Genomic DNA, 57,671 nt, shown 5'->3' with positions numbered 1-57,671 from the left:
CGGAGACGATGCCGCGCACCGCGGAGTCGCCGCGGCCCAGCTCCTCGGTGACGAGCACGTAGGAGAGGTGGTCGCCGCCGGAGCCGCCGTATTCCTCGGGGACGGTGAGGCCGAGGAAGCCGAGGCCACCGAGCTTCTTCACGATCGAGCGGTCCACGCTCTCGGCGCGGTCCCACTCGGCGGCGTACGGGACGATCTCGCGGTCGGTGAACGCGCGGGCGAGGCGGCGGACCGCCTCCTGCTCCTCGCTGAGCTCCAGGTTCACGGGGTCCCTCCGGGGCGTGGGCCGGTGCGTGACGGTGTGCGGGGGGGTACGGCGGTGTGCGGCCCGCCGACGTTTAACTAGCAGCGGTAGTTTATGGCGGGGCAGGGCCTACTATGTGGCGCATGGCCAGACCGCGCAAGCCCCTCCTCAGCCGAGACCGCATCGTCGAGGCGGCGGGAGCGCTCGTGGACGCGGAGGGGCTGGAGGCGGTGTCGACGCGGCGGCTGGCCGCAGCCCTCGGGGTCAGCGGGCCCTCGCTGTACAACCACTTCCGGACCAAGGACGCGATCCTGGAGGCGGTTGCGGACGCGGTGAGCGCGAAGGTCGACCTGTCGATGTTCGACGGCGGCAAGGACTGGCGGGGCGCCCTGTACGACTGGGCGCACTCCTACCGCGCGGCCCTCTCGGACCACCCGAACATCGTGCCGGTGCTGGCTCGCGGGCCGGGCCGCCGCCCGGCGGGCCTGCGGCTGGCGGACGCGGTGTTCGGCGCCATGACGGCGGCGGGGTGGCCCCCGGCACAGGCGACCCGGATCGGCGCGCTGATGCGGTACTTCATCCTGGGCTCGGCGGCGGGCTCCTTCGCCCGGGGGTTCGTGGACGACGAGACGGCGTACGACCCGGCGGACTACCCGCACCTGGGGCAGGCCCACCTGCTGGCGGAACGCCAGCGGGAGGTGGACGAGGGCGCCTTCGAGACCGGCCTGACCGCCCTCCTGGACGGCCTGACCCTCCAGTACGAAGCCCTCCTGCGAACGGGCGCGCCCCCACAGGTGTGACGCCGCGGGCGCGGGGCGGTCAGCGGGGTGGGAAGCCGGGGCGGGGGCGGGAGCGGGGGCGGGAGCCAGGTCGGGAGCCGGGTCAGAAGCCGGCTCCGCAGCCGCCGACGCCTCCGCAGCCACACCCGCCGACGCCCTTGCGGCCGAGGTCCCGCGTGCCGCCCCGGCGCGGGTCCGGCGGAGGGGTGCCGCCGCCCAGGCCGCCCCTCCCCGGCCAGTGTCACCCCCTGGGGGCTCCGGCCCGCGGGGGCTCGGGAACGGGCAGGACCGCGCCCGGCGGGAGGCGGGTCAGGCCGTGCAGCGCCACCTCCAGGAGCCGCCGTTCGCGCGGGGTGCCCGTCGGCTCCCGCTCGGCGAGGAGGCGCAGTGCGGTCAGGCCCGCCCGGGTGGGGTGGCGGCGGTTCATCAGGTTCCGGTTCCGGGCGCCGGCCGCCCCGGTCCCGTCGACCAGGCCGTCGGTGATCAGCCGCTCCACCAGCCGGCCCACGGCGGGGTGGTACGCCGCCTCGTCCCGCAGCTCCAGGGCGACGCGGTCGTCCGCATCGGCCATGCAGGCGGTCACGGCCGCCCCGAACTCGCCGTCCGCCACCTCACCGGCCGGTCCGGCACGCGCCACCGCCACCGCCACCCGGTCCGTGCCCGCGACGGCGCGGAGCCGCCCGGCCAGGTACAGGGCGGCCATCGCGGTCTCGGCCACCCCGGTGCGCCCACCGCGCAGGTACGCGGCCTCGTAGGCGGTGAGGGCCCGCGCCTCCGGCTCACGCCCGGGCGGCTCGGAGGCAGACGTCGGCTCCGGGGCAGACGGCGGCTCGGGGGCAGGCGGCGGCTCAGGCCCGGGCGGCCCCCCGGGCAGGGCGGCGGGCTCCGGCGCGGGCGGCCGCCAGGGCCGGGGGTTGCGGCGGCGGAAGAACACGCCGGGACAGGCGACGGGCGGCAGGAACCACAGGGCGGAAGCGATGACCCACACAAGTCCCCCCGAACTCATATGCGTTGGGGGGATTGTGCGCCGCTCCCGGCCGGCCCGCAACCGACCGGCCCGCAACGGCCGGGCCGTGCCCGCCCCGAAGGGCGTCCGGCCTAGAAGACGACCAGCGAGCGGCCGCCCTTGCCCGCGACCATCGCCTCGAAGGCAGCCGGGATCCCGTCGAGGGTGATGCGGTCGGTGACCAGGGCACCGAGGTCGAGGCGGCCGGCCCGGACGTGTCCGGCGATCACCGGGAGGTCGCGGGCCGGGTCGCTGTTGCCGTACACGCAGCCGCTGAGGGTGCGGGCGAAGTGGAAGATCTCCAGCGCGTGGAAGCTCACCTGCTGGTCCTTGCCGCCGATGCCGACGACCGTGGTGCGCCCGCCCCGGCGAGTGGATTCCCAGGCCGTACGGATGGTCTGGGCCCGGCCCACGCACTCCACGGCCACGTCCGCGCCCTGCCCGCCGGTGAGGCCGCGGACCTGCTTGGCGGTGGTGTCGGAGGCGAGTACGAAGTCGGTGGCTCCGGCGGCGCGGGCCAGTTCCTCCTTGGCCGGGGAGACGTCGACGGCCACGATCGCCCCGGCGCCGGCGATCCGCGCCGCCTGGAGGGCGGCGAGACCGACGCCGCCGACGCCGAACACCGCCACCGACTCGCCCGCCCGCACCCGGGCGCTGTGGTGCACGGCGCCGTAGCCGGTCAGGACGGCGCAGCCGAGCAGCGCGGCCTCCGGGAGCGGGATCCCGGCGGGCGCGGGCAGCACGCAGTTCGCCGCGACGACGGTCTCCTCGGCGAACGCGGCGACGTTGAGTCCGGGGTGCAGCTCGGTGCCCTCGGCGTCGTGGGCGTAGACCGCGCCGACCCCGGCCAGCGCGTTGGCGCAGAGCCAGACCTCGCCGATCCGGCAGTGGTGACACTCCCCGCAGGACGGCGCCCAGTTGAGCACCACGCCGTCGCCCGGGGAGACGTGGGTGACGCCTTCGCCGACGGCGAGGACCGTCCCCGCGCCCTCGTGGCCGAGGACGGCGGGGACGGGCACCCGCATGGTGCCGTCGGTGAGGGACAGGTCGGAGTGGCAGACCCCGGCCGCGGCGAGCCGCACCCGGACCTGCCCGGGTCCGGGATCGGGCAGCACGATGTCCCGTATCTCCAGCGGGGCTCCGACGGCGGGCAGGATGGCGGCGCGGACCATGGTCGTCCTCTCCGTGTCTTGGGGACTGCGGGGCTCGGGGACTGCGGGGCTCAGGGACTGCGGGGACCGCGGGGACCGCGGGGCTTCGGGGACTGCCCGGGCGGGATCAGAACTGCAGGGACTTGGTCTGGAGGTACTCCCCCAGGCCGTGCGCGCCCAGCTCACGGCCCACGCCCGACTGCTTGTAGCCGCCGAAGGGCGCGAGCACGTTGAAGCGGCCGCCGTTGATGTCCACCTGGCCGGTGTCCATCCGGCGGGCGAACGCCACCGCGGTCTCCTCGTCCGCCGCCCACACCGCGCCGCCGAGGCCGTAGACGGTGCCGTTGGCGATGCGCAGCGCGTCGTCGTGGTCCTCGTAGGGGAGGATCGCCAGCACCGGGCCGAAGATCTCCTCCTGAGCGATGGTCATGTCGGGGGTGACGTCCGCGAAGACGGTCGGCGCGATGAAGTACCCGCGCTCGTGCGGCGCGTCGAGCCCGCCCGCGACCAGGCGGGCGCCTTCCGCGACGCCCTTGTGGATGTACGTGCGCACGCGGTCGCGCTGGGCGGCGTTGACGACGGGGCCGAGGCGGGTGCTCCGGTCCCGGGGGTCGCCCGAGGGGTACGCGGCGACGGCGGCGGCCGCGAGGGCGACGGCCTCCTCGTGCTGGTCCCGGTGGACGAGCATGCGGGTGAGCGCGTTGCAGCTCTGGCCGGTGTTGTTCATGACGTGTCCGACGCCCACCGCGACGGCCTTGGCCAGGTCGGCCCCGGGCAGGATGACGTTCGCCGACTTGCCGCCCAGCTCGAGGGCGACGCGCTTGACGGCGGCGCCGGCGATGGCGCCGATCTTCTTGCCGACGGCGGTCGAGCCGGTGAAGGAGACGAGGTCGACTCCCTCGTGCTCGGCCAGCGCCTGGCCCGCGACCGGGCCGGTCCCGGTCACCAGGTTGAAGACTCCGGCCGGGACTCCCGCCTCGTGCACGGCTTCGGCGAAGAGCTGTGCGGTCAGCGGGGTGTCCTCGGCCGGCTTGAGGACGACGGTGCAGCCGGCGGCGAGAGCGGGTGCCACCTTTGCAACGACCTGGTGCAGGGGATAGTTCCAGGGCGTGATCGCCCCGACGACGCCGACCGGCTCCAAGAAGACGGTGGAGTTCCCGACGCGCTCCTCGAAGGCGTGCGAGGCCGCGAGTTCCGCGTACGAGGAGGCCACCGCGATCGGCGCGCCGACGTGCACCGCCTCCGCGAAGCCGACCGGGGAGCCCAGCTCGGCGGTGATGGTCGCGGTGAACTCGGCCTTGCGTGCGACGAGCACGTCGCGCAGGGCGCCGATCACGGCGGCCCGCTCGGCCGGGGCCGTGGCGGACCAGCCGGGGAAGGCCGCACGGGCCGCGCGTACGGCGGCGTCCACGTCCTCGGCCGTGCCGGCCGGGACGGAGCCGATGACCTGCTCGTCGGCCGGGTTGACCACCTCGATCAGGCCGGTTCCGGCGGCGGGCCGCCATTCCCCGCCGATGTACATCCCGTCGTGGGCCTTCATGGCATTCCTCCCGAGCACCTACGAGCGCGTGGACCTGACCTCGTCCCCACACCCTACAAACTAGCGCCGGTAGTTTTCGGTCGGCCAGGGGCCCGACCGTCAGATGATGCCGAAAACCATCCCTGCCGCCAGGACCACGAGCGAGGTCAGGGCCGCCCATTTCACGGTGAACCGGGTGTGGTCGCCGAACTCGACCCTGGCCATGCCGACGAGGACGTAGACGGCCGGAACCAGCGGGCTGGACATGTGCAGGGCCTGTCCAACCAACGAGGCGCGGGCGATCTCCAGCGGGGACACCCCGTGGGCGGCGCCCGCCTCGGCGAGCACCGGCAGGACGCCGAAGTAGAAGCCGTCGTTCGACATGAAGTAGGTGAGGGGCAGGCTCAGCAGGCCGGTGACCAGGGCCATGTGCGGGCCCATGCCCTCGGGGATGGCTCCGACGAGCCAGTCGGCCATGTGCTTGACCATGCCGGTGCCGGTGAGGACGCCGGTGAAGACGGCGGCGGCGAAGACCATGCCGGCGACGTTGAGGACGTTGTCCGCGTGGGCGGCGATCCGGGCCTTCTGGTCGGGCATGTGGGGGAAGTTCACGGTGAGGGCGAGGGCCGCGCCGAGCAGGAAGAGCACCGGGATGGGGAGCAGTTCCATGATCATGGCGGTGAGCAGGGCGATGGTGAGGCCCGCGTTGAACCAGTAGAGGCGGGGGCGCAGGGTCGGACGGTCGGGGTCCAGCCCCTGGAAGCCGTCCCCGTGGCCGCCGTCACCGGCCCCGTCGCCGCCTGCGGGCAGCGCGGCGGCGGCCCCGGAGCCGCCGCCGGACGGCGCGGGCCCGGCCTCCGGGCCACCCTCCGAGCCCGAGCCCGAGCCCGAGGCGGATCCGGAGCCGGAGCCGCGGGTGGCGGCAGCGTCGCCCTTCGCCCCTGCACCGGCGGCCACCAGGGACCCCTCCTCCTCGGTCTCCGCGCCCGGCATCGCCAGGGAGCCGACCCGGCGGCGCTCCCTGATGCCGAGGACGTAGGCGAGGACGAAGACGAAGAGCAGGCCGACGGCGAGGGCCGGGATCATCGGGACGAAGATGTCCGCCGCGTCGAGCTTCAGCGCGGTGGCCGCGCGGGCGGTGGGGCCGCCCCAGGGCAGGGTGTTCATCACGCCGTTGGCGGTCGCGGCGACGCCGGTCATGACCACCAGGCTCAGGCCGAGCCGCTTGTACAGCGGGTACATGGCCGAGACGGTGATCATGAAGGTGGTCGACCCGTCGCCGTCGAGCGAGACGATCGCGGCGAGGACGGCCGTGCCGACCACCACGCGCATGGGGTCCGCCTTGCAGAAGCGCAGGATCCCCCGGACGATCGGGTCGAAGAGGCCGACGTCGATCATCACGCCGAAGTAGACGATGGCAAACATCAGCATGGCGGCGGTCGGGGCGAGCTTGCCGACGCCGTCGATGACGTAGTCCCCCAGGTGCGCGCCCTTTCCGGCGAACACGCAGAAGAGCGCGGGGATGAGGACGAGCGCCGCGATGGGCGACATTTTCTTCAGCATGATCAGGACCAGGAAGGTCGCGATCATGGCGAAGCCGAGGAAGGTCAGCATGCAGGGAAGGTAGGTGCCGCCTCCTTACGCCAACAAGACGTCCACGCGTGAGCAATACGAGCAAAACCCCAGCTCAGGGCAGGGGCGTGAGGGTGACGGGGAAGCCGTTGAGCACCGCGGTGCCCGACAGCGGGTCGAGGCGGGTGCCGTCGAGCAGCTGGTTCACGTTGACCCCCGGTTCGGCGCCGGCGACCGCGAGCCGGGTGCCGGCCCGGTCGTGTCCCCAGCCGTGCGGGAGGCTGACCACGCCCGTGCGGACGGTGTCGGTGACCTCCACCGGCGCATCCAGGCTGCCGCCGTCGGCGGTGATCCGGGCCCGGCCCCCGTCCGCGAGCCCGAGCCGGTCCGCGTCCAGCGGATGGACCTGGAGCGTGCAGCGGTTGGAACCTCCGACGAGGGCCGGGACGTTGTGCAACCAGCTGTTGTTGGAACGCAGATGGCGGCGGCCCACGAGCACCAGGGCGGCGGGGCGGGCGGCGAGCGCCGCGCGCAGCCTGGGGAGCTCGGCCGCGATCGGCTCCGGGAGCAGTTCGATCCTGCCGCTGCGGGTCCTGAGCACGCCCGGGAGCCGGGGCCGCAGCGGGCCCAGGTCGATGCCGTGCGGGTGGGCGAGGAGCCGCTCCAGGCTGAGCCCCGCCGTCCGCTCGGGCGCGCCCGCGCTGGCCCGCGTACCGTCGTCGGATCCGGCGGCGGCGTCGTCGGCTCCTGCGGCGGTGGCGCCGGGCGGGGCGGCGTGGCCGAACAGGTCCCCGTACGGGCCCAGTCGGAGCATCAGGTCGAGTCTGCGCTCCGGTCCGCTCTCGCCGGTGAGGAGCCCGGCCAGGTGGGCGGGGTCCGCTCCGTGGAGGGGGGAGCGGCGGTCGGCGGTCTCTTTGGCGAGGGCTGCCTGGATCGCCATGTCGTCGATGGCGGAAGGCAGGGCGGAGCCGTGCATGCCGGAGACGGCAAGGACGAGGCGGGCATGGATCTCGCACTCGTCGAGCCGGTCCGCTTCGAGGGGGACAGCGGGCCGGGTGTAGCGGACCTGGTTGCGGATGGCGAAGCCGTTGAACGCGAAGTCGTGGTGCGCGCTCTGCGAGGGAGGGGGCGGGGGCAGGACGACGTGGGCGTGGCGCGAGGTCTCGTTCAGGTAGGGGTCGACGCTCACCATGAAGTCGAGTCCGGCGAGGGCCGTGTCGAGCCGCCGGCCGTCGGGGGCGGACAGCACCGGGTTGGCCGCGATGGCGATCAGGGCACGGATGCGCCCCTCCCCCGGGGTCTCGATCTCCTCCGCCAGGGCCGCGGTGGGCAGTTCGCTCTTGACCTCGGGGTGGCCGCTGACCCGGCTGCGCCAGCGGCCGAGGGCGAACCCCCTGCCGGTCCCGGCGGGGCGGGGCCGCGGGCCGGCCGCCGGGAGCGGGAAGAGGGCTCCGCCCGGTCGGTCGAGGTTGCCGGTGAGGATGTTCAGTACGTCCACCAGCCAGCTGGCGAGCGTCCCATACTCGACGGTGCAGCTGCCGATCCGCCCGTAGACGGCGGCGGACGGCGCGGCCGCCAGCTCCCGGGCGAGGGCGCGGATCCGGTCGGCCGGCAGGTCGCAGGCGGGGGCGACCGCCTCAGGAGTGAAACTCCCGAGGGCGTCGGCGAGTTCCCGGAGGCCTTCGGTGTGTTCCGCCAGGTGTCCGGGGTCGGCGAGCTTCTCGGCGAGCAGGGTGTGGGCGAGGGCGGCCAGCAGCAGGGCGTCGCTGCCGGGACGCGGTGCGAGGTGCAGGTCGGCGAGCCGGGCGGTGCGCGTGCGGCGCGGGTCGACGACGACGAGGGTGCCGCCGCGGGCCCGCAGGGCCTTGAGCCGGCCGGGGAAGTCGGGGGCGGTGCACAGGGAGCCGTTGGATTCGACCGGGTTGGCTCCGATGAGCAGGAGGAAGTCCGTGCGGTCGAGGTCGGGGACGGGGATAGCGAAGGGGTCGCCGAACAGGAGCCCGCTGGAGACGTGTTTGGGCATCTGGTCGAGGGTGCTCGCGGTGAAGAGGTTGCGGGTGCCCAGGGTGTTGACCAGCAGCGGCGGGTACAGGGCGCCCGCCATGGTGTGGACGTTGGGGTTGCCGAGGACGATGCCGACGGACTGGGCTCCGTGTTCCCCGACCAGGGCGGGGACGGCTGCGGCGATGGCGTCGTAGGCCTCTTCCCAGGTGGCCTCGCGCAGTTGCCCCTCGCGGCGGACGAGCGGGGTGCGCAGCCGGTCGGGGTCGGCGTCGAGGGCGCCGAAGGCGGCGCCTTTGGGGCAGACGAAGCCGCGGCTGAAGACGTCGTCGCGGTCGCCCCGCGCGCCGGTGACGGTGGTGCCCTCGATGGTGAGGGTGAGGCCGCAGGTGGCTTCGCAGAGGGGGCAGATTCGCGGGGCGGTGCGGGGCATGGGCCCTCCTGGGGGCGGCAGGCTGCGGCGCGGACCGCTGACCGGGGACCGGCGCCGTTCCGGCGCGGGGGCGCGGTGCGGGCGGGGCCGCGGCCGTCGCGGGCGCCCCGAGCATACCGACCGGTAGGCACGGTGGGGAGGGGGCAGAGGCGGCCCGTTCGCCCCGCCGGGGCGGGGGTGGCCCGGTCACCAGGCCGCGGGCCGCCGGGCCGTGCGGGGGGTCAGTCCAGGGCCCGGGCCAGGTAGGCGTGCATCATGGCGCGCGTCTCGGCCACGATGCCGGGGTCGCCGGCCGGGTCGGACCGGAAGGCGAGCTGGACCAGCGCGTCGGTCGCCTCGACGGCCACCAGCACCGCCCGGGACAGTTCCGGGCCCGGGGCGAGCCCGAGGTGCGCGCACAGGAGCCCGGTCAGCCGGGCGGCGACCTGGTGGTTCGGGTCGGAGGCGGGCCCTTCGGGCGGCGGGGCGGGAACTCCGAAGTCGACGAGGGCGAAGCCGGGGACGCTGCGCTTCATCGCGAGGTACTCGTCCAGCACGGCGTCCACGACGGGCCGCCAGTGCGCGGCCGGCAGCAGGGCGAGCCGCCGCTCGATGCCCTCGGCGTACTGCTCCAGGTTGCGCTGGGCGAGGGCGACGGCCATGGCCCGCTTGTTCCCGAAGAAGCGGTAGACCGAGCCGATGGGCACACCGGCGCGCACGGCGACGGCACGGGTGCTGAGGTTCTCGTAGCCGGTCTCGTCGAGCAGTTCGGCGCAGGCGTCGAGGATCCGGGCGAGGCGGTCGGCGCTGCGCTGCTGGACGGGGGTCCTGCGCAGGGGGTGGGCGGGAGGCACGGGGTCCATCATGCCGCTCCTGGCTCGTGGGTCCAGCGGTGCCGGGGCTCGGTCCTCAGTTCAGGAGGAGGGTGAGACCGCCGATGGTGTAGGTGATCATCAGCGCGAGCAGCGGCAGTTGTCCGGCCACCGCCTTCGCCGGGGGGAAGAGGCGTACGGAACGGTCGTGGGCGGCGATCACACCGAGTACGTGACCGGTGACGACGGCGATCACCTGGAGGGCCGCGAGACCGCCGGGACCCAAGGGGGGACTGGGATCGGGGGCATTGTCAGTGCCGAATGCCATGCTTACCGTGCGTGGTCCTTCGGTGACGAGGAGGGAGAAGTAATGGGCGGTGAGATAGCCGAGGGCGATCGGCACGAGTGAGTGCGCGAAGGCGGTCAGCGGTCGGGGGTGCGGGCCGCTGACGAGGCGGGTGGCCGCCGCGCACAGGCAGTACAGGGTGGCGACGAGGGCGACGGAAGCGAGCAGTCCGAGCGTGGCCGTGGGGGTGCGGCCGAGGGGGGAGGTCTGAAGGGTGTTGATCCAGGCGGTGCTGTCGGAGTAGCCGTCGTAGGCGGTGGAGCCGAGCAGGACGCAGACGGTGGCGACGAGTCCGGGCCGCTCGGGCGTCGCGTCGAGTCCGTGGAAGGGGTTACGCAGGACCAGGCGGCCGTCGCTGCGGCGGCCGAGGGGGGAGAGCCGGGCCAGGAGGCCGGAGTAGACCTCGAAGGCGTCGGCCTCCGCGAACCAGCTCTCGCCGAAGCGGGCGGCGAGCAGCAGGTGGGCGGCGGAGTAGGCGGTGAGGGCACACAGGAGGGTGGTGGTGGAAGCGGGATCGGGAGCGACGAGTTCGAGCCAGGTGAAGCCGAACAGTCCGGCGGCGGCCGGCCACTGCCCGACCCGGGGCGGCAGGCGGCTGCCGGCCCCGGGCGGGCGGCGCCGGGCCCGGGAGAGCAGGCGGTGCAGGGTGCGCAGCGGGTTGAGGAGGCGCCAGACGGGGCCGAGGAGAAGGGAGGCGGGCACGATCCCGACCCACAGCAGGACGTAGACGGCACCGGGCGCGGGGTTGCGCTCGGGGTCGTCGGGACCGAGGAGGAGGTGGAGGAGCACGGCGAGGGCTGCGGCGAGTCCGAGTCCGCGCAGGGCGGTGCGGGTGGCCGGCGCGTCGGCCACCCGCTGGAGCCCGGCGGGCAGCGCGAGGCCGGAGCGGTCGCCGCGGAAGCGGGAGGCGGACCACAGGAGGCCGAGTGCCAGGAAGGAGACGAACAGCGCCGCGAAGGCTCCGGCGAAGGCGTAGAAGGGGGAGATCGGCAGATCGTGCTGGGAGCCGATCCCGTGCGCGAGCAGGGTCGACGGGTCGGCCGGGTGGAGGACCACGCCCTGGCCCGGCCCGGGGCCCGGCTGTGCGGCGGGCCATCCCGGGGGTATCGCGGTCCACTCCGTGGGGGCCGTCCCCGTCCCGGCGAGCGGCGGGGCCGGTGCCGTCGTCGGGCTCATCGGACGAGGAGCTGGGTCAGGACGAGGCGGGACCCGTGGGTCTCCACCTCGAAGAGGCCCGTCCGGTCGGCCGTCAGGACCAGGGTGGCCTCCTGGCCTGCGGGCAGGGCGAGTTCCTCGTCGTAGCCGTGGACGTGGAGGGTGTCGGCGCGGTCGCTGGTGACGCGCAGGGCGAGGCGCTCGCCGCGCTTCAGCTCGGTGCGGCCGGTGGCGGGTACGACCTTCCCGTCGCGGACGGCGAGGGTGACGGTCCGGTCCGCCCGGGGGGCCGGCTGGGGCGCCGGCGAGCCGGTCGGGGCCGGAGCGGGATGGCTGTGGGTGCCCTGGCCCGGGGGTCCCGCGGTCAGGGCGACCGTTGCCTCGACCGGCTTGCCGGCGACGGCCCAGGCGGTGTGGTCGTCGGCGTAGAGGCGGACGGTCAGGGTGTGCGCGCCCTCGGGCACCTGCGCCGAGGGCAGGTGGAACCAGGGGCCGTACAGCCGGGCCAGCTTGCGGCCGTCGAGTTCCAGGTGGGCGTGGCCGGCGCCCGTCAGCGCGGCGCCTCCGACGCTGTCGGGGGTGAAGCGGAAGCCGGTGGCGGCCAGCTGGATGTTCCAGCCGTCCTCGGAGTCCGGTCGGACGGTGACGCTCACCCCGGGCGCGCCTTCGGCGGGGACCTCCCGCAGCCGGTGGCCGCCGCCGTCCTGGGTCTCCAGGAGGGTGCCGGCGTTGCCTGAGGCCTGTTCGTGGGTGGTGCCGGGCTTGTGGTGGGTGGTGGCCCGGCCTCCGCAGCCCGTCGCCGCACCGCCCGTGAGCAGGAGCAGGAGGGCGACCAGCGCCGCCGTGCGGGCGGAGCGGCGGGACGGTCGGGTCCGGGGGTCGGGTGTCCGGCACACGTCGCACCGGATGCGGGTCTCTGCGGGCACGGTCACTACGGGCCTCCGGTCGTGGAGCGGTACGGAGCCGGCCCCCGCTCCCACCCGGCTCCCCGCCGGACCGCCGCCCGGGGGGGGCGGTCCGCCGCCGGGAGGTCCGGTGGCCGGGCGGGTGCGGGGGCCGGCGGGTTCGGGGGCCGGCGGGTGCAGGGGCCGGGCGGGTTCGGGGCTGCGGCGGGTCGGCGGCTACCGATGGCGGCGGCGGCCAGCCCGGCGCGGGCAGGGGGATGGGGGCTCGGCGCGGGCAAGGGGCGCGGGGCGGGGTCAGGGCGCGGGCGGGGGGCGGGGTGTGGGCAGGGGGCGCGGGTGCGGGCGGGGGGGGCGGGTGTGGGCAGGGGGCGGGGTCAGGGGGCGCGGGTGCGGGGCGGCGCCGGGGTCAGGGGGTGGGGGCGGCTGGGGTGGGGTCGGCGGCCGGGGTGTCGCTCCGGGCGGGGGGTGGGGTCGGGCGGGCCGAGGCGACGACCGCCCACAGCACCCACACCACCGCGACCAGGCCCCGTACCCAGGCGGGGCTCAGCGGGATCCACGGGATCATCAGGACGGCCTTGTCGAAGGCGTCCAGCAGCGTCAGGGCGCCGAGGAGGAGGGTGAGGCGGGCCAGCCAGGGGCGGCCGGGGCGCAGCGCCAAGCCGGCGCCCGTCCACCAGAGGCCGAGGAGGAGCAGGGCCAGTGCCGGGACCGGGGTGTCCACGAGCGGCATCGTGGAGCCGGCCACGTCCAGGGCCAGACCGGCCAGCCCCAGCAGCGAGGCCGCGGTGCCCCACCGGGAGCCGCGCAGACGCCGCCACCACAGCGTGCCGCCGACCAGCAGCAGGACCGCCGCCACCGCCAGCGCGATCTGGGTCTCGACCCGCTCCAGGCCCCGGGCGCCGTACCAGTCACAGCCGGCGGGGAGCTTGCGGGCCTGGACGTTGTAGTCGGCGCAGACCATCAGCTGCGTGAGTTTGACCGGTTCGCCCACGAGCCGGGCCGAGGCGCCGCTGACCTGTCCGCGTTCCTTCCCGCATTGCGGCAGGGTGCCCGGGGTGGAGCCGTCGGGGCCGTCCTGCCAGCAGTTGCCCCGGCCCTGGCCGTCCCACCACACGTCGGTGCCGTTGGGCCGGGAGGCTCCGGACTTGTCCTTGCCGAGGACGTTGCCCGCGTACCGGTTGTGGTGGGAGGTGTCGGTCTGCTTGGCCCACTCCTCCTCGCCCCGGATGAAGGCCGGGACGGCGCTGAGGAAGAAGCCCGCGCGCCGGTGTCCGTAGACCCAGTTGTCCTCGTAGAGGTTCCAGTTGCCTCCGGCGGTGATGATGCCGGTGCCGGGCGGCATGGAGATCTGCGGGCAGACGACGCCCTGCTCGTAGCCGCGTTCGACGGGGGGCTTGGCGCAGGTGCCGTCGGCGACGTGGTGGTAGTAGTCGGCGTTGTTGTCGTGGATCAGGTTGCGTTCGAAGCGGGCGTGGTTCTGCGGTAGTCCGGGGTGTCCGGGGAAGGCGCTGTCCATCGAGGCGCCGCCCATGTTCTGGTCGAACTCGTTGTCGTGGACCCACACCGAGTCCCCTGCGGTGCCGGAGTAGCCGACCATGTTGTGGTGGCTGCGGCAGCCGGTGATCTCGATGGAGTAGCGGGGCACGTCGTAGCCGCGCCCGTCGTTGATGTCGGAGGCGCTGCCGGGGTAGATCCCGGAGTCCCCGTTGCCGTAGGACTCGCAGTTCTTGTAGAGCCCGTGGTCGCTGGCGAAGGTCAGGAAGCCGTACTCGTCGTTCCAGCGGGTGAGGACGTCGTCGATGACGAAGCCGTCGACGGCGAGGACGTACAGGGAGTTGAAGGTGGTGCGCTGCGCGGTGAAGTTGCGGAAGTAGATGCCGTCGGACCGGTCGGCGCGGATGGCGTTCAGCTTCTGGTACTTGGCGTCGACGACGACGTCCGTGCGGGCGGCGCCGGTGCCCTCGATCTGCAGGTTCTTCTTGCCGAGGACAGCGACGAGGTTCTGGTTGTGGCGGCACTTCTCCTGCTGCTCGTACGACAGGATCTGATAGCCGAGCGAGGAGTCGGGGGCCTTGAGGTTCGCGCACTCCCCCGTGGGCTTCGGGAGGGAGGGCTCCTCCTCGTAGAGGCCGGGCAGGATCGCGATGTTCATCCCGGGCCGGTCCACGGCGTCCACGGCTTCCTGGAGGTGGCGGTAGCCGTTCTTCTCGCAGCGTTCGTAGAGGTCGAGGTTGCGCCGGTGCAGCTCCGGCGGGAAGGCGGCGATCCGGCGTTCGAAGGCGGGCCGGTCGGTCTTGCAGACGAGCAGGTCGGGCTCGGCCGCGCGGTACTGGGGGACGGAGCCGGTGCCGTCGGGGAAGGTGACGGGGCGCTCCTCGTGCGCGTGGGCGGCGGGCGCGGTGGCGAGGAGGGACAGGAGGGCGAGGAGGGCGGCGAGGAGCGCCGCCGGCACGGCAGGGAACCTGCGGGTCCACGACATGCGCGAGAGAGTAGAGCAATGTTCATCTTTTGGGAGCCCCTCGCGCGCGATCCCGTGGGAGGGCCTCACACCGCCCCGACGGCGCGTTGGCCGCAAGACGCCGTTGACGTGGGCGGCCCGGAATCCTACTGTCGACCATAGGATTCCTTCGACGGAGCGGGAGCAAGCCCATGAGTGAGCAGGCCAGGAAGACGGCGGAGGCGCTGGAGTACCTCACCGGCTTCGGGAACGAGCACAGCTCGGAGGCCGTCCCCGGCGCGCTCCCGCTCGGCCGGAACTCCCCCCAGCGTGCCGCCCTCGGCCTCTACGCCGAGCAGCTGAGCGGCAGCGCCTTCACCGAGCCGCGCCGCCACAACCGCCGCTCGTGGCTCTACCGGATCCGCCCCTCCGCCGCGCACCCGGCCTTCACCCGCGTGGACAACGGCGCCCTGCGCACCGCGCCCTTCACCGAGTCCGTCCCGGACCCCAACCGGCTGCGCTGGAACCCGCTGCCCGACCCGGCCCCCGGCACCGACTTCCTGGACGGCCTGTGGACCCTCGGCGGCAACGGCGACGCCACCCAGCGCACCGGCATGGCCGTCCACCTCTACTCCGCCAACGCCGACATGACCGACCGGGTCTTCAGCGACTCGGACGGCGAGCTGCTGATCGTCCCGGAGCGCGGCGGCCTGCTGCTGCGCACCGAGCTCGGCCTGCTGAGCGCCGGCCCCGGCGAGGTGGCGCTGATCCCGCGCGGCGTCCGTTTCCGCGTGGAGCTGCTCGACGGCGATGCGCGCGGCTACGTCTGCGAGAACTACGGCCAGCCCTTCGAGCTGCCGGACCTGGGCCCGATCGGCGCCAACGGCCTGGCCGCGGCGCGCGACTTCCGGGCGCCGGTGGCCGCGTACGAGGACGTGGAGCGCCCGACCGAGGTGGTCAACAAGTTCTGCGGCAACCTCTGGTCCGCGACCTACGGCCACTCCCCGCTCGACGTGGTGGCCTGGCACGGCACGCACGTCCCGTACGTCTACGACCTGCGCAGGTTCAACGTGATCGGGTCCATCAGCTACGACCACCCCGACCCGTCGATCTTCACCGTGCTGACCTCGCCCTCCGACACCGCGGGCCTGGCGGGCGTGGACTTCGTCGTCTTCGCCCCGCGCTGGCTGGTCGGCGAGGACACCTTCCGCCCGCCGTACTTCCACCGGAACGTGATGAGCGAGTACATGGGCCTGATCGAGGGCGCCTACGACGCCAAGGCCGAGGGGTTCGTGCCGGGCGGCGGCTCGCTGCACAACATGATGTCCGCGCACGGCCCGGACCGGGAGACCTTCGACAAGGCGAGCGCCGCCGAGCTGAAGCCGCAGAAGATCGACGACGGCCTGGCCTTCATGTTCGAGACCCGCTGGCCGATCACCGCCACCGCCCAGGCGGCCGGGGCGGAGCACCTCCAGCGCGGATACGACGACGTATGGGAGGGTCTCCAGCGCCACTTCCGTGCCTAACATGCCCTGCGTGCCCCCGCACGACCTCCGCTCCTTCCGCCCCGCCGCCTGACGGCGGGGACAGCCCGTACGGAGAACGACCCGTGACCGCCTTCGCCCCCGACTCCCTGGTGCTGAACCGGAAGCTGCCGCTCTGGTACCAGGTGTCCCAGTCCCTGCGCGCCTCGATACTGGGGCGCACTCCGGACGCCTCGCTGCGGCTGCCGACCGAGGAGCAGCTCGCCGAGCACTACGGGGTGAGCGTGCTGACGATGCGCCAGGCGCTCAAGGAGCTGGAGGGCGAGGGCCTGATCAGCCGGCACCGGCGGCGCGGGACGTTCATCGAGCCGGGCGCGATGCGCAGCGCCCCGGTGCGGCTGCTCGGCTCGGTGGACGCGATCGTCGCGCAGCAGTCGGGTGACCTGACGACGGTGCTCGGCCACGAGCGGACGCCCGTGTCCGGGGAGCTGCTGGAGCACTTTCCGGACACGGCGGAGGTGGTCACGTACCGCAGGCTCCGGCGCGACGGGGAGAGCGGGGAGCCCACGAACTGGGCGGAGAACGCGGTGCGGCCGGAGCTGGCGGGCGCGGTGGACGTGGCCGACCTGGAGCGCTGGCCGATGACGAAGGTGCTGCGCGACGTGGTCGGCGTACGGATCAGCCGGATCACGGACACCGTCGAGGCGCGGCTCGCCGACCCGGTCACCGCCGAACTGCTGGAGGTGCCGCTGCTGAGCCCGATCCTGCACTACACGGGCGTGACCTACGACGAGGACGGCCGGGTCGTGGACGTGGCGCGGATCCGGTACCGGGGCGACCGGTTCTCCTTCACCGTGACCGTCGAGGCCCCGTAGCCGCGGTCGCGGTCACCGGCGGGACCGGGATCGCCGTCGCGGTCGCGGTCGCGGTCGTGTTCACCGTCGGGGTCACCGGCGGGGTCAGGGGGCGGCGCGGACGGGCGGCGCCCTCACTTCTCGTCCTGCTCCTCCGCTCCGCGCTCGCCCTCGGCCTGTGAGGGGGTGGTGCGCGTCGTCTGCGGGTGGCGCTGCATCTTCTCCCGCTCGTCCATGTCCTCGTCGAGCCGCTCGCCCTCGGCCTGCGACGGTGTCGAGTACTCGTCGTACATGCTCATGGCCGGCTCCTCCGTGCCGCTGCGCGCGCACGGCCCGCGCATACCCGGGTCACGCGTCACGCGTCGCGCGTCACATCCGTAGCGGATGCGTACATAAGGAGCGTAACGCTTCGGCCCGGACAAGGCCCGGCCCCGGCGGCCCGTCGCTACCATCTGCCGGGTGAGCGCTGACGTACCGCTGCTGGACGATCTGATGCCCTGGGCCGTGGGCGGCCTGCGCCTGGGCCGGGACTGGGTGGCGGCGCCCGATCCCGCCACGCTGCGTGCCCGCTGGGCGGCCCTGACCGGCGCCGAAGGGGCGGAGCGGGAGCGGCTGTTCCGCCCGAGCCGCAGCCGTACGCCCTCCGCCGGGGCGGCTGCCCTGCCCGGCCAGCGCTCCGCCGCCACCGCCCGCTTCGCCGACGCGCCCGGCCCCTTCCCGGAGCCGGTACGGGTCCTCCGCGCGCCCTTCGACGAGCAGTGGCTGCTCCCCGACCAGCGGCTCATCGACTCCGCCCGCCCCGAGCTGTGGCGGGTCCGGGACGCGCAGCAGGTGTTCCTGCTGGAGGCGCCCGGCCTGCTGGCCACCGCCCACCTCCCGGCGGGCCGGCTCGGCCGGATCCGCCCGCTGCACCGGCGCCCGGGCGGGGCGGAGCCGAACCTCGCGCCGGGCCTGCTGTCCCTGCTGGGCGGGCGCCACGGCGGCTGGGTCACCCCGGAGGACGTGCTGTGCTGGATCCTGGCCGCGGGCCGGCCGGGGCCGCGGGGGTACGAGGTCCCGCTGGCGGCGGATCCGGAGCGCTGGCGGGCCGGGCTGGAGCTGGGCCACCGGCTGCTCACCGTCCAGCTGCGCGGGGCGCGCGGCGGGGAACCGCCCCGGCTGCCCGGCGGGCGGCGCCCGTACGTGCGGGCGGCGGTCACGGCCTGGCCGGAGGGGCTCGGCTACGACCCGGAGACGGAGACGCTGACGCTCGGGGACGGGGCCGTCTCCCCCGTCCCGGCGGGGGCGTGGGAGTACGAGGTCCAGGGCACCCGGGTGCTGGAGGCGTGGTTCGCCGCCCGGAGCGCGCACCGGGATCCGCAGGCGCGGGGCCTGGAGGGGCTGGGGCCGGCCGAGTGGCCCCAGGCCTGGACCTCGGAGCTGCTCGCCCTGGTGACGACGTTGGCGCTGCTGGCCGGTCTGGCCGCGGACCGGGCGGCGTTCACGCCCGGTCCGCTGCTGCCGGGCGCGGAGCTGGAGGCCGCCGGGGTGCTTCCGCCGCCGCGCTGGGCCCGGCGTCCGGCCTCGGTGCTGGACCATCAGGAGGAGGGCCCGGGCGGGCAGTTCGCGCTGCTCTAGCCGCCGCCCCCGGGCCACGCCGGCACACCCCTTCGTGCCGCCGGCCGCGCGCCGCTTCTCGCGCGGCCGCGGCCGGGCCGGCCGGGGCCGGGGCCGCCGCCCGGCGTCAGGGCACCGGCGTGACCGGCACCTGTACGGTCACCGGGACCGTCTCGGTGTGCAGGTTGCCGTCCAGGGCGTCCGTCAGGGACGTCTGGGTGTCGGCGGTGAAGCGGCAGCCGACGACGGCGAGTCCGCACACCCGGTAGCGGACGACCACCCGGGCGGTGGCGCCGGACCGGATCGCGCCCACCGTCTGCGGCACCGGGCCGAGCCGGGTGATCCCGGACGCCGTGGGCAGGGCGTCGAGCAGCGTGACGTTGAAGGCGTCGCCGGCGCCCGCGTTCCGGATCCGGTACTCGACGTTCAGCGTGCGGGTGAGGTAGGTGCCGATGCCGCCCCAGTAGGCGCGGTGGGTCACGGCGAGCTGCGGCTGGAGGAGGCTGACGTTGCCGTTGAGGCTCAGGTTCCAGGGCTTGCCGGTGCCCGGGGTGACGTCGGCGCCGATCGTGAAGGTTCCCGCACCGCCGGCGCCCCGGTAGGCGTTCGCCGGGGTGGCGTCCGGTACGACGGTCCAGGTGCCGCTCCCCGTCACCGTGGTCCCGTTGTACGTGAGGCCGGGCGAGGAGCAGTCCCCGGCGCTCAGCTCCAGGGTGAGGGTCCCGCGCGCGTTGGTCAGGGTCACCCGGGCGTCCGGCCCGAAGAGCGCGGCCTGGGTGCCGCCGACCCGGAAGGGCAGGCTGACGCCCAGCCGGCTGCCCAGCGAGGAGAAGGCGCCGGGGGCCAGGGTGGCGTTGCCGCCGAGCAGCCGGCCGTCGGTGAGGGGTCCCGCGGGGCACGCGGGGGCGCTCGTCACGACGCCGTTGGCGCTGCCCCCGCTCACGTTCAGCGGGTCCGGGACGCGGCCCGCCGCTCCGGCGGGTGCCACCATGAGGGCCAGGCCCGTGAGGAGGGCCATCAGGACGACCGCCGTGCGCCGGGCTGCGGAGCGGGCGAGCGGTGCGGCGGCGGTCGGGGCTCTCATGGGTGTCCCTTCGGTACGGCGCGACGGCGGACGCCCCGCACCTTACGCATACAATCCGGACATCCCGCCGGACTCGGGGTCCGGACACGGGTGACAGACCCCGCTTCCACCCGGTAGGCAGACCCCATGGCTACCGAACCCCTCCCCCTCGCCGGCCTCACCGTCGTCGCCGTCGAGCAGGCCGTCTCGGCCCCCTTCGCCACCCGTCAGCTCGCCGACCTCGGGGCCAGGGTGGTCAAGGTGGAGCGGCCCGACGGCGGCGACTTCGCCCGCGCCTACGACACCGCCGCCCGGGGGCTGGCCTCGCACTTCGTGTGGGCCAACCGGGGCAAGGAGTCGATCGCCCTCGACCTGAAGGACCCGCGCGGCCTGGAGGTGCTCCACGGCCTGCTCGAAGGCGCCGACGTCTTCGTGCAGAACCTCGCGCACGGGGCCGCGGCCCGGCTCGGCATCGACGCGGCGGCGCTGTGCGCCAGGTACCCGCGCCTGGTCGCCGTGGACATCTCCGGCTACGGCGCGGAGGGCCCGTACGCCCACAAGCGCGCCTACGACATGCTCGTGCAGTGCGAGGCCGGGCTGGTCTCGGTGACCGGCACTCCGGAGCGGCCGGTGAAGGCGGGTATCCCGGCGGCGGACATCGCGGCCGCCATGTACGCCTTCTCCGGGGTCCTGGCCGCCCTGCTGCGGCGCGGGGTGACCGGGCGCGGCGGGCCGGTGGAGGTGTCGATGCTGGACGCGCTCGCGGAGTGGATGGGGCATCCGCTGCACCACACGATGCACGGCGGGGAGCAGCCCGTACGGACGGGCCTGGCGCACGCGGTGATCGCGCCGTACGACGCCTACGCCACGGCCGACGGGGACCGCGTGCTGCTGTCGGTGCAGAACGACCGGGAGTGGCGGCGCCTCGCGGCCGGGGTGCTGGACCGGCCGGAGCTGGCGGAGGATCCGGCGTACGCGACGAACGCCGCCCGTACGCGGGGCCGGGAGAAGACCGACGCGGTGGTGGCGGAGGCCCTGGGCCGGCTCGGGGCGGCCGAGGCCGTGGCACGGCTGGAGGCGGCCGGGATCGCCTGTGCGCGGCTCAACTCGGTGGCGCGGCTGGCGGAGCACCCGCAGTTGGCGGCACGTGACCGCTGGCGGGAGGTGGATTCGCCGGCGGGCCCGCTGCGGGCGCTGCTGCCGCCGATCGTGCTGCCGGGCGGGGCGGAGGCGCGGATGGGGGCGGTACCCGCGCTCGGCGAGCACACCGACGCCTTGCTGCGCGCCCTGGGGATGACGGACGCGCAGGTCACGGCATTGCGCCGGGACGGTGTGATCGCCTGAGGCCGGGGGCGCCGGGGCCCGGAGGGGGCACCGGACGTGGGGACGGGGGCCGGAGTGCAGCCGGACGGGGGACCGGCTGCGCGGACGGTCAGGTGCGGCGGCTGCCGAAGAGCGTGCGCCGCAGCCTGCGCAGCGGTGCGAAGAGCGCGACGCGCGCGCTCCGGCTCCGCTGGACGTGGGTGTGGTCGCGCGAGGTGAGCTCGCGCATCAGCAGGGTCGCCTCGGCCACCTCGTGGCGCGGGGCGGCGGGTCCGCCCAGCACGGCGAGATGGCGGTCGAGGCGCGAGCTGACCGCACTGCTGCCGCAGGTGATGGCAGGCACGCGGGGCGGCCTGCTGCGCATTGCTATCTGTTCCATGTCTCTCCCCACCCGTACGAGGGCACCCGGCCCGGGCAGGGTAACCCTATCGCCCCCGCAACGCCCGCGGGTATCCCGGTGGTGTGAATTACCCCTGTAATTACGGGTAGTTGACGATTACTCAGCGGAGTCGACCGTCACTCTCCGTACCAATGGGGCGACTTGGGGCGCCCTGTTCAGCAGTCGGTGACAGTGTCGTCACGACGGGGACCACCCGACGGGTCCTGCGCTAACTTGGAGTGATCACCCGGTGACGCAGGGGGGTTCGCGTGAGTGGGAACGGGAGCGGGGACACCGGGCGTGTCGTCGCCGGCCGGTACCGGCTGCTCGGTGAGCTGGGGCGCGGCGGCATGGGCGTGGTGTGGCGGGCCCGCGACGAGGTGCTGGGCCGCGAGGTCGCGGTCAAGGAGGTGCGCGCCCCCGCCGGGCTGGACGAGGCCGAGGTCGGGCGCATGTACCGGCGACTGGAGCGGGAGGCCTGGGCCGCCGCCCGGATCGCGCACCGCGGGGTGGTCACGGTCTACGACGTCGTGAGCGAGGAGGGCCGCCCGTGGATCGTGATGGAGCTGGTGCGCGGGCTCTCCCTGGCGGAGGTGCTGGAGGGCGAGGGCCCGCTGACCCCGCAGCGCACCGCCCACCTCGGCGAGCAGGTGCTGGCCGCGCTGCGCTCCGCCCATGACGCGGGGGTGCTGCACCGGGACGTGAAGCCGGCCAACGTACTGGTCGCCAACGACGGGCGGGTCGTGCTGAGCGACTTCGGGATCGCCCGCCTGGAGGGCTCCGCCGCGATCACGATGACCGGCGAAGTGGTCGGCTCCCCCGAATTCCTGGCCCCGGAGCGGGCGTTGGGGGACGATCCGGGCCCGGAGTCGGACCTGTGGTCGCTCGGGGTGATGCTGTACGCGGCCGTGGAGGGGGTCTCGCCCTTCCGGAAGGACACCCCGCTGGCCACCCTCCAGGCCGTGGTGGACTCGGAGTTGCCCCCGCCGCGCCGGGCCGGCCCGCTGGAGCCGGTGCTGGAGGGGCTGCTGCGCAAGGACCCGGCCGTGCGGCTGTCCGCCGCGGAGGCCTCCCGGATGCTGCGGATCGTCGGCGCGGGAGGGACCGTACGGGACCCCGGCGGGCCGGTGTCGGGGGCGGACGCGCCGACGGCCGCGGCCGGGGCGGCGTACGGCGCGGGGTACGGGGCCGGGGCGGGGTCAGGGCGGACCCCGCCGATGCCGGTGCCGGAACCGGTGGCGCCGGCTCCGGGGCCGGGGCGCGGCCCCCGGGAGCCGGGGCAGGGGCGGGCCGGGGCGGTACTGACCTTCGGGATCGTGGTGCTGCTGCTCGCGGTGGGCCTGCTGGGCTGGCTCCTGCTGCGGAACACCGGTGAGGAGAAGGGGCCGGACGGCACCCCCTCGCCGACGGCGTCGCCCCCGGCCTCACCCCCGGCTTCCTCCTCCGCCTCCCCCTCGGCCTCCGGGACCGCGTCCGCGTCCGCCAGTGCCACCGCCGCGCAGGGCGTCACCCTGTACGCGCACGCCGTGCGCCCCGCGTACAGCGGGAGCTGCCCGCCGGCCGAGGGGGTCGCGCCCGCCTTCACGGGGACGATCGAGGTGGCCCGGACTCCGGCGTTGGTGGAGTACCGCTGGGTGCGCCGCGACGGGGGCGGGGCGTCCGCCGACGCGTGGCGGAGCATCGTGTACGAGGAGGGCGGGGCGCGGACCCGCCAGCTGAACCACGTCGAGCCGGGCGACCCGTCCGGCCCCGCGAGCGTCCGCGACGCGGTCCGGCTGGAGGTGCGGGCGCCGGCGCAGGCGGCCTCGGCGTGGCTGGAGTACTCCCTGACGTGCGAGCGGGAGACCCCGACGGGCGGGGCCTCCTCTCCCGGTTCTCCGGGGCCGTCCGCTTCGCCGCCCACGACGCCGGCGCCGACGCCCACGCCCACACCGAGCGGGGGCGCCGGCCCCTGAAGGCGGCTCGCGGATCAGGCCTTGCCGGAGAAGACGGGCAGGTAGCCGCCGGACTGTCCGGCGGCGGTCGGGTGGTAGGACTCGCCGATGTTGGCCCAGTTGACGCTGTGCAGCCAGGCGCTGCCGGAGCAGATCTCGTGGCCGGTGAAGGCGCCGACGACCGAGGCGAAGGTGTAGCCGTGGTCGGCGGCGCGCTTGGCGATCGCGGTGTTGAGGTGGTCGGCCGCGCCGTTGATGGCGGAGCGTTCGCCCTCGGTGAGGCCCGCGACGCAGGTGCCGTTCAGCTTGTAGAAGCGGGGATAGCCGAGGACGACGACCTTGGCGGCCGGGGCGCGGCCCCGGATGGCGTCGTAGACCTGGTCGAGCTGTCCGGGGAGGGTGGTGTCGACGTAGCGCTTGGCCTCGTTGACCCGGCTGACGCAGGTGGACTCGGACTGCAGGACGCAGGTCGTCATCACGTCGGAGAAGCCGGCGTCGTTGCCGCCGACGGTGATGCTGACCAGGTCGGTGCCGGAGTTGAGGGGGCCGAGCTGGCTGGCGAGGACGTCACCGGTACGGGCCCCCGAGCAGGCGGTGAAGGAGAAGGTCTGCGGGGAGTGGGCGGCGGCCCACAGGGCCGGGTAGGCGCGCGGGGTGCGCTTGCAGTTGCCGCTGGAGCTGTCGTAGTTGCCGGCGCCGAGGCCGGAGGAGTACGAGTCGCCGAGGGCCACGTAGCCGAAGTCGGCCTGTGCGGCGGCCGCCTGGCCGGCGCCGAACAGGGCGGCGCCCGCGGCGAGTAACAGGGAGGAGGTCAGGGCAGCGAAACGCGACATTCTCTTGCTCATGTGTGTGCGGCTCCTTGTGGGGGGTTACTCCTGAGTCCGTGGTACAAGCAGCCGGGGCTGTCTGGAAGTGTTCATGCCAAGAATGTTCGGGGCGGGAATGGGGTGCGGACCCTGCCGGAACCTTCACCTCGGAGGGGTTTGAAGGGGGAACCCGTCCACTCGATCCGGCGAAACACGGGTGCGTACGGGCAGTCCGTGCCGGATCATGGGCGCCATGCCAGCAGACCCGCATGACGCGCTGCCGATCCGGCTCAACGTCGACGACAGCGACTCACCGTCGGACGTCGTCGACGCGCTGTTCCTCGGCCGGTTCGCGACCGGCGAGCAGCCCTACGCGCAGAGCGTCACCATCGAGCGGGTGAAGGCGGAAGCCACCCTGCTGCCCCCGCGCGCCACCGTGCTCCGGGCGGCGCGCGACACCGACCGCAGCGCCACGCTCGCCGAGGGCGAGGGCTGGACGGTCCTGGTCTCCCGCTGGAGCCGGGGCGCGGACGTCACCGTGACGGCGGTGAGCGACGAGCTCGCGGAGAAGGTGCTCGGCGAGGCCACGGAGGGGGCGCGGGACGAGCCCGAACCCCAGCCGGAGAACGTCACGATGGGCTTCTGGTACGTCTCCCCGCGCCGCGGCCCGTACCGCACCACCCGGCAGATCTCCGCGGGCACCTGGGAGGAGGTGCGGCCGAACTACACCGCCCCGGTGGCCACGGCGATGGACCGGCTGATGAAGATCACCCCGGACGACATCGCGGGCCGGCTGCTCCTGCTGCACGGCCCGCCGGGCACGGGCAAGACCTCGGCGCTGCGGACGCTGGCGCGGTCGTGGCGGGACTGGTGCCAGGTGGACTGCGTCCTGGACCCGGAGCGGCTGTTCAACGACGTGGGCTACCTGATGGACATCGCCATCGGCGAGGACGAGGGCACCGCGAAGGGCCGGTGGCGGCTGCTGCTGCTGGAGGACTGCGACGAGCTGATCCGCGGCGAGGCCCGGCACACGGCGGGTCAGGCCCTCTCCCGGCTGCTGAACCTGACGGACGGTCTGCTGGGGCAGGGCCGCAACGTCCTGGTCGGCGTCACGACGAACGAGGACCTCGAACGCCTCCACCCGGCGGTGGTTCGCCCGGGGCGGTGCCTGGCCCGCATCGAGGTCGGCCGGCTGACCCACGGGGAGGCGGTGGACTGGCTCGGCACCGACGAGGGCGTGTCCCGCGAGGGCGCCACTCTGGCCGAGCTGTTCGCCCTCCGGCGCGGCACGGGACCGGCCGCCGTACTGCCGCCGCAGCCGCACTCCCCGGAGGCCGGGCTCTACCTCTAGGGCGCCGGCCCCTTCCCCCGGCCCCTTCCCCCGGCCCCTTCCCCCGGCCCGGGGCTCAGGCTCCGGCCGCGAGGGCGATTTCGGCGGCGGGGAACGGCGTCCGCTCGCTCCGGGAAACCAGCCGCCGGTGGAACCCGTCCAGCACGACGACGGCCCTGGCGTGCCGTTCGACGACCGTCGCGATCCCGTCCGGAACCCCGTCCGGAACCCCTTCCGGCCTGCGCCCCCGGTCCGGTCCCGCGGGAACGCGGCCGTGTCCGTACCGGCCCCGGCGCGTTCGGCGAGGAGGTGGTGGAGCAGCCGGCGCGCGACGGTGTGGCGGTCGTACGCGAGGCGGTCCGCGCGGAACCGCTCCTCGTCCGCCGAAAGTCCGGACCCCGAGCTCAGGGCCGGCCCGACGTGGCCGCGGAGTAGCGGGCGCGGAGGGCTTCCGTGGCGGCCGCCACGGCTTCCGCCTCCGTGAGGCCCAGGCGGTGGGCGCGCTCCGCGAAGGCCTGCGCCGCGGTGGCCGCCTCGCGGGAGGAGCCCTCCGCCGCCGCGACGAACGTCCCGTTGCGGCCCCGGGTCTCGATCACCCCGTCGGCCTCCAGGGCCCGGTACGCCTTCGCGACGGTGTTGGCGGCCAGCCCCAGCTCCTCCGCCAGCCCCCGCACCGTCGGCAGCTTGTAGCCCGCCGGCAGCTTCCCCGACCGGGCGCGGTCCGCGATCTGCGCGCGCAGCTGTTCGTAAGGGGCGGCCGAGCCGGCCGAGCCGTCGATCCTGATCTTGAGGTTGGTCGAGGTCACGCCGCCGATTGTCCCTCATCCGGCGCGTAATTCGCAGGCGCCGCAGGCGTCTTCGCCCGTAACGTCCGCCCCATGACCATCCACGTCCGCGACCTCCGCCCCGACGACCTGCGGGACGCCGAGGCCGTCGTGCGCGTCCGCCGCGCCGCGCTGCCGTTCATGATCGCCACCCCGGAAGGGGTGGCCCACGAACTGTCCTCCGCGCATCCCGACAAGCACTACCGCCTGCTCCTCGCCGAGACCGCGGACGGCACTCCCGTCGGCACGGCCCAGGCCGGCCTGGCCTACGACAGCCCGGTGCCCGGACAGTCCTTCGTGAACGCCTACGTGGACCCCGCCCACCGGGGCCTCGGCGCCGGGACGGCGCTGCTGCGCGCCGCCGAGGAGCACCTCGCGGCGCGGTGCGCGTCGGACGCGCACGCGTGGGTGCTGGACGAGCCCGTCCACCGGGCGTTCGCCGAGCGGCGTGGCTACCGGGCCGGCCGCACCGCGCACTTCCTGCGCCTGGACCTGGCCGCGGACACCCTTCCGCCGCTCCCCCGGGAGCTGCCCGCCGGGGTGGAGCTGCGTCCGGGGTCGGCCTTCGCCGCCGACCCGCGCCCGCTGTACGAGGCCGACGCCGAGGTGACGGCCGACGAGCCGGGGGACGTACCGGCGGAGCTGGACGACTACGAGGACTGGCTGGACTCGGTCTGGCGCGAGCCGACCCTCGACCACGGGCTGACGACGGTCGTCCTCGTCGACGGGGTGGTGGCCGCCTTCACCGCCGCCCGGACGGACGGGGCGACCCGCTACGCCACGGCGATGACCGGCACCCTGCGCGCCTTCCGCGGCCGCGGGCTGGCCAAGCTCGCCAAGACCGACTCGCTGCGCCGGGCCCGTGCGGCCGGGTACACCGAGGCCTTCACCGGCAACGACGCCGGCAACGCCCCGATGCTCGCGGTCAACGCGTGGTTCGGGTACGAGATCTGCGCGTCCGAGACGCGCCACGCGAAGAATCTGGGAGCAGCGCGATGAGCACGCCGTGGACCGTCACCCTCACGAAGGCCGGCCGCACCAAGATCAGCTATCCGGCGGCGCAGGTCTCCGACGACGGCGACCGGATCTCGGTGCGCGCCCCCTGGGCGGCCCCGGGGGTGAAGGACTTCGGTTTCGTGCGCTTCGAGCCGGGTGACGTGTTCGTGGAGCACTTCTGGCGGACCCGCTGGTACGCGGTCAAGGAGGTGTGGTCCGGGGAGGGCGTGCTCAAGGGCTGGTACTGCGACGTCACGCGTCCGGCCGTGGTCCGCGGCGGCGAGATCCTCGTCGAGGACCTGGACCTGGACCTGTGGGTGTCGGCGGACGGCGCGTCCGTGCTGCGGCTGGACGAGGACGAGTTCGAGGCGAGCGGGCTGGCGGAGAGCGACCCGGAGGCGGCGGCCCGGGCCGTACGGGCGCTGGACGCCCTGGACGGCCAGGCACGTACGGCGGACGGCCTGGCGGCGCTCCTGCGGTAGGGCGTTCCTGTGGGCCCGCTTAGGCCTTCCTTAACGGGATCCTAAGGATCCCCGCGCGGGGCCCCATCCGGGCCGAACGGGCCTGTCAGCGGGCTAGCTTGGCGGTGCCAGGGAGGGCCGGGAGCGGCGTCGGGACCCCGTCGGGGGCGGCGCCGCGCCGGCCGGTTCCGCTGGCGCTCCCCTGCCTTGCGCCCGAAGGAGATCCACCCATGCCCGCACGTCCCGCCCGTACCGCCGTCCGTGTCGCCGCCGCCGGTCTCGCCCCGCTCGCGGTGGCCGCGTACGCCGCCGTCCCGGCGGCGGCCCACGGTTCGATGACGGACCCGGTGAGCCGGGTGGCGGCCTGCTACGCGGAGGGTCCGGAGGCCCCGAGGTCGGCGGCGTGCAAGGCGGCCGTCGCGGCGGCGGGGCCGCAGGCGTTCTACGACTGGAACGGGGTGAACATCGCCAACGCGGCGGGGCAGAGCAAGTCGCTGATCCCGGACGGGCAGCTGTGCTCGGCGGGCAACGCCAAGTACAAGGGGCTGGACCTGGCCCGTGCCGACTGGCCGGCCACCCCGATGACGGCGGGGGCGCACACCTTCCGCTACAAGGGGACGGCTCCGCACAAGGGGTCCTTCGAGCTGTACGTGACGAAGGACGGCTACGACCCGTCGAAGCCGCTGAAGTGGTCCGACCTGGAGCCCGCGCCGTTCGCGAAGGCCACGGACCCGGGGATGCAGAACGGCGACTACGTCTTCGGCGGGACGGTCCCGAAGAAGTCCGGCCGCCACCTGATCTACAGCATCTGGCAGCGTTCGGACAGCCCGGAGGCCTTCTACACCTGCTCGGACGTGGTCTTCGGCAAGGACAGCGGTGGCAACAGCGGCGGCAGCGGCACGGGCACCGGCACCGGCACGGCCGGTACGGGGACCGCCCCGAGCGGCACGCCGAGCGCGCGGCCCGGCACGGGTACCGGCGGCTCCGGCTCCTCCGCCGGTACCCCGGCCAAGCCCGTGGAGGCACCGAAGGCGCCGACGGACCAGCAGATCTCCGACGGCGCGGGCAAGTCCACGATCGAGCACAACGGCCACGGCGACAACGACCCGAAGACGAACGGGCGGGCCGCCGCCTCCCCGGTCGCCGCCGCCCCGGCCGCGCCCTCGCCGGCCGGCGGCGAGGGCGGTGGTGGTGACCTGGCCGCGACCGGCGGCAGCTCCGCGACCCCGTTGATCGCGGTCGGCGGGGCCGGGGTGCTGGCCGCCGGCGCGGCCGTGCTGTTCGCTCTGGCCCGCCGCCGCGCGACGGCCGGCCGGCACGGCCGCTAGGGCCTGTCGTCAAACTTCCGTCTGCCCCGCGACGCCTGGCACGCGCTCTCGCCGCACCGGGCGGAAGCCCGAGTACGTCCAGTACGAGGGCTGCCGCCCGGCACGCCGAGAGCACGCACCAGACGCCGCGGGGCCGCCCTCCGGGCGACGACGGCAGTTTGACGACAGGCCCTAGTGGATCCGGGCGGACCGCCCGTGCCCGGTCTCAGCTGAAGACCGAGGCGCAGGTGGTCCGTTCGGCGTTCGCGGGGTCGAGGGCGTTGAGGGCCTCGTGCCAGGCGATCCGGTCGGTCAGGGCGATGGTCACGTGCTCCGAGAGGTCCAGCGGGCAGAGGTCCTGGAGCACGACGTTGCGTACGTCCGGCCCGTCGAGGAAGGCGCTCCGGTAGGGGGTGACGACCTGGTCGTACTTGGTGGCGATGACCGTGTACGTCACTCCGGGGACGGTGTCGCCGCCCTCGTTCAGCTTCTTCAGGAAGGCGGAGCCGGCGATCTGGTCGGCGAGCCCCGGTGTCGCGGTGCTGATCAGGTCCTGCGCTCCGGGGAAGTACGGGAGCAGCTGGGTGAGTCCGGACAGGGTGGTGCCGTGGTTGTCGGGGGCGATGCCGACGAGGGCGTTGACCTTGGCGGCGCCGCCGAGGAACTTGAGGTAGTAGCGCGGCATCATGCCGCCCTGGGAGTGGCCGACGAGGTCGGCCTCGGCGGCGCCGGTGGAGGCGAGGACCTTGTCGACGAAGGCGTCGAGCTGTCCGGCGGACTTGTCGATGGGCCCGAGCCCGTGGAAGAAGGGCACGCCGGGCAGCTGTCCGTAGTCGAGGGAGTAGACGCAGTACCCGCGGTGGACCAGGTACGGGGCGAATCCGAGCCAGTTGTCGACGGAGTTGCCGAGGGTTCCGTGGACCAGGACGACGGGGCGGGGATGGGCGGCGGACGGCTTGCAGGACCAGTTGTTCCAGCCGCTGCTGGGGGCGGACGCGGCCTGGGCGGCGCCGGTGGGGGCGACGAGGGCGGCTGCGGTCAGGGCGAGGACGGCCAGCGGGCGGAGCAGGCGTCTCCAGGGCAGCATCGTGTGATCTCCATGGGGGGTACCGCCCAGCGGTGGCTGGGGGGAGGGTCAGGGGGAATGCGTGGGGGTTCGTCCCGTGATCCGGATCACAAGGGGAGCTGCTGTGGCCAAATTACGGTCCAGTAGCAAGAGTTGGAAGTTACGCGTCGGTAAAAACTGGTGTGTCGACCGTTCTTCCAGCGCCGCTCAGGAACAATGGGCGCCCCTGACCACGGACTTGCCCCTCGCCGACCGACTGAGGTGAATCGCGGCCATGCACGACGCCCCCGGATCCGGCACCGCCCTGGCCACTCCGCCCGAGCTGGCGGCCGAACCGCTGGTCGCCGCCGTCACGGAGGCCGCCGTACGCGTACTGGCGCCGGAGGCGGAGCGGACCGCCGTCGACGGGGTGCCCCGTACGCACCTGGACGCGCTCGCCTCCGCCGGCGCGTACGGGCTGATCGGATACGAACCGGATCCCGCCCACGGGCTGACGGCGCGCCAGGTGTTCCGGGAGGTGCACGAGGTGCTGGCGGCGGTGGACCCGTCGACCTGGTTCGTGTGGACCCAGCACGGCCCGCTGGCCAAGGCCCTGCACCAGGCGTCCGGCCCAACGGGCGACGCCCTGCGCGGGGCCTGGCTGCCGGACCTCCAGCGCGGCAAGCGCCGCGCCACCGCCGGCTTCGCCTTCCTGCGCCATCCGCGCCCGCCCGTCACCGCCCAGCGGGTCCAGGGCGGGTGGCGGCTCGACGGGCGGATGCCGTGGGTGACGGGCTGGGACCTGGCCGACACCGTCTTCGCCGGCGCCGTGGGCCCGTCCGACGAGGCGGTCCTCGCCCTGGTCGACCTCACCGGCGGCGGTCTGAGCGCCGTCGGGGGCGCCCCGCTGTGGGCGATGGCCGGCACGCACACCGCCACCGTCGAGCTGCGCGGCGTCCACGTACCCGACGAGCGGGTGGCCGGGGTGCTGCCGAGGGCCGAGTGGATCCGGGCCTACGACCTGGAGAACGCCGACGCGCAGCCCGCCGTCTTCGGCCACCTGCGCGCCACCGCCGCCTTCCTCCTCCAGTCACCCCCGTACGAGGACCTCGGCCTGCGCCTCGCCGAGCGCACCGCCCGGCTGCGCGCCGAGGCCTACGCCCTGCGCGACGAGGTCCCGCGCGGGGAGCGCACCGGGGACCGGCTCGCCCTCCGGGCCGCGGTCCTGGACCTGGCCGTGCGAGGGGCGGCGACCTGCGTGGCGGTGGCGGGCGGCCGGGCGATCCAGTACGGGCACACCGCCGGCCGGCTCTCCCGCGAGGCCCAGTTCCACCTGATCCAGGCCCAGACCACCCCGCTGCGCACGGAGACGGCCCGGCGGATGCTGGACGGCGTCTGACGCGGCCCTCCGCGCGACCGAGGCCGGGCGGACCGTGCCGGGGCCGAAGCGGGCGTTGGCGCGGTCGATGGCGGCCTCCACCGTCAGCCGGGACTCCCGGACCGGGTCCAGCGTGAGCTGGCGGGTCACGCCCTCCGCGCCCGTGAGGTCCTCCGCGCGCAGCACCATGCCGGTCAGCCGGGCCCGTTGCAGGCCGGCCGCGTCCATCAGGCGGTAGGCGAGGGTGCGCAGGTCCTCGTCGTGGGCGGAGGGTTCCGCCAGCCGCCGGGACTTCTCCCACCGGGTGCCGCCCGCGAACTGGAGGGTCAGGGACAGGGACCGGGCGGCCTGGCGGCGTCCGCGCAGCTGCGCGCCGAGCCGGACCACCAGGCCGAGCAGCGCGGCCCGGGCGTGCGGGCCGTCCAGCTCCTGGCGCACGAAGCCGGTCCGGACGGCGGCCGAGGAGGGCAGGTCGCGCGGGGTGACGGGGCGCGGGTCGATGCCGCGGGCGCGTTCGGCGACGAGCCGGCCGGCCCGTTTGCCGAGGATCCGTTCGAGGACCCCGGGCGGGACGCGGGTGAGCGCCCCGACGGTGTGCAGCCCGTACCCGCGCAGCGCGTCGGCGTGCCGGGAGCCGAGCCCGTACAGGGCCTCGACCGGGAGGGGGTCCAGGAAGCCGGGAACCGCCTCCTCGGGTACGGCCAGGACCCCGCCGGGTGCCGGGATCCGCGCGGAGGCCATGGCCGCCACGGCCCAGGTGGCGGCGACCCCGATCCGGACGTCCGTGCCCAGCCGGGCCACCGCGCGCAGCCGGATCACCTCGGCGATGCGGGCCGGGCCGGCGCCGAAGTACCGCTGGGCGCCCCGGACCTGGACGAGCGCGGCCCGGGGTGGCAGGGCCTGGACGAGGGGGGAGAACTCGCGCAGCAGCTCCAGCACCTCGCGGTAGCCCTCCCCGGGCAGGGCGGGGGCGCAGCGGACGTGGAGCACCCCGGCGGCGGTGGCGGTCCCGGCGGTGCTCATCCCGCGCTCCCCGGGCTGGAGTGCCACAGCTTGCGGCCGGTCGCGGCGCGGTCCCCGGGCGGCTGGAGGTCGGCCCAGGGGTTCATCTCGTAGCCGGTCGGGAGGTGGATGCGGCGGCCGGTGCCGGTGGTGGTGCCGTCCCCGGCGAGGGGCTCGGCGAGCCGGGCCGTGACCGCCTCCAGGCCGCTGTGCCCGCGCAGTTCCACCAGCTCGGCCAGGTTCCAGGCGGCGGCGCCGACCACGCTCAGGCTCTGCGGGCCGCGCCGCTGCACGACTCCCCGTACGAGCAGCAGGAAGGAGTGGAAGACGGTGTGCGCGCAGGCCTCCTGGCTGTCGTCGAAGAAGGCCAGGTCGACCAGGCCGGTGCCGTCGTCGAGGGTGGTGAAGATGACGCGGCGGCCGGAGCGGATCGGCGGGGTCTGGGTGGCCGCCTTGGCGCCCGCGACGAGTACGGTCCGGCCGTGTTCGGTCTCGCGCAGGCGGCGGGCCGGGGTCACGCCCAGCTCGGCGAGGAAGGCGTGGTGGTCGCCCATCAGGTGGCGGGAGGCGTCCATGCCGAGGACGCCGAGTTCGGCGCTGAGGCGCTCGGCGTCGGTCAGGTCGGGCAGTCCGGCGGGGGCGGTGGACCGGCCTCCGCCGAGGGGCAGTTGGGCCGCTCCCCGGGCGCCTGCCGCGCGCTGGGCGCCGTGCAGCTCCGTCAGGTGCAGCAGCAGGTCGCGGCGGTTGGCGCCGAAGGCGTCCAGCGCCCCGACCTGGGCGAGGCGTTCGGCCACCGGGCGGCCGGGGTGGGCGCGGTCCCAGAAGTCGCGCAGGGAGGCGTACGGCTGTCCGGCCTCGATCCGGCGGGCCTCGGCCTCGCCGATGCCGTGGACGTCGGCCAGTGCGAGCCGCAGCCCCCACCGCTCCGGGCCCCGCCCCTCCCGGTCGTCGGACACCAGTTCGATGCGGTGGGCGACCGCGGAGCGGTTCACGTCCAGCGGCAGCACCGGGACGCCGCGCCGCCGGGCGTCCGCCAGCAGCAGCCGCTTCGGGTACATCCCGGGGTCGTGGGTGAGCAGCCCGGCGTAGAAGGCCGCCGGGTGGTGGGCCTTCAGCCACGCCGACTGGTAGGTGGGCACGGCGAAGGCCACGGCGTGCGCCTTGCAGAAGCCGTAGCTGCCGAAGGCCTCGACGATCTCCCAGGTGCGGGCGATCACCTCGGGCGCGTAGCCGCGCCCGGCCGCCGTCGCCGCGAACCAGGCCTTGATCCGGCCCTGGGAGTCCGGGTCGGAGAGCCCGCGCCGCACCCGGTCGGCCTCGTCCCGGCCGCAGCCGGTCATGACGTGCACGATCTCGATGACCTGCTCGTGGAAGACCACCACCCCGTACGTCTCGCGCAGCGCGTCCGCGAGGTCCGGGTGCGGGAAGCGGACCGGGGCCCGCCCGTGGCGCGCCTCGATGAAGGGGCGCACCATGTCGGCGGCGACCGGGCCCGGCCGGAAGAGGGAGATGTCGACGACCAGGTCGTGGAAGGCGGTGGGCTGGAGCCGCCCCACCAGGTCGCGCTGGCCGGGGGACTCGATCTGGAAGCAGCCCAGCGTCTCGGCGGAGCGGATCAGTTCGTACGTCGGCCCGTCGCCCGGGGGCACCTGCGCGGGGTCGTCGAGGTCGAGCTCCCGGCCCGTCGCCCGCCGCAGCTCCGCGACCGCGTGCGCCATCGCGGACTGCATGCGCACGCCCAGCACGTCGAGTTTGAGCAGCCCGAGGTCCTCCACGTCGTCCTTGTCGAATTGCGACATGGGGAAGCCCTCGCCGCTGGTGGGGACCACCGGGGTACGGGCGAGCAGCGAGGCGTCCGAGAGCAGCACCCCGCACGGGTGCATGGCGGTCCCGCGCGGCAGCGCGTCCAGCGCCTCGACGAGGTCCCACAGCCGCCCGTGCTCCTGCCCGCGCACCTCGCGCAGTTCGGGGAGTTCGGCCAGGGCGGCGCGGGCGTCGCGGGCCCGGATGTGCGGGAAGGCCTTGGCGAGGCGGTCGACGGCGGCCGGGTCCATGGACAGGGCGGCGCCGACGTCGCGGATGGCGTGGCGGACCCGGTAGGTCTCGGGCATGGAGACGGTGGCGACGCGCTCGGTGCCGAAGCGGCCGATGATCCGGCGGTAGACCTCCAGCCGGCGGGCGGACTCCACGTCGATGTCGATGTCGGGCAGCACGCGCCGGCGCTTGGACAGGAAGCGTTCCATCAGCAGGCCGTGCTCGACGGGGTCGGCGTGCGCGATGCCGAGGAGGTGGTTGACGAGGGAGCCCGCGCCGGAGCCGCGCGCGGCCACCCGGATGCCCATCTCCCGTACGTCGTCCACGACCTGGGCGACCGTCAGGAAGTACGAGGCGTAGCCGTGGTGGGCGATGACGTCGAGCTCCTCCTCCATCCGGTCCCAGTACGCGCGCCGGTCCGCGTAGCCGCGCAGCACCATGCCGGCCGAGGCGCGGGAGGCGAGCACCCGCTGGGCGGTGCGGCGGGCGGCGCCGACGAGGCGGGCCTCGGGGAAGTGCACGGAGCCGATGCCGAGGTCGTCCTCGGGGTCCACGGAGCAGGCCCCGGCGGTCTCCCGGGTGCGCGCGAGCAGCCGGCGGGCGTCGGCGGCGCGCAGCCCGGCGGCCTCGGCGATCCGCTCGGCGGCCTCGCTCATGGCGGCGGGGTCCTTGAGCCAGCGCTCGCCGCTGTCGAGGGTGCCGCGGGGGTCCAGGGGGACGAGCCTGCGGGCGGCGTCGAGGACGTCGGCGACGGGGCCCTGGCCGGGGTCGGCGTACCGGACGGCGTTGGTCAGCACGGCCGTGACGCCCTGCTCGGCGGCGAAGCCGACGGTACGGGCGGCCAGGCGCAGCGAGCCGGGGCCGGTGCCGGTGCGGCCGTGGTGGACGGCCTCCAGGCGCAGGGCGTCGCCGTAGACCTCCCGCCAGGGCGCGAGCAGCCGCGCCGCCCGGTCGGGGCGTCCGGCGGCGAGCGCCCGGCCCACCTCGGAACCGGGCCCGAGCAGGACGAACACCCCGTCGCCGCGCAACGCCTCCCAGGGCAGCCCCGGGACCGCGGAACCCGGCCCCGCGAGCCGGTCACCGCCACCGAAGCCGCCCGGCAGCACGAGCCCGTCACCGCCGAAGCCGCCCCCGGCCCGCGCGGCGGACCCTCCGGCCCCGCCGGACCCGGCGGCGCCGGGCAGGACCCCGCCGGACGGACCGCCCGCACCGAAGCCGGCACCCGCGGCCCGCGCGGCCCCGGCGCGCCCCGCACCGGAGGCACCGCCCGCGCCGAGCACCCCGCCGGACCCGCCTGCCGCACCGGAGCCCGGCCCGGGGTCACCGGACCCGGTCCCGTCCCCCCGCCCGGCCAGGGCATGGGCGGCGGTGACCATCCGGCACAGCTCCGCCCAGCCGGCGGCGCCGTCCCGGGCCAGGAAGACCGCGCGCGGGGCGGACTCGTCCACGAAGGCCCCGCCCCTGACGGGCGTGCGCCTCCGGTACGAGGCCTCACCGGCCCCGGCGGGCGGCCCGGCGGGGGACGGGGCGGGGGACACGGCCAGGTCCACCCCGAACAGCGGCCGGATCCCGGCCCCGGCGGCGGCCTTCGCGAACCGCACCGCGCCCGCGAGGGTGTCGCGGTCGGTGAGGGCGAGGGCGTCCATGCCCCGCTCGACGGCACGTTCCGCCAGCTGTTCCGGGTGCGAAGCTCCGTATCGCATGGAGAACCCCGAAACGGTGTGCAGATGCGTAAAACCGGGCACCCGCGGCCTCCTGCTTCGCTCGACCTTCAACCTCCCCCTTCACCACCATAGAGCAATTCGAATATCCGTGCGAAACAGTTGTTCGATCATCCATTCGGCCCGCCCCTGCTGCGCCGCTCACCCCCCGCACCGAGCGTGGGAGCCATGACCCAGCCCACCGGGAGCCCCGGCTTCCTCGCCGAGATCAAGGACGCCGTGACCGCCCGGGCGGCCCTGCTGGTCGTGGGGGTGCTGGCCCTCCAGCTGGCCTTCATCACCTCGTACATCGGCGCGTTCCACCACCCTGGGCCCAGCAGGATCCCCCTCGCCGTGGCCGCCCCCCTCGAACCGGTCGCCGCGAGCACCGCGGAGCGGCTCGCGGACCTGCCCGGCGAGCCGCTCGACCCCCGCGCGGTCAAGGACGAGGCGACGGCGCGCGCACAGATCGAGAACCGGGACGTGGACGGCGCGCTGGTCGTCGACCCCGCCGGCACCACCGACCGGCTGCTGGTCGCGAGCGGCGCCGGGGCCTCGCTCTCCCAGGCCCTGGAGCAGATCGTCGGCCTGGCCGAGAAGGCCCAGGGCCGGACCCTGCGGGTCGTGGACGTGGCCCCCGCCGACAAGGGCGACAGCCGGGGCCTGAGCTCCTTCTACCTCGTCGTCGGCTGGTGCGTGGGCGGCTACCTGTGCGCCGCGATCCTCGCGATCAGCGCCGGCGCCCGGCCCGCGAACATCCACCGCGCGCTGATCCGGCTCGGCGCGCTGCTGCTGTACGCGCTCACCGCCGGGCTGCTCGGCGCGGTCATCGCCGGCCCGGTGCTGGGCGCGCTGCCCGGCCCGCTCATGGCCCTGTGGGGGCTGGGCACCCTGGTCGTCTTCGCGGTCGGCGCGCTCACCCTCGCCCTCCAGGGGGTGGCGGGGGTGGTCGGCATCGGCCTGGCCATCCTGGTGGTCGTGGTGGTCGGCAACCCGAGCGCCGGCGGCGCCTACCCCTACCCGCTGCTGCCGCCGTTCTGGCGGGCGATCGGCCCGGCCCTGCCGCCGGGCGCCGGCACGTACGCCGCGCGCTCCATCGCGTACTTCAAGGGCAACGGGGCGGGCGGCCCCGTGCTGGTGCTGGCCGCGTGGGCGGCGGCCGGCTCCGTGATCACCCTGGCCTGCGCGGTCATGCGCCGGGGCCGCCCGGGCGCCGCCGTGGGCAGCGGCCTCCCCGACGACGCCCCGTCCGTCCCCCGCTTCACGAGCGGGGCGGCGGAGCCCCGCTGAACCTCCGCCGGACGCGCTCACCACCCCGGCGGGCCGGGCACCGCCGCGCGCCGCACCGCCGCTCGCCGCACCGCCGCGCGCCGCACGGGCGGGGCGGCCCGGACCTCAGGCCCGGTGGACCACCTCGCCCGCCACCACCACCGTCTCCGCCACCGTGCCCGGGATGGACTCCGGGGCGATGCGCAGGATGTCGCGGGACAGCACCACGAAGTCGGCGGCCTTGCCCACCGTGAGGGACCCCCGGTCCTCCTCCAGGAAGTTGGCGCGGGCGGAGCCCATCGTGTAGCCGTGCACCGCCGTCTTCACGTCCACCGTCTCACCCGGCTGCCAGGGCGCGCCCCCGCCCAGCGGGCGGCGGGTGACGGCGGTGTAGATGCCGACCATCGGGTCCATCTCGGCGACGTTCCAGTCGCTGGAGAAGGCCAGGACCGCCCCGGCCTCGTGCAGGCTCCGCATCGGCCAGGCCTTGTGCCAGCGCTCCTCGCCTACGTTCTCGGCCCAGTCCTGGCCCGGGCCCGCGATCTCGGGAGCGCAGTGCCTCGGCTGCATGCAGGCGACCACGCCGAGCTCGGCGAAGCGCGGCACGTCCTCGGGGTCCAGGCATTCCACGTGGACCACCTGGTGGCGGGCGTCGCGCGGGCCGTTCACCGCGCGGGCGTGGGCGACCGCGTCGAGGACGGTCCGGATGCCCCGGTCGCCGGTGGCGTGCACGAAGCACTGGAAGCCCCGGGCGTCCAGCTTCGCCAGCAGCTCCGCGAACTCCTCCGCCGGGTAGAAGGTCTCGCCGCGGTGGTGTCCGCAGCCGGCGTACGGCTCCAGCAGCGCGGCCGTGCGGGGCTCCACCACGTCGTCGATGTACAGCTTGAGCGGGCCGACGCGCAGCCGGTCGTCCGCGAAGCGGCGCGCCGCTTCGGCGAACTCGTCGAGGCCGGCGTCGCCGGTGCCGCGCGGGTGGAACAGCGCCGCCACGATCCGCGACCGCAGCCGGCCCTCCGCCCGGGCCCGTACGAAGAGTTCCAGGTCGTCGAGGGAGTTCTGCGGCTCGACCACCGTCGTGATGCCGAAGCCGATGGCGTCGTCGAGGCTCTTGACGAGCCGCCCGTACTGCCGCTCCGGCGACGCCCACGGCACGCCGAGCCCGCGCAGCGCCCGGTGGCCCTCGCGGGAGAGCCCCTTGACGGCGAAGTCCTTGACGAAGCCGGTGGGTTCCCCGGTCTCCGGGTCGGTCGCGGCCGTGCCGAAGGGCAGGTCGGTGCGGTCCCGGCTGACGCCCAGGCGGCGCAGGGCGGCCGTGTTCAGCCAGGCCGTGTGGACGTCGTACGAGAGCACGATCGCCGGTACGTCGCCGGTGGCCGGGTCGAGGTCGGCGGCACACGGCATCCGGCCGTCCGGGACGGCGGAGTAGTCGAAGGCCTCGGCCTCGATCCACTCCGCGTCCGGGTTGGCCTCCCGCCAGGCCCGGATCCGCTCGTGGACGCCCTCCAGGGTCCGTACTCCGGCGAGCTGTACGCAGGCGTCGTCGGAGCCGAGCCGGACGTGGTTGTGGGCGTCGACGAACCCGGGCAGGACCAGCTTCCCGGCGGCGTCGAGGCGTTCGGTGTCCGGTCCGGCCCAGGCGGCGGCCTCGTGGTCCGGGCCGATCCACACGATGCGGCCGCCGCGCACGGCGAGTGCCTCGGCCTCGGGCAGGTCCGGGTCCACGGTGTGGATGCGGGCTCCGGTGAGCAGCAGGTCGGCGGGGTGGTTCACGGGTGGTGCTCCTGTGCGGTGGTGGCGGGAGGGGTCGGCCGGGGGCGGTAGAGGGCCGGGGTCAGGCGGTGGCCGGGACGGCGGCGGGGGTCCTGCGGTGGAGGGCCGCGTAGACGAGGGCGGAGACGACCGAGCCGAGCAGGGTGAGGTCCGCGCCGCCGAGGGGGGCCACCAGCGGACCGGTCCACAGTTCGGAGTCGCAGGTCAGGGCGGCGAAGGCGATGCCGGCGAGGAGCGCGGCCAGGCCGGCCGGGTGGTAGCCGGAGCGGTACCAGTAGGCGCCGCCGGGGCCGGTGGTGTGCAGGGCGTTGCCGTCGTAGTGGCAGCGGCGCAGCAGCATGTCGGCGAGGAAGACCCCGCCCCAGGGGGCGAAGACGATGATCAGGAGGGAGAGGAAGGAGGTCAGCGCGCTGGTGAAGTCGGTGAGGAAGAGCGCGGCGAGGGAGCCGAGGCCGGTGATGGCGGCGCTGACGACGATGGCCCGGGCCCGGGTCCACGGGATGCCGAGGACCTGGAGGTTCAGGCTGGACGAGTAGAGCGTGATGATCGAGTTGGTGACGGAGCCGCCCAGTACGAGGGCCAGGAACAGGGGCTGGAACCAGCCGGGCAGCAGGCTCCCGGTGGCGGCGACGGCGTCGGTCATGTCGGTCCGGGTGGCGGCGGCGACTCCCGCGATGCCGAGGGCGACGGAGGAGAGGAAGCCGCCGAGGGCTCCGTACCAGGTGATCGACTTCAGCGAGGTGGTGCGGGGCAGGTAGCGCGTGTAGTCGGCGGGCATCGGCAGGTACGAGAAGGGCGCCGCCAGCATGATCACGAAGGCCAGGCTCCAGCCGGAGGCGCCGGGCACGGTGGTCGCGGGGGCGGAGGTGTCGGCGCCGGGGATCAGGAAGGCGAGCAGGGCGGCGAAGCCGGCGGCGAGGACGTAGGCCATCCAGCGTTCGGCGAACTGGACGGTGGCGTGACCCCACATGGCGACGACGAAGGTCAGCGCGAGGGTGACGAAGAGGGCGGCGGCCCGGGCGGGGGTGCCGTGCAGCAGGCCCAGTTCCTCCAGGAAGACCTCCAGGGCGAGGGTGCCGACGACGGTGTTGAGGATGGTGTAGCCGATGCCGACCAGCCAGTTGAGGACCCCGGCGGGGAGGTTGCCGCGGACGCCGAAGGCGGCGCGGGAGATGACCAGGGTGGCGGTGCCGGTGCGGATGCCGGAGAGTCCGGCGGCGCTGATGGCGAAGAAGGCCAGTCCGCTGATCACGACGACGGCGGTGGCCTGCCAGAAGGTGAGGCCGAAGGCGACGGCCAGGGCTCCGTTGATCACGTAGGTGAAGGTCAGGTTGGAGCCGAACCAGAGCCAGAAGAGGTCGCGCGCGCTGCCGTGCCGCTCCGCGTCCGGGATCGGATCGATGCCGCGCGTCTCGACTCTGAAGATCTCGTCACTCATCGTGCACGCACCCTTGATCTTGAATGGCGTTCTAAGTTCTTGAATGGCATTCAAGATGAGGGCTGGATCCGACCCCCGTCAAGACCCTGTCCGGGATAAGGTCGGTCCACGAAGATCGGGAGGCGGCAGCGGTGGCAGGAGCGGCACGGCGGCGCGACGGGCAGATCGCCCAGGAGCGGATGCTGGAGGAGGCCATGGCGGCGATCGCCGAGGACGGGCTCGCGGCGCTGACCATGTCCAAGCTCGCCGACCGGCTCGGCACCAGCGGCGGCCACATCCTGTACTACTTCGGCAGCAAGGACCGGCTGCTGCTGGAGGCGCTGCGCTGGAGCGAGGAGCAGCTGACGGCCGAACGCGCGGCACTGCTGCGCCGCCGGGTCACGGCCGCCCGCAAGCTGGAGCTCTTCCTGGAGCTCTACCTGCCGCGCGGCCCCCGCGACCCGCGCTGGACCCTGTGGATCGAGCTGTGGGCCCGTACGCCGTCCAACGAGGACCTGCGCGCCGCCCAGGAGGAGATCGACGCGGGCTGGCACGAGGACCTGGGGGCGCTGCTGGCGAAGGGCGTGGAGCAGGGACGGTTCGCCCCGACCGACACGGCCGCCCGGGCCTCGGAGCTGCTCGCCCTGCTCGACGGGCTGAGCACCCGGGTGGTGCTTGGCCAGCGGGACGCGGACCGGGCGCGGGCCCTGGAGCGGGCGCGCTCGGCGGCGGCACTGCTGGTCGAACACCGCTGAGCCCCCGGACCGGGGTCCGGGGGCGGGGTACGGGGGCGGGGTCCGGGGGCGGGGTGCGCGGGGAGGCCGTTCTCCGGGTGCGCCGGGCTACGGGGCGTCCGGCCGCGCGGCGTCCGGCTATGCGGCGTCAGGCTGCGCGGCGTCCGGTGACGGGGCGTCCGGCCGCGCGGCGTCCGGCCGGCCCGTGCGGTTGCCGTAGTACGCCTGGAGCATCAGCTGCCGCATCTCGTCGATCATCGGCATCCGCGGGTTCGCGGGGGCGCACTGGTCGGCGTAGGCGTTCATGACCTGGACGGGCAGGGCCTCGGTGAAGGCCCGCTCGTCGACGCCCTCCTCCGCGAAGGAGGCGGGGATCCCGCAGTCGGCGCGCAGTTCCTCGACGGCCCGGGCGTAGGACTCCACGCCCTCCGCGGGGGTGGCGGCCGGCAGGCCGAGCGCCCGCGCGATCTCCTGGAAGCGCTCCGGCGCCCGGTAGACCTCGGCCTTCGGCCAGGGGGTGGCCTTGTACGCGACGGTGCCGTTGTGGCGGATCACGTGCGGCAGCAGGATCGCGTTGGTGCGGCCGTGGGCGACGTGGAAGGTGTTGCCGAGGGTGTGGGCCATCGCGTGCACGAGGCCCAGGAAGGCGTTGGCGAAGGCCATGCCCGCCACCGCCCCGGCATTGTGCATCTTCTCGCGGGCCTCGGGGTCGTTGGGGCCGTCGGCCACGCACCTGCGGAGGTTCCCGAAGATCAGCTTGATCGCCTGGAGGCAGAGCCCGTCCGTGTAGTCGTTGGCGTACGCGGACACGTACGCCTCGGTGGCGTGGGTGAGGGCGTCGAAGCCGGAGTCGGCCGTCACGGCGGGCGGCAGGTTCATCGGCAGGACCGGGTCGACGATGGCCACGTCCGGGGTCAGCGCGTAGTCGGCGAGCGGGTACTTCTGGGCGGCGGCCGGGTCGGAGATGACGGCGAAGGGGGTGACCTCCGAGCCCGTTCCGGAGGTGGTCGGGATGGCCACCAGGCGGGCCTTCTCCCCGAGCGAGGGGAAGGTGTAGGCGCGCTTGCGGATGTCGAAGAACTTCTCCTTCGTGTCCGCGAACTCCACCTCGGGGCGCTCGTACATCAGCCACATGATCTTCGCCGCGTCCATCGGCGAGCCGCCGCCGAGGGCGATGATGGTGTCGGGGCCGAAGTCGCGCATCAGCGCGGCGCCCGCCCGTACGGTCGACAGCTGCGGGTTGGGCTCGACGTCGTCGATGACCTGCACGGCGACCGCGCCCTCGCGGGCCTGGAGGATGTCGGTGACCTTCCGCACGAAGCCGAGGGCGACCATCGTCTTGTCCGTGACGATCGAGACCCGGCCGATGCCCTCCATCTCGCCGAGGTAGCGGATGGAGTTGCGCTCGAAGTAGATCTTCGGCGGGACCTTGAACCACTGCACGTTGTTGTTGCGGCGCCCGATCCGCTTGATGTTGACGAGGTTGACCGCGGAGACGTTGTCCGACACGGAGTTGTGCCCGTAGGAGCCGCAGCCCAGCGTCAGCGAGGGGAGGAAGGCGTTGTAGACGTCGCCGATGCCGCCGAAGGCGGAGGGGGAGTTGGCGATGACGCGGACGGCCTTGACGCGCCTGCCGAACTCCTCGACCAGTTCCTCGTCCTCGGCGTGGATGGCCGCACTGTGCCCCAGTCCGTGGAATTCGACCATGGCCGCTGCCAGTTCGACGCCGTGACCGGTGTCTGCGGCCTTCAGCACGGCCAGCACCGGGGAGAGCTTCTCGCGGGTCATCGGCTCGCCCTCGCCGACCCCGGCGCACTCGGCGAGCAGCACCGAGGTGTCCTCCGGGACGCGGAAGCCGGCCTGTTCGGCGATCCAGTGGGCGGGCTTGCCGACGACCGCCGCGTTCAGCTTCGCTCCGGAGCAGTCCGCCGCGTGGGCGGTGGTGCCGAAGACGAACTCCTCCAGCTTGGTCTTCTCGGCGGCGGTCACCACGTGCGCGCCGAGCCGGCGGAACTCGGCGATGCCCTGCTCGTAGATCTCGGCGTCCAGGATGACGGCCTGCTCGGAGGCGCAGATCATGCCGTTGTCGAAGGTCTTGGAGAGCACGATGTCGTGGACCGCGCGGCCCAGCCTGGCGCTCTTGTGGACGTACGCGGGCACGTTGCCCGCGCCCACCCCCAGGGCCGGCTTCCCGCAGGAGTAGGCGGCCCTGACCATGGCGTTGCCGCCGGTGGCGAGGATGGTGGAGACGCCCGGGTGGTTCATGAGGGCGGCGGTGGCCTCCATGGAGGGGGTCGTGACCCACTGGACGCAGTTCTCCGGGGCCCCGGCGGCGACGGCCGCGTCGCGCACGACGCGCGCGGCCTCGGCGGAGCAGTTCTGCGCGGAGGGGTGGAAGGCGAAGACGATCGGATTGCGGGTCTTCAGCGCGATCAGTGCCTTGAAGAGCGTGGTCGAGGTGGGGTTGGTGACGGGGGTCATCGCGCAGACGACGCCGACGGGTTCGGCGATCTCGGTGATGCCGTTCAGCTCGTCACGGCGGACGACGCCGGCGGTCTTCAGGCCTCGCATCGAGTTCACCACGTGCTCGCAGGCGAAGAGGTTCTTCACCGCCTTGTCCTCGAAGAGGCCTCGGCCGGTCTCCTCGACGGCGAGCCGGGCGAGTTCGCCGTGCTGCCCCAGCGCGGCGAGGGAGGCCTTCTTGACGATGTGGTCGACCTGCTCCTGGCTGAACGACTCGAACCGGCGGAGCGCCTCCTGCGCCCCCTCGACCAGCGCGTCCACCCTCTCGTTGGCCTGCATGGCGGGAACTCCTTCAATTCGAAATCCTGATGGCTCAATTCCACACCCGAAAGCGGAAGCCGCCTCGCCGAAAAGGCCCTCTTCGGTAGCCCGAAGGTCCCTCCGCCTCCACTCCCCCGCCCCCGGTCAGGGCTTCCACCTGCGCGAACACCCGAGGACCAAAGACCCCTGCGCGCTTGTGAAAGGTTTCACAAGAATTTCCCTCCAAGTGCGCCCTACCGCGCTCCCCCACCGGGGAGCACAATCGGCCTGACCACCCGCGCCGGACGTGAGGGAGGGAGCGCGTGCGCAAAGAGGTGCGCACCGCGGACGGACGCGCCCTGATGGCGGAGCGCTGGGGCGACCCGGACGGCAAACCCGTCCTCCTGCTCCACGGGATGCCCGGCAGCCGGCTCGGCCCGGCGCCCCGCGGCATGGTCCTCTACCAGCGGCGGACACAGCTCATCGCCTACGACCGGCCCGGCTACGGCGGCTCCGAACGCCACCCGGGCCGCACCGTCGCCGACGTGGCCCAGGACGTGGCCGCGATCGCCGACGCCTTCGGGCTGGACACGTTCGCCGTGGCGGGCCGCTCGGGCGGCGCCCCCGGCGCGCTGGCCTGCGCCGCCCTGCTGCCGGAGCGGGTCACGCGGACGGCGGCCCTGGTCCCGCTCGCCCCCCGGGACGCGGAGGACCTGGACTGGTTCGCCGGGATGACCGCCTCGAACGTCCGGGAGTACACCACCGCCACCGACGACCCCGACGAGCTGGCGGCCCGGCTGATCCCGCGCGCCGCCGGCATCGCCCAGGACCCCGGCCGGCTCCTGGACGAACTGCGCCGGGAGCTGACCGCCAGCGACCGCATGATCGTCTCGGACGCCGGCCTGCGGTCGATGCTGCTGCGCAACTACCGCGAGGGCGTGCGCACTTCGGCATACGGCTGGATCGACGACATCCTCGCCTTCAGCAGCCCCTGGGGCTTCGACCCCGCCGGCATCCGCTGCCCCGTGCTGATCTGGCACGGGGAGCTCGACGTCTTCTCCCCCGTGGGCCACGCGCGCTGGCTGGGCCGCCGCATCCCCGGCGCCACCACCACCATCGACCCGGACGCCGCGCACTTCGCGGCACTGCGCGCGCTGCCCGACGTACTCACCTGGCTCCTGCGCGAACCCCTGGAGGAGCAGCAGCCCGCGTAGGAAGGCCCTCCGGCCTGCGGCGACGCGATCCGCGGCCACCCCCCGGAAAACGGGACGCCGCGCTGCGGCGAACGGCCGAATGCGGGCCCTCGACAAATGGACCACGCTTTCCATAGAACGCTTGACCAGGCGTCATGCCTCGGTTGCCAATGGGGTGTGGACGAGTAAAGTCCACGCTTGACAGCAGCAGCGCGCTGGTGTCTTTCCCGCCCATTTCACATGGCCTCCCCGAGGACGGTGTCGTGAACACTTCCGCAACCCCCCCGACCAGCACGGTCAAGGACCGTCGCGTCCCGCTCGCGAAGATCGACGTCCGCAGCTCTTCCGCGGCCGCGGCCCTCGAACGCGTCCTTCCCTCGGAATCCGGCCGTCGCGTTCAGACACCGATCTTCAACTCCGCGCTCTGACGGTCCGTTATGAGCTCTAGACTGGTGGAATGACCCGCACGATCGCTTTCCGCGAGATCGTCCTGAAGGTTCACAGCAGATGCGATCTCGCTTGTGATCATTGCTATGTCTACGAACACGCAGATCAGAGCTGGCGAGCCCGGCCGAAAGTGATCTCCCCCGGAGTCATTTCCCAGACCGCGTCGCGGCTCGCCGAACATGCCCGTGACCATGCGCTCCCCTCCGTCACGGTGATCCTCCACGGAGGGGAACCCCTGCTGGCCGGCCCCGGCCGACTGCGGCTCGTGTGCGAGGAGTTCACCCGCGCGCTCGCCGGCACCGCCGAGCTCGACCTGCGCGTCCACACCAACGGGCTCCAGCTCAGCCGCCGTTACCTGGACCTCTTCGCCGAGTACGGCGTCCGGGTCGGCGTCTCCCTCGACGGGGACCGCACGGCCAACGACCGCCACCGCCGCTTCGCCGACGGCCGCTCCAGCCATCCCCTGGTGCTCGCCGCGCTGGAACTGCTGCGCTCCGCGCCCTACCGTCACCTCTACCAGGGCCTGTTGTGCACCGTGGACGTGGCCAACGACCCCGTCGCGGTACTGGACGCCCTGGTCGCGCTGGAACCGCCCCGGGTGGACTTCCTGCTCCCCCACGCCACCTGGGAGACCCCGCCGGAGCGGCCCGACGGCGCGCCCGACGCGTACGCGCGCTGGCTGCTGCGGGTCTTCGACCACTGGGAGCGGCTGGAACGGCCCGTGCCCGTACGCCTCTTCGAGTCGCTGCTGTCCACGCTGCGCGGCGGGCCCAGCCTGACGGAGTCCCTGGGACTGGCCCCGACCGACCTGGTCGTGGTGGAGACGGACGGGACGCTGGAGCAGGCCGACTCCCTCAAGAGCGCCTTCGAGGGGGCCGCCGCCACCGGGTTCGACGTCTTCGCCCACGCCTTCGACGAGGTCGCCGCGCATCCCGGGGTCCGGGCCCGGCAGCTCGGGCTGGCGGGGGTCAGCGACACGTGCCGCCGCTGCCCTGTCGTACGTTCGTGCGGAGGCGGCCTCTACACGCACCGCTACCGGGAGGACAACGGCTTCGACAACCCCTCCGTGTACTGCTCCGACCTGCGCGAGCTGGTGGACGGGGTCGAGGAGCGCACGGCCGCCCGGCAGACCGCGCCCGAGCTGTCCGACCCGGCCGGACTGGCCCGGTCCCAGGAGGAGCTGACCCGGGTCCTGCTGGCCCGGCTGCACGGCGACCTCGCCGGGGACACCGGCTGGAGCCGGGCCTGGGAGGTGCTGGCCGGGGTGGAGGAGGCCGGGGAGGCGGGTGCGGAGGCGCTGGACGCCGTACTGGGCCACCCGTTCACGCGGACCTGGGTGCTGGAGGCCCTGGACGCCGTGCGGGAGGGCCGCCCGGACGGCCCGGCCGCGGCCCGCAGGCTGGCCGCGCTGACGGCCGCCGCCGTACTGCGGGGCGGGCTGGAGCTGCCGGCCGAGGTGTCCTACCGGGACGGGGAGGTGTACCTGCCGACGCTGGGGCTGCTCCGGCTCGGGGAACCCGGCACCCGGGGCCGCGCCCTGCTGCACGCCACCGGCGAGGGGTACGCGGTCGTGCGGGCGGGGCGTACCGAGCACCGCTTCGGCCCGGCGGCGGGGGACGCGCGCTGGCTGCCCGTACGGACCTGGTCGCCCGGGCCGGGAGAGCCGGCGGTGGCGCTGGAGGACCTGGACCCGTACCGCAACTGCTTCGCCCGCCCGCCGCGGCTGCGGCTCGGCGCCGGGGAGGCCGACGAGTGGCGGGGCCGCCTGGACGCGGCCCGGGCACTGCTGCACCGCACCGTCCCCGGGTTCGCGCGGGCGGCCACCGCCGGGCTGGGCACCCTGACCCCGCTCGCCGGCGGCCCGCGGGCCGGGGGCTGGGGCGAGGCCGGGCGGCACGGGCCGGGCGCGCTCGGGGTCCCGTACGACGCCGGGGTCAGGGAGACGGCGCTGGCCCTGCTGACCGGGCGGCGGCGGGCCCGGCTGCGGGAGCTCACCGAGGTGGCCGACCTCTACGCGCTGGACGGGGCCTGGCAGCACCCCTCGCCCTGGCGGACGCACCCGGTGCCGGTGTCACGGCTGCTGGCCGACGTGCACGAGCGGGTCGTGGTGGAGGCGTACCGCCGGGCCACGGGCACGCAGGAGCCGGGCGGTACGGACCGGATCCACCGGGCCCTGGACCGGTTGTCGGAGGCGGCGGAGCTGACGGTGAGCGGCAAGCGGCTGGTGGAGGAGCTGCGCTGGGAACTGAAGGCGGTCGACGCATGACCGCCCCACCGGGCCCACCGGCCCCACCCGGCCGGCTCCGCCCACCAGCCGCGCCCGGCGCCCCGAACACCCCGCCGGCCCCGGCCCCACCGGCCCCACCCGGCCGCTACCAGCTCGCCGCCCAGCTGCGGCTGCTCGGCGTGCGGCCCGGGCAGCGGCTGCTCGTGCACGCCGCCCTCGGCGGCACCGGGCTGCGCGCCGAGACCCTGCGCGACGCCCTGACCGGGCTCCTCGGCCCCCGGGGCACCCTGGTCGTCCCCGCCTTCACCGCGGAGAACTCCCTCACCTCCACCGCGCACCTGGCCCGCACCGCCGGTCTCGACGAGGCCGGGCTGGCGGCCTTCCGGGAGCGGATGGAGCCCTTCGACCCGGACCTCACCCCGAGCCAGGGCGTGGGCGTCTTCGCCGAGGTCGTCCGCACCACGCCGGGCTCCGCCCGCAGCGGGCACCCGCAGACCTCCTTCGCCGCGCTCGGAGCGGACGCGCACCGGCTGTGCGCGCGGCACCGCACGGAAAGCCACCTGGGTGAGGAGTCACCCCTGGGAAAACTGTGCTGGGAGGGAGGACAGGTACTCATGATCAATGTGGGATTTTCGGCCTGTACTGCTTTCCATCTCGCGGAGTACCGAATTCCGAAGCCCCCCTTGCGCATGTACGACTGTGTGGTGAAGGTGAACCTTCCGGAGGGCCGGGAGGGGCGGGGAGGGCGCTCCCCCGAGGGGGAGTGGAAGACGTACGAGGACGTCGCGCTGGACGACGGGGATTTCGAGGAGATCGGCCGGTCATTCCCGGATTCTCTGGTGCGCAGGGGGCGGGTGGGAGGGACGTCCGCCGTGTTCTTCTCGATTCCGCACGCCGTCGACCACGCCCTGGCCTGGATGACCGAAAACAGACGCTGAATGACTGAACGATGAGGGGATGTGGCGAAGCAGCTCCGGAATGATGTTTCTTCGCTCGCAGCTTCGGGACGGGGGTCGTGTGCCCGCATCAGTGCAGCCGTACTTTTTCCTCAGTTATGCGCATACACCGAGGTTCGGGCCCGGAGGACCCGATCCCGACATGTGGGTGGAGCGCCTCTTCCGTGACCTGTGCGGCCACATCATGGCGCTGACGGACCTGCCCGCCGGATCCGAGGCCGGCTTCATGGACCGGGAGATACGCAGCGGCGAGGGCTGGTCGGAACGGCTCGGCGCGGCACTCGCCACCTGCCGGGTCTTCGTCCCCCTGTTCTCGCCGCGCTACTTCGCCAGCGAGATGTGCGGGAAGGAGTGGTTCGCCTTCGCGCAGCGCACCATCCAGCACGGCGCGGTCAGCAACCAGCCGGCCGCCGAGGCCATCGTCCCCGCCCTGTGGGTCCCCGTGCCGCCCTCCCAGCTGCCCGGCCCCGCCGAGCGGTTGCAGTTCAACCACAACACCTTCGGCGAGCGCTACGTCACCGACGGACTGTACGGGCTGATCAAACTGCGCGGGTACGCCGAACAGTACGAGCAGGCCGTGTACGAACTGGCCCGGCGGATCGTGCGGGTCGCCGAGACCGTCCGCCTGCACCCCGTGCGCCCGCTGGACTACCGGCTGGTGCCCAGCGCCTTCGGGCACAGCCCCGGCCAGGGTCCCGCTCCCGGCGGCGGCCCCACCCGCACCCTCCACGTGACCGTGGCCGCCGCCTCCCGCCACGACCTGCCGGACGGCCGCAGCCCCGAGTACTACGGCGACAGCGCGCTGGACTGGAACCCGTACCACCCGGCCTCGCGGCGGCCCGTGGCGTACGTGGCCGAGGACCTGGTCAGGAACCTCAACTACCAGACCACCATGTCCTCCTTCGACGACGAGGCCGGGCACTTCGACAGCAAGCAGCCGCCCACCCGCCCCGAGATCCTGATCGTGGACCGCTGGGCGGTGGAGGACGAGCAGCGCCGCCAGCGCCTCGCCGCCTTCGATCAGGAGCACCGCCCCTGGATCAACGTGGTGGTGCCGTGGAACCGGTACGACCACCAGAGCCGGGCCAAGGAGACCGAGCTGGCCCACCGGCTGGAGGAGACCCTGCCGGTCAAGATGGGCCAGGGCCGGGCCGCCTGCCGGGCCGCGGCCAACGGCGTGGCCAACATGGAGACGCTCGGCCAGATCCTGCCCCAGGTGGTCGAGGCGGCCGCGCAGCAGTACCTCAGACACGCCCAGGTGTACCTGCCGGCCGGGAACGCCTCCACCGAACGCCCGCGGCTGGTGGGCCCGATGGGCATGAGCGGGCCGGCGCTGCCACCGCCGGCCCCCTTCCCGCACGCGCGGCGGCACGACGACGCGAACGGCGAGACCGACGAGCACGGCGAAGACACCGACACAGACCCGGGGGGACGCGGATGACAGCCAGTCGTGACAGCCGAGACGGACGCATCGTCACCTTCTACTCGTACAAGGGCGGTACCGGCCGCACCATGGCGCTGGCCAACACCGCCTGGATCCTCGCGGCCAACGGCAAGCGGGTCCTCGCCGTGGACTGGGACCTGGAGGCCCCGGGCCTGCACCGCTTCTTCCACCCCTTCCTGGACCCCTCCACCCTGGGGGCGACCACCGGGGTCATCGACCTGATCAGCGAGTACGCCTGGGCGGCCACCAGCCCCGTGCAGCGCGCCGCCGACTGGCACAAGGACTACGCGCGGATACAGCCGCACGCCGTCTCCCTCACCCCGGAGACCCACGGCTGGGAGTTCCCCGACGGCGGCACCCTCGACTTCGTCTCGGCGGGCCGGCAGAACCGCGAGTACTCGGCGACCGTGTCGACCTTCGACTGGGACAACTTCTACGACCGGCTCGGCGGCGGCCTCTTCTTCGACGCGCTGCGCGCCGACATGAAGGCCAACTACGACTACGTCCTGATCGACAGCCGCACCGGCCTGTCCGACATCGCCGACATCTGCACCGTCCACCTCCCCGACGTCCTCGTCGACTGCTTCACCCTGTCCGACCAGTCCATCGACGGTGCCGCCTCGGTGGCCCGGCAGATCGACGAGCGGTTCAACGACCGCGGGATCAAGATCTACCCGGTCCCGATGCGCATCGACGAGGGCGAGAAGGAGAAGGCCGACGCGGGCCGGGCCCTGGCCCGGCTGAAGTTCGACCGCTTCCCCAACGGCCTGGTCGGGGACGAACTGACCTCGTACTGGGGCGCGGTGGAGATCCCGTACCGCCCCTACTACGCCTACGAGGAGACCCTGGCCACCTTCGGCGACGAGGCGGGGCTCACCAACTCCCTGCTGTCCGCCTTCGAGCGGCTCACCACGGTGGTCACCGGGGGCGAGATCACCTCCATGCCGGTGATCGGCGAGGAGGTGCGGCTGCGGATCCGGGACGCCTTCACCCGGCGCCGCCCGGCGCTGCCCGCCGACCTGTTCCTCTCCTACGTCGCCGAGAACCGGATGTGGGCCGACTGGATCGAGTCGGTGCTCACCCGGGCCGGTTTCCGGGTCGTCCCCAAGGACGTCTCCGCCGAGCGCGCGCCCGACGCGGCCGCCCGCGACACCCTCGGCGGGACGGGCCTCGGCGCGGACACCGCGGCCCGGACCGTGGTGCTGCTCTCCAGCGCCTACCTCAAGTCGGCCCGGGCCGTGGACGTGTGGAACCGGGCGGCCGCCGAGGACCCGACCGGGGGCAGGCGCCACCTGGTGCCGCTGCGGGTGGGCGACGTACGCCTGGCCACGCCGTACATCGACCGCAACCCGGTGGACCTGTTCCGGCTCGACGAGGTGCACGCCACGGCCGCGCTGCTGCGCGCGGTGGAGCGGCCGACGGCGCTCGCGGACACCGTCGCCGGCGCCTCCCAGCCCGGCCCCCGCTTCCCCGGCACGGTCCCGAAGATCTGGAACGCGCCGCCCCGCAACCCCGGGTTCACCGGCCGGTCCATCGTGCTGGAGCGGATGCGCGACCAGCTCGGCGGCGGCATGGCCGTGGTGCTGCCGCAGCCGCAGACCCTGTACGGGCTCGGCGGCGTGGGCAAGACCCAGGTGGCGCTGGAGTACGTGCACCGGTTCATGGCCGACTACGACCTGGTCTGGTGGATCTCCTCGGAGCAGACGGACGACGTGGTCGCGGCCCTCGCGGAGCTGGCCGTACGGCTGGGCGCGCAGACCGGCGAGGACATGTCGGCCGCCTCCCTGGAGGCGATCGACCTGCTGCGGCGCGGGGTGCCGTCCTCGCGCTGGCTGCTGGTCTTCGACAACGCGGACGATCCCGAGACGCTGAAGCGGTTCTTCCCGCCGGGCGGCCCGGGGCACGTGCTGGTGACCTCGCGCAACCAGTCCTGGTCCCAGTACGGGGACGCGCTGCCGGTGGACGTGTTCCTGCGCGAGGAGTCCATCGAGCACCTCCAGCGCCGCGCGCCGGGGCTCACCCAGGAGGACGCCGAGCAGGTGGCCGTGGCGGTGGGCGACCTGCCGCTGGCCGTCGAGCAGGCGGGCGCCTGGATCGCGGAGACGGCGACGCCGGTGTCCGCGTACCTGGAGCAGCTGGCCGAGCAGACCGCGCGGGTGCTGGGCCTGAACCAGCCCGCCGGGTACCCGCAGCCCGTGGCGGCGACGTGGAACGTGTCGATCGAGCGGCTCCAGTCCCGGTCCCCCGCCGCCGTGCGGCTGCTCCAGCTGTGCGCGTTCTTCGCGCCGGAGCCGATATCGGCGAACCTGCTCTACAGCAAGGAGATGATCGACGCGCTCAAGCCGTACGACTCCTCGCTCCAGGAGAAGCTGGTGCTGGGCCGGGTGATCCGGGAGATCGGCCGGTTCGCGATGGCCAAGGTCGACCAGGTCGGCAACAGCATCCAGGTGCACCGGCTGGTCCAGGCGGTGATCCGGGCCCAGCTGTCGGAGGAGGAGCAGCGGGAGGCGCGGCACGCGGTGCACCGGATCCTGGCGGGTGCCCGGCCGGACGACGACGAGCCGATAGACAACCCGGAGACCTGGCCGCGGTTCAACACGATCTGGCCGCACCTGAATCCGTCGGAGGCCCGGTTCTGCGTGGAGCCGGAGACCCGGCGGCTGCTGATCGACCGGGTGCGGTACCTGTGGAAGCGCGGTGACTTCAAGGCGGCGTACGCGCTGGGCGAGGAACTGCGCGAGGCGTGGCGGGAGATGCTGGGCAGCGACGACCTCCAGTACCTGTACCTGCGGTTCCACCTGTCGAACATCCTGCGCTCGCAAGGCCGGTTCGTGGAGGCCAAGGAGCTGGACGAGGTGACGCTGGAGCGGCAGCGGGCCGCGCTGGGCCCCTCGCACCCGCACACGTACATGACCACCAGCGGTCTGGCGATGGACCTGGGCGCGCTGGGCCGGTACGGGGAGGCGATGGAGCTGGCGACGGCCGCGCACGAGGGCTTCGGGCAGATCTTCCACGACGCGCACCCGCGCACCCTGGCCGCGGCGAACAACCTGGCGCTGAACCTGCGGATGGTCGGGCAGTACGCGCGGGCCCGGGAGATCGACCAGGAGGTCTTCGACCGGCGCACCGAGGTACTGGGCACCGACCACCCGTACACCCTGTCCTCGGCGCAGAACCTGGCCCGTGACCTGCGCGAGGTGGGCCGGTACGACGATTCGGTGCAGCTGCTGAGCCGCACGTACGAGATCTACAAGCGGCAGCTGGGCCGGGCGTTCCCGGGCACGCTGTCGGCGGCGAAGAACCTGGCGGTGTCGCTGCGGCGGGCCGGGGAGCTGGAGAACGCGCTGCGGCTGACGACCGCGACCCGCAACCGGTACCGGGCCAAGTACACCTCGGTCAACCCGGACCTGCTGGCGTGCGAGCTGAACCTGGCGTCGGACCTGTTCGCGACGGGTGATCCGGGGGCGGCGCGGGACCTGGCGCAGGAGGTGGTGGACGAGTACATGAAGGTGCCGGGCGAGAAGCACCCGTACACCCTGGCGGCGGTCAACAACCTGGCGGTCTTCCACTGGGGCACGGGCGCCGCCGACACGGCGGAGACGATGCTGCGGCAGACGATCCGCGTCATGCGCGAGGTACTGGGCGACGACCACCCGCACACCATCTTCGCGCACCTGAACCTGGCCAACGCGCGGGCCGATCTGGGCGACCCGGAGGGGGCGCTGGAGCTGGAGCGGATCGCGGTGGTGCGGCTGCGCGAGGCGCTCGGGGCGCACCATCCGGAGACCCTGGCGTGCGCGTCGAACATGGCGGTCAGCCTGGACATGATGGGCCGCAAGGAGGAGGCGGCCCGGGTGCGGGCGGAGGCGGTGGCCGAACTGACGCGGCTGCTCGGGGAGGACCACGGTCTGACCCGGTACGCGCGTGACGAGCGGCGGGTCCACCGGGACCTGGAGCCGCTCGCGGTGTGATCCGACGGCGGGCGGCGGGGCTTCGCGGTCCCGCCGCCCGGGAACGAGCGCAGGGGGCGCCGTGACCGAGAGCATGACCTTTCGCAACGAGGACCTGCCGGCCCTCTTCCACCACACCGACCAGGCGGCGGTCTCCCGGCAGCGGGAGTCCACCCGGGCCACGCGCGCCCAGCTGTTCCTGCTGGTCGCGGCGGCCGGGGCCGCAGCCCTGCCGGCCGGGCCCGCGGTCGGCGGGCTGCACGTGTTCGCCGCGCTGAGCGCGCTGGCGTACGCGGGGGTGCTGGCCGTGGGCGTACGGGCGACGCGACGGCGGGCCCGTCCGCAGTGGCAGCTCAACCGCAGCGCGGCCGAGTTCATCAAGTCCCTGGCGTGGCGCTACGCCGTGCACGGGGCGCCCTTCGGGTCCGGGGCCGTCGCACCGGAGGAGGTGTACCGGGCGCGGCTGGAGAAGGGGCTGGACGAGCTGCGGAAGATGGGCTGGCGGGATCCGCGGCCGGCGGGCCTGGTCCCGGAGGGGGCGGAGGTCACCGGGGCGATGCGGCGGCTGCGGGGGCTGGACTACCAGGTGCGCCGGGAGACGTACGTCCGGGACCGGCTGATCGAGCAGCGCGACTGGTACCGGCGCCGGAGCGAGGGGGCGCGGCGGACGACGGCGCTGTGGTCGTGGACGATCGTGCTGCTGACCTGTCTGGCGCTGCTGCTGGCGTTGCTGGGGGCCTTCGGCTCGGGTCCGGGGCCCGGGGCCGCGGGGCTGCTGAGCGCGGCCGCGGCGGCGGGGATCGCCTGGAACGAGGTGCGCCGCCGCCATCCGCTGATCGAGGCGCACACGCTGATCGAGCAGGACCTGGCGGCGATGATGGTGGTGATGCAGACGACGATCACGGAGTCGGAGTGGCCGTCGGCCGTGTGGGAGACGGAGCGGTACGTGTCGCCGCAGCACACGGACTGGCTGGCCCGGCACAGTAGTTGAGGCCGTGGCGGGGTGTGGCCCGGCGGCGGCTCAGTCGCGGGTCACGCCCTCGCGCCAGATGACGGTGACGGGTTTGCCGAGGGCCCGGGCGTAGGCGACGATCTCGCCGGTGCCGCCGTGCCCGCGTGCGGGGAGGCCGTCCCAGACGGCGACGAGCCGGTCGCAGCAGTCGGCGATGTAGGTGCCGGCGGCGTAGTAGGCCTCGTCGGTGGAGCGGGGGAAGGCCATCCGGACCTCCTGGGCGGCGCGGCGCCTCAGCCGCCGGTAGGCGGCGAGGGCGCCGGGGTCCTCGAAGGTGTCCTCGTAGTCGCCGCTGGGGATCACGACGGTGAGGTCGGCGCCGTATTCCAGGGCGAGGGCGGCGAAGAGCTGGTCGGCTCCGTCGGCGAGGCTGGAGAAGGCCTCCAGGGGGCCCTGGTGGCCGCCGAGGACGGCCCGCAGGCCCTGCTCCACGTGACCGAGCACCTCGTCGGGAATCGACCGGTGCCCGGTCACGCCGATGCGCTTCATCCGAGTTCCTCCCCCGTGGACGCCCTGGACATCCTGGACATCCTCCCAGAAGGAGGGAGGACGTCCAGGGGGCCTGCGCCGGGGGCGCCGGTCAGTAGACGCTGACGCCGTAGGCGTTCAGGGCTTCGACGACGGGCTGGAAGAAGGTGGTTCCGCCCGAGGAGCAGTTGCCGCTGCCTCCGGAGGTGAGGCCGACGGCGCGGGTGCCGGAGTAGAGGGGGCCGCCGCTGTCGCCGGGTTCGGCGCAGACGTTCGTCCTGATCATCCCGTAGACGATGTCCCCGCCGCCGTAGTTCACGGTGGCGTTGAGGCCGGTGACGGAGCCGCTGCGGGTGCCGGTGGTGGAGCCGCGGCGGGTGACGGACATGCCGGTGGTGGCGTTGACGGCGCTGGTGATGTCCTGGCCGCCGACGGTGCCGGGCGGGACCGGGCTGTTGCTGGCGTACTTGACGAGGCCGTAGTCGTTGTTCGGGAAGCTGGAGCCGGCGGTGCTGCCGAGGACGGTGGTGCGGCCGGAGTTGCTCCACCAGGTGCCGGCGCCTTCGGTGCAGTGCCCGGCGGTCAGGGCGTAGTAGTTGGAGCCGCTGCGGACGTTGAAGCCGAGCGAGCAGCGCCAGCTGCTGGCGTAGATGGCGTCGCCGCCGGAGAGCAGCTTGGTCAGTTTGCCTGGGGTGCGTTCGATGCGCAGCGCGGCGGCGTCGGCGCCCGCCTCGCGGCGGATTCTGGCGATGTCCGCGGCGGTGACGGTGGAGTCGGCGGTGACCACGAGGGTCCCGGTGGCGGGATCGGTGTGCCAGGCGGTGCCCGCGACGTCGGCGCGCAGGACGGAGGCTCCCGCGGCGGCGAGCCGGGCGGCGCCGAAGCCCGTGCCGTCGTCGTCCGCGCTGGCGGCGGTGGGGGTGGCGAGGGCCGCCGTGGCGGCCAGGCCGGCGGCCAGGGCGAGCAGCCGGAGGCGGGTGGTGCTGTTGGTCCTCACTTCACGTCCTCCCGGGTGGGGGTCGGGGGCCCGGCTCGGGTGGGGGTGCCGGAGCCCGTGAGCGGCGGTGGGGGCAACTGGGGGCGCACGGCCGGGTAGCCGTACGACTCGACGTGGCCCTGACAAGTCCGCCGGGTGACGCTGAACGGGAGTGTCCTGGCGTCAGCCGGCGGCGGCAAGGGCGCCTTTCAGCCGTCGCTCCCCGGCGGCGACCTCGAAGGGCAGCGTGTTCCCGGGCGGCGGGAACGGGCAGATGAAGTGGTCGGCGAAGGCGCAGGGCGGGAGTTGGGCGCGGTTGAGGTCCACGGTGACGGACCCGTCCGGGGAGGGGCTGCCGGGGTGCAGGAAGCGGAAGCGGTAGCTGGAACCACCGCTGGTGGCGTCGCCGAAGACGGCCCAGAGGCTGCCGTCGTCCTCGTCGACGGCCACCTGGAGGGCGTACGGGGCGCCGGCGCGGGTGAAGGTCAGCTCGCCGCCCAGGCCGAGGCCGCGGGCGCGCCCGTCGGCGTTCTCCACCTCGACGGTCCGCCGCTCCGGGTAGGGGCGAAAGCGCCCCGGCAGGACGAAGTCCGGGTCGTAGGGCGTGGCCTCGATGCCGCCGAAGGCGCGCCGGGCCGCGGCGGCGGGGTCGTAGACGCGGACCGCCCACTGCCCCTCGCGCCGGATCACCACGAGCCGCACCTCCCCGGCCGAGAGGCGGGCGAGCGCGGGCCGTCCCTCGTCCGCGGCGAGGGCGGCCTCCCCTGTGAGGGAGTGCCCGTCGAGTGCGACGCCGTCCGCCGCAGAAGCGGTCAGGACGACCCCGCCGTCACGGGCGCGCCAGTGACCCGGAACGGCCGGAAGTCGACCTTCCGGGTAGTCGGCGAGCCAGTGGGTCCCCGTCAGGGCGAGGGGTCCGTAGGGGGCCGAGACGGCGGCCACCCGCTGCTCGTGCCACTCCCGCCATGCCGTGCCGGCCGTGTCGTCGCTCATGCCGCTCAGCCCTTCCCCCACCGGCCGGACGGGAACCTCCCGGTAACCCGTCCGGACCTGAGGGAACTGACGACGACTCAGGGAGCGGTCCCAGTCAGTCGCAGCCGCAGTTGCAGTCGCAGCAACCGCCGCCTCCGCCCCCGCTGCCGCCACCACTGCCCCCGGTGCCGCCGTGGGTGGGGTTGCCGTCGCAGCAC

Annotated in this window: 44 protein-coding genes (2 of these 44 cut by a window edge); 19 read left to right on the top strand and 25 right to left on the bottom strand. The window is 74.3% G+C overall.

From position 1 onward, the window contains the following. Positions 1 to 265 carry the start of an acyl-CoA dehydrogenase family protein gene (locus AC069X_RS31085; RefSeq protein WP_478733761.1) on the bottom strand. It extends 890 nt beyond the left edge of the window, so only the first 265 of its 1,155 coding nucleotides appear in the window; the start codon lies at positions 263 to 265; the stop codon falls past the left edge of the window. Positions 266 to 387: 122 nt separating this feature from the next. Here AC069X_RS31085 and AC069X_RS31080 point away from each other — a divergent pair, with 122 nt between their 5' ends. Next, entirely contained in the window at positions 388 to 1,044 is a 657-nt protein-coding gene (locus AC069X_RS31080; protein ID WP_478733760.1) for a TetR/AcrR family transcriptional regulator, read from the top strand. Positions 1,045 to 1,264: 220 nt separating this feature from the next. On the opposite strand, the gene AC069X_RS31075 is transcribed toward AC069X_RS31080, so the two are convergent. From AC069X_RS31075 to AC069X_RS31035, 9 genes are all read right to left on the bottom strand, one after another. Continuing rightward, entirely contained in the window at positions 1,265 to 2,029 is a 765-nt protein-coding gene (locus AC069X_RS31075) for a TIGR04222 domain-containing membrane protein (protein ID WP_478733758.1), read from the bottom strand. A gap of 92 nt (positions 2,030 to 2,121) precedes the next feature. Then, positions 2,122 to 3,201, bottom strand: a complete 1,080-nt coding sequence (locus AC069X_RS31070) for a zinc-binding dehydrogenase (RefSeq protein ID WP_478733756.1) — start codon at positions 3,199 to 3,201, stop codon at positions 2,122 to 2,124. A gap of 106 nt (positions 3,202 to 3,307) precedes the next feature. Beyond that, positions 3,308 to 4,720, bottom strand: a complete 1,413-nt coding sequence (locus AC069X_RS31065) for an aldehyde dehydrogenase family protein (RefSeq protein ID WP_478733754.1) — start codon at positions 4,718 to 4,720, stop codon at positions 3,308 to 3,310. A gap of 99 nt (positions 4,721 to 4,819) precedes the next feature. Beyond that, on the bottom strand, positions 4,820 to 6,313 hold the full coding sequence (locus AC069X_RS31060; protein ID WP_478733752.1) for a CitMHS family transporter: 1,494 nt from the start codon (positions 6,311 to 6,313) through the stop codon (positions 4,820 to 4,822). Positions 6,314 to 6,386: 73 nt separating this feature from the next. Beyond that, complete coding sequence (locus AC069X_RS31055) at positions 6,387 to 8,705, bottom strand: molybdopterin-dependent oxidoreductase (protein ID WP_478733750.1); 2,319 nt, start codon at positions 8,703 to 8,705, stop codon at positions 6,387 to 6,389. A 221-nt stretch (positions 8,706 to 8,926) separates the two neighbouring features. Further along, complete coding sequence (locus AC069X_RS31050; RefSeq protein WP_478733748.1) at positions 8,927 to 9,547, bottom strand: TetR/AcrR family transcriptional regulator; 621 nt, start codon at positions 9,545 to 9,547, stop codon at positions 8,927 to 8,929. A gap of 46 nt (positions 9,548 to 9,593) precedes the next feature. Further along, a complete protein-coding gene (locus AC069X_RS31045) occupies positions 9,594 to 10,898 on the bottom strand; it encodes a hypothetical protein (RefSeq protein WP_478733803.1) in 1,305 nt (434 codons plus the stop codon). A 116-nt stretch (positions 10,899 to 11,014) separates the two neighbouring features. After that, positions 11,015 to 11,833, bottom strand: coding sequence for a cupredoxin domain-containing protein (locus tag AC069X_RS31040; RefSeq protein ID WP_478733801.1), 819 nt, complete (start codon positions 11,831 to 11,833; stop codon positions 11,015 to 11,017). Between the two features lie 475 nt (positions 11,834 to 12,308). After that, the gene (locus AC069X_RS31035; RefSeq protein WP_478733746.1) at positions 12,309 to 14,381 is read right to left on the bottom strand and encodes a right-handed parallel beta-helix repeat-containing protein; all 2,073 of its coding nucleotides are present in this window, start codon (positions 14,379 to 14,381) and stop codon (positions 12,309 to 12,311) included. A 170-nt stretch (positions 14,382 to 14,551) separates the two neighbouring features. Between AC069X_RS31035 and hmgA the strand changes: the two genes are divergently transcribed. Together hmgA and AC069X_RS31025 are read left to right on the top strand one after the other, a co-directional pair. Next, positions 14,552 to 15,865 (top strand): homogentisate 1,2-dioxygenase, encoded by a 1,314-nt coding sequence (gene hmgA / locus AC069X_RS31030; protein WP_478733744.1) that lies wholly within the window; start codon positions 14,552 to 14,554, stop codon positions 15,863 to 15,865. Between the two features lie 83 nt (positions 15,866 to 15,948). Next, the gene (locus AC069X_RS31025; RefSeq protein WP_478733742.1) at positions 15,949 to 16,698 is read left to right on the top strand and encodes a GntR family transcriptional regulator; all 750 of its coding nucleotides are present in this window, start codon (positions 15,949 to 15,951) and stop codon (positions 16,696 to 16,698) included. Positions 16,699 to 16,811: 113 nt separating this feature from the next. On the opposite strand, the gene AC069X_RS31020 is transcribed toward AC069X_RS31025, so the two are convergent. Beyond that, the gene (locus AC069X_RS31020; protein WP_478733740.1) at positions 16,812 to 16,976 is read right to left on the bottom strand and encodes a hypothetical protein; all 165 of its coding nucleotides are present in this window, start codon (positions 16,974 to 16,976) and stop codon (positions 16,812 to 16,814) included. Positions 16,977 to 17,169: 193 nt separating this feature from the next. Between AC069X_RS31020 and AC069X_RS31015 the strand changes: the two genes are divergently transcribed. Beyond that, positions 17,170 to 18,294: a type ISP restriction/modification enzyme gene (locus tag AC069X_RS31015; RefSeq protein ID WP_478733799.1), complete on the top strand. Its 1,125-nt coding sequence runs from the start codon at positions 17,170 to 17,172 to the stop codon at positions 18,292 to 18,294. 106 nt (positions 18,295 to 18,400) lie between these two features. Here AC069X_RS31015 and AC069X_RS31010 read toward each other — a convergent pair whose 3' ends face one another. After that, complete coding sequence (locus AC069X_RS31010; protein WP_478733738.1) at positions 18,401 to 19,357, bottom strand: hypothetical protein; 957 nt, start codon at positions 19,355 to 19,357, stop codon at positions 18,401 to 18,403. 126 nt (positions 19,358 to 19,483) lie between these two features. Between AC069X_RS31010 and AC069X_RS31005 the strand changes: the two genes are divergently transcribed. Beyond that, positions 19,484 to 20,680, top strand: a complete 1,197-nt coding sequence (locus AC069X_RS31005) for a CaiB/BaiF CoA transferase family protein (protein WP_478733736.1) — start codon at positions 19,484 to 19,486, stop codon at positions 20,678 to 20,680. A gap of 88 nt (positions 20,681 to 20,768) precedes the next feature. On the opposite strand, the gene AC069X_RS31000 is transcribed toward AC069X_RS31005, so the two are convergent. Further along, positions 20,769 to 21,038, bottom strand: coding sequence for a hypothetical protein (locus AC069X_RS31000; RefSeq protein ID WP_478733734.1), 270 nt, complete (start codon positions 21,036 to 21,038; stop codon positions 20,769 to 20,771). Positions 21,039 to 21,388: 350 nt separating this feature from the next. On the opposite strand from AC069X_RS31000, the gene AC069X_RS30995 reads away from it, so the two are divergent. Further along, a complete protein-coding gene (locus tag AC069X_RS30995; protein WP_478733798.1) occupies positions 21,389 to 22,993 on the top strand; it encodes a serine/threonine-protein kinase in 1,605 nt (534 codons plus the stop codon). A gap of 14 nt (positions 22,994 to 23,007) precedes the next feature. Here the strand turns inward: AC069X_RS30995 and AC069X_RS30990 are convergent, their stop codons facing one another. After that, positions 23,008 to 23,817, bottom strand: a complete 810-nt coding sequence (locus tag AC069X_RS30990) for an SGNH/GDSL hydrolase family protein (protein ID WP_478733732.1) — start codon at positions 23,815 to 23,817, stop codon at positions 23,008 to 23,010. A gap of 214 nt (positions 23,818 to 24,031) precedes the next feature. On the opposite strand from AC069X_RS30990, the gene AC069X_RS30985 reads away from it, so the two are divergent. Continuing rightward, the gene (locus AC069X_RS30985) at positions 24,032 to 25,129 is read left to right on the top strand and encodes a DUF5925 domain-containing protein (RefSeq protein WP_478733730.1); all 1,098 of its coding nucleotides are present in this window, start codon (positions 24,032 to 24,034) and stop codon (positions 25,127 to 25,129) included. A gap of 383 nt (positions 25,130 to 25,512) precedes the next feature. Here AC069X_RS30985 and AC069X_RS30980 read toward each other — a convergent pair whose 3' ends face one another. Continuing rightward, positions 25,513 to 25,914 (bottom strand): GntR family transcriptional regulator, encoded by a 402-nt coding sequence (locus AC069X_RS30980; RefSeq protein WP_478733728.1) that lies wholly within the window; start codon positions 25,912 to 25,914, stop codon positions 25,513 to 25,515. Positions 25,915 to 25,986: 72 nt separating this feature from the next. Here AC069X_RS30980 and AC069X_RS30975 point away from each other — a divergent pair, with 72 nt between their 5' ends. The 3 genes from AC069X_RS30975 (at position 25,987) to AC069X_RS30965 (ending at position 28,717) form a co-directional block, all read left to right on the top strand. After that, complete coding sequence (locus tag AC069X_RS30975) at positions 25,987 to 26,931, top strand: N-acetyltransferase family protein (protein ID WP_478733726.1); 945 nt, start codon at positions 25,987 to 25,989, stop codon at positions 26,929 to 26,931. After that, positions 26,928 to 27,410, top strand: coding sequence for a ribonuclease FAU-1 family protein (locus AC069X_RS30970; protein ID WP_478733724.1), 483 nt, complete (start codon positions 26,928 to 26,930; stop codon positions 27,408 to 27,410). The genes AC069X_RS30975 and AC069X_RS30970 overlap by 4 nt, the downstream gene beginning before the upstream one ends. Positions 27,411 to 27,619: 209 nt before the next feature. After that, on the top strand, positions 27,620 to 28,717 hold the full coding sequence (locus tag AC069X_RS30965) for a lytic polysaccharide monooxygenase auxiliary activity family 9 protein (RefSeq protein ID WP_478733723.1): 1,098 nt from the start codon (positions 27,620 to 27,622) through the stop codon (positions 28,715 to 28,717). A 205-nt stretch (positions 28,718 to 28,922) separates the two neighbouring features. On the opposite strand, the gene AC069X_RS30960 is transcribed toward AC069X_RS30965, so the two are convergent. The 3 genes from AC069X_RS30960 to AC069X_RS30950 form a co-directional block, all read right to left on the bottom strand. Then, a complete protein-coding gene (locus AC069X_RS30960) occupies positions 28,923 to 29,783 on the bottom strand; it encodes an esterase/lipase family protein (RefSeq protein WP_478733721.1) in 861 nt (286 codons plus the stop codon). Positions 29,784 to 30,831: 1,048 nt separating this feature from the next. After that, positions 30,832 to 32,142: a DNA polymerase Y family protein gene (locus AC069X_RS30955; RefSeq protein WP_478733719.1), complete on the bottom strand. Its 1,311-nt coding sequence runs from the start codon at positions 32,140 to 32,142 to the stop codon at positions 30,832 to 30,834. Continuing rightward, a complete protein-coding gene (locus AC069X_RS30950; RefSeq protein WP_478733717.1) occupies positions 32,139 to 35,900 on the bottom strand; it encodes a DNA polymerase III subunit alpha in 3,762 nt (1,253 codons plus the stop codon). The genes AC069X_RS30955 and AC069X_RS30950 overlap by 4 nt, the downstream gene beginning before the upstream one ends. A 144-nt stretch (positions 35,901 to 36,044) precedes the next feature. Between AC069X_RS30950 and AC069X_RS30945 the strand changes: the two genes are divergently transcribed. Further along, on the top strand, positions 36,045 to 37,145 hold the full coding sequence (locus AC069X_RS30945; protein ID WP_478733715.1) for a DUF3533 domain-containing protein: 1,101 nt from the start codon (positions 36,045 to 36,047) through the stop codon (positions 37,143 to 37,145). A gap of 105 nt (positions 37,146 to 37,250) precedes the next feature. Here AC069X_RS30945 and AC069X_RS30940 read toward each other — a convergent pair whose 3' ends face one another. After that, positions 37,251 to 38,894: an amidohydrolase gene (locus AC069X_RS30940; protein ID WP_478733713.1), complete on the bottom strand. Its 1,644-nt coding sequence runs from the start codon at positions 38,892 to 38,894 to the stop codon at positions 37,251 to 37,253. Positions 38,895 to 38,955: 61 nt separating this feature from the next. Continuing rightward, entirely contained in the window at positions 38,956 to 40,332 is a 1,377-nt protein-coding gene (locus AC069X_RS30935; protein ID WP_478733711.1) for a purine-cytosine permease family protein, read from the bottom strand. A gap of 131 nt (positions 40,333 to 40,463) precedes the next feature. Here AC069X_RS30935 and AC069X_RS30930 point away from each other — a divergent pair, with 131 nt between their 5' ends. Continuing rightward, entirely contained in the window at positions 40,464 to 41,066 is a 603-nt protein-coding gene (locus tag AC069X_RS30930) for a TetR/AcrR family transcriptional regulator (protein ID WP_478733709.1), read from the top strand. Between the two features lie 117 nt (positions 41,067 to 41,183). On the opposite strand, the gene adhE is transcribed toward AC069X_RS30930, so the two are convergent. Beyond that, complete coding sequence (adhE, locus tag AC069X_RS30925; RefSeq protein ID WP_478733707.1) at positions 41,184 to 43,847, bottom strand: bifunctional acetaldehyde-CoA/alcohol dehydrogenase; 2,664 nt, start codon at positions 43,845 to 43,847, stop codon at positions 41,184 to 41,186. A gap of 323 nt (positions 43,848 to 44,170) precedes the next feature. Between adhE and AC069X_RS30920 the strand changes: the two genes are divergently transcribed. The 7 genes from AC069X_RS30920 to AC069X_RS30890 all read left to right on the top strand — a co-directional run bounded on the left by AC069X_RS30920 (position 44,171) and on the right by AC069X_RS30890 (position 55,016). After that, positions 44,171 to 45,022, top strand: coding sequence for an alpha/beta fold hydrolase (locus tag AC069X_RS30920; RefSeq protein WP_478733796.1), 852 nt, complete (start codon positions 44,171 to 44,173; stop codon positions 45,020 to 45,022). A gap of 242 nt (positions 45,023 to 45,264) precedes the next feature. Beyond that, positions 45,265 to 45,429 carry an FxSxx-COOH cyclophane-containing RiPP peptide gene (gene fxsA, locus AC069X_RS30915; protein WP_478733705.1) on the top strand — a complete coding sequence of 55 codons (165 nt, stop codon included), beginning with the start codon at positions 45,265 to 45,267 and terminating at the stop codon, positions 45,427 to 45,429. A 29-nt stretch (positions 45,430 to 45,458) separates the two neighbouring features. After that, positions 45,459 to 47,714: a radical SAM/SPASM protein FxsBH, inactivated beta-hydroxylase extension form gene (fxsBH, locus tag AC069X_RS30910; RefSeq protein ID WP_478733703.1), complete on the top strand. Its 2,256-nt coding sequence runs from the start codon at positions 45,459 to 45,461 to the stop codon at positions 47,712 to 47,714. Beyond that, complete coding sequence (locus tag AC069X_RS30905; RefSeq protein WP_478733701.1) at positions 47,711 to 48,613, top strand: AAC(3) family N-acetyltransferase; 903 nt, start codon at positions 47,711 to 47,713, stop codon at positions 48,611 to 48,613. The genes fxsBH and AC069X_RS30905 overlap by 4 nt, the downstream gene beginning before the upstream one ends. Positions 48,614 to 48,656: 43 nt before the next feature. Next, a complete protein-coding gene (locus AC069X_RS30900; protein ID WP_478733794.1) occupies positions 48,657 to 50,072 on the top strand; it encodes a TIR-like protein FxsC in 1,416 nt (471 codons plus the stop codon). Further along, complete coding sequence (gene fxsT, locus AC069X_RS30895; protein ID WP_478733699.1) at positions 50,069 to 54,046, top strand: FxSxx-COOH system tetratricopeptide repeat protein; 3,978 nt, start codon at positions 50,069 to 50,071, stop codon at positions 54,044 to 54,046. The genes AC069X_RS30900 and fxsT overlap by 4 nt, the downstream gene beginning before the upstream one ends. Positions 54,047 to 54,119: 73 nt before the next feature. Next, the gene (locus tag AC069X_RS30890) at positions 54,120 to 55,016 is read left to right on the top strand and encodes a DUF4231 domain-containing protein (RefSeq protein WP_478733792.1); all 897 of its coding nucleotides are present in this window, start codon (positions 54,120 to 54,122) and stop codon (positions 55,014 to 55,016) included. A gap of 30 nt (positions 55,017 to 55,046) precedes the next feature. Here the strand turns inward: AC069X_RS30890 and AC069X_RS30885 are convergent, their stop codons facing one another. From AC069X_RS30885 to AC069X_RS30870, 4 genes are all read right to left on the bottom strand, one after another. Then, positions 55,047 to 55,526 (bottom strand): hypothetical protein, encoded by a 480-nt coding sequence (locus AC069X_RS30885; protein WP_478733697.1) that lies wholly within the window; start codon positions 55,524 to 55,526, stop codon positions 55,047 to 55,049. A 91-nt stretch (positions 55,527 to 55,617) separates the two neighbouring features. Beyond that, positions 55,618 to 56,502, bottom strand: a complete 885-nt coding sequence (locus AC069X_RS30880; protein ID WP_478733695.1) for a S1 family peptidase — start codon at positions 56,500 to 56,502, stop codon at positions 55,618 to 55,620. Positions 56,503 to 56,664: 162 nt separating this feature from the next. Beyond that, the gene (locus tag AC069X_RS30875; RefSeq protein WP_478733693.1) at positions 56,665 to 57,474 is read right to left on the bottom strand and encodes a DUF1684 domain-containing protein; all 810 of its coding nucleotides are present in this window, start codon (positions 57,472 to 57,474) and stop codon (positions 56,665 to 56,667) included. Between the two features lie 94 nt (positions 57,475 to 57,568). Further along, a protein-coding gene (locus AC069X_RS30870; RefSeq protein WP_478733691.1) for a DUF5685 family protein crosses the window boundary here: on the bottom strand, positions 57,569 to 57,671 show its 3' portion. 1,250 nt of this gene lie beyond the right edge of the window; 103 of the gene's 1,353 nt are visible here — the last part of the coding sequence; its start codon lies off the right edge, out of view; it ends in the stop codon at positions 57,569 to 57,571.

It is taken from the genome of Streptomyces sp. NPDC043896 (genome assembly GCF_056435605.1).
The sequence above is the reverse complement of the archived record's forward strand: the minus strand, read 5'-3'. Positions and strand labels throughout refer to the sequence as shown.

Coding starts and splice junctions, on each gene's coding strand:
- AC069X_RS31080 (WP_478733760.1), top strand. CDS start 388: ATGGCCAGACCGCGCAAGCCCCTCCTCAGCCGAGACCGCATCGTCGAG.
- AC069X_RS31075 (WP_478733758.1), bottom strand. CDS start 2,029: ATGAGTTCGGGGGGACTTGTGTGGGTCATCGCTTCCGCCCTGTGGTTC.
- AC069X_RS31070 (WP_478733756.1), bottom strand. CDS start 3,201: ATGGTCCGCGCCGCCATCCTGCCCGCCGTCGGAGCCCCGCTGGAGATA.
- AC069X_RS31065 (WP_478733754.1), bottom strand. CDS start 4,720: ATGAAGGCCCACGACGGGATGTACATCGGCGGGGAATGGCGGCCCGCC.
- AC069X_RS31060 (WP_478733752.1), bottom strand. CDS start 6,313: ATGCTGACCTTCCTCGGCTTCGCCATGATCGCGACCTTCCTGGTCCTG.
- AC069X_RS31055 (WP_478733750.1), bottom strand. CDS start 8,705: ATGCCCCGCACCGCCCCGCGAATCTGCCCCCTCTGCGAAGCCACCTGC.
- AC069X_RS31050 (WP_478733748.1), bottom strand. CDS start 9,547: ATGGACCCCGTGCCTCCCGCCCACCCCCTGCGCAGGACCCCCGTCCAG.
- AC069X_RS31035 (WP_478733746.1), bottom strand. CDS start 14,381: ATGTCGTGGACCCGCAGGTTCCCTGCCGTGCCGGCGGCGCTCCTCGCC.
- hmgA (WP_478733744.1), top strand. CDS start 14,552: ATGAGTGAGCAGGCCAGGAAGACGGCGGAGGCGCTGGAGTACCTCACC.
- AC069X_RS31020 (WP_478733740.1), bottom strand. CDS start 16,976: ATGAGCATGTACGACGAGTACTCGACACCGTCGCAGGCCGAGGGCGAG.
- AC069X_RS31015 (WP_478733799.1), top strand. CDS start 17,170: ATGCCCTGGGCCGTGGGCGGCCTGCGCCTGGGCCGGGACTGGGTGGCG.
- AC069X_RS31010 (WP_478733738.1), bottom strand. CDS start 19,357: ATGAGAGCCCCGACCGCCGCCGCACCGCTCGCCCGCTCCGCAGCCCGG.
- AC069X_RS31005 (WP_478733736.1), top strand. CDS start 19,484: ATGGCTACCGAACCCCTCCCCCTCGCCGGCCTCACCGTCGTCGCCGTC.
- AC069X_RS31000 (WP_478733734.1), bottom strand. CDS start 21,038: ATGGAACAGATAGCAATGCGCAGCAGGCCGCCCCGCGTGCCTGCCATC.
- AC069X_RS30995 (WP_478733798.1), top strand. CDS start 21,389: ATGGGCGTGGTGTGGCGGGCCCGCGACGAGGTGCTGGGCCGCGAGGTC.
- AC069X_RS30990 (WP_478733732.1), bottom strand. CDS start 23,817: ATGAGCAAGAGAATGTCGCGTTTCGCTGCCCTGACCTCCTCCCTGTTA.
- AC069X_RS30985 (WP_478733730.1), top strand. CDS start 24,032: ATGCCAGCAGACCCGCATGACGCGCTGCCGATCCGGCTCAACGTCGAC.
- AC069X_RS30975 (WP_478733726.1), top strand. CDS start 25,987: ATGACCATCCACGTCCGCGACCTCCGCCCCGACGACCTGCGGGACGCC.
- AC069X_RS30970 (WP_478733724.1), top strand. CDS start 26,928: ATGAGCACGCCGTGGACCGTCACCCTCACGAAGGCCGGCCGCACCAAG.
- AC069X_RS30965 (WP_478733723.1), top strand. CDS start 27,620: ATGCCCGCACGTCCCGCCCGTACCGCCGTCCGTGTCGCCGCCGCCGGT.
- AC069X_RS30960 (WP_478733721.1), bottom strand. CDS start 29,783: ATGCTGCCCTGGAGACGCCTGCTCCGCCCGCTGGCCGTCCTCGCCCTG.
- AC069X_RS30955 (WP_478733719.1), bottom strand. CDS start 32,142: ATGAGCACCGCCGGGACCGCCACCGCCGCCGGGGTGCTCCACGTCCGC.
- AC069X_RS30945 (WP_478733715.1), top strand. CDS start 36,045: ATGACCCAGCCCACCGGGAGCCCCGGCTTCCTCGCCGAGATCAAGGAC.
- AC069X_RS30935 (WP_478733711.1), bottom strand. CDS start 40,332: ATGAGTGACGAGATCTTCAGAGTCGAGACGCGCGGCATCGATCCGATC.
- adhE (WP_478733707.1), bottom strand. CDS start 43,847: ATGCAGGCCAACGAGAGGGTGGACGCGCTGGTCGAGGGGGCGCAGGAG.
- AC069X_RS30920 (WP_478733796.1), top strand. CDS start 44,171: ATGGCGGAGCGCTGGGGCGACCCGGACGGCAAACCCGTCCTCCTGCTC.
- fxsBH (WP_478733703.1), top strand. CDS start 45,459: ATGACCCGCACGATCGCTTTCCGCGAGATCGTCCTGAAGGTTCACAGC.
- AC069X_RS30905 (WP_478733701.1), top strand. CDS start 47,711: ATGACCGCCCCACCGGGCCCACCGGCCCCACCCGGCCGGCTCCGCCCA.
- AC069X_RS30900 (WP_478733794.1), top strand. CDS start 48,657: ATGTTTCTTCGCTCGCAGCTTCGGGACGGGGGTCGTGTGCCCGCATCA.
- fxsT (WP_478733699.1), top strand. CDS start 50,069: ATGACAGCCAGTCGTGACAGCCGAGACGGACGCATCGTCACCTTCTAC.
- AC069X_RS30890 (WP_478733792.1), top strand. CDS start 54,120: ATGACCTTTCGCAACGAGGACCTGCCGGCCCTCTTCCACCACACCGAC.
- AC069X_RS30885 (WP_478733697.1), bottom strand. CDS start 55,526: ATGAAGCGCATCGGCGTGACCGGGCACCGGTCGATTCCCGACGAGGTG.
- AC069X_RS30875 (WP_478733693.1), bottom strand. CDS start 57,474: ATGAGCGACGACACGGCCGGCACGGCATGGCGGGAGTGGCACGAGCAG.